The 56,597-nt window shown below is 71.0% G+C and carries 49 protein-coding genes and 2 pseudogenes (2 of these 51 cut by a window edge); 25 read left to right on the forward strand and 26 right to left on the reverse strand.

The genetic code is table 11. The features are described 5' to 3' along the window. The 7 genes and pseudogenes from ABZ887_RS25070 to ABZ887_RS25100 form a co-directional block, all read left to right on the forward strand. On the forward strand, positions 1-461 hold the 3' portion of the coding sequence (locus tag ABZ887_RS25070; protein WP_361293080.1) for a DUF1684 domain-containing protein. Its footprint begins 319 nt before the window's first position; only the last 461 of its 780 coding nucleotides appear in the window; its start codon lies off the left edge, out of view; it ends in the stop codon at positions 459-461. A gap of 249 nt (positions 462-710) precedes the next feature. After that, positions 711-1,610, forward strand: a complete 900-nt coding sequence (locus ABZ887_RS25075) for a S1 family peptidase (protein WP_361293082.1) — start codon at positions 711-713, stop codon at positions 1,608-1,610. Between the two features lie 123 nt (positions 1,611-1,733). Next, positions 1,734-2,570 (forward strand): slipin family protein, encoded by an 837-nt coding sequence (locus tag ABZ887_RS25080; protein ID WP_361293084.1) that lies wholly within the window; start codon positions 1,734-1,736, stop codon positions 2,568-2,570. 317 nt (positions 2,571-2,887) lie between these two features. Further along, a complete protein-coding gene (locus tag ABZ887_RS25085) occupies positions 2,888-3,970 on the forward strand; it encodes a S1 family peptidase (protein ID WP_361293086.1) in 1,083 nt (360 codons plus the stop codon). 463 nt (positions 3,971-4,433) lie between these two features. Next, positions 4,434-7,886, forward strand: coding sequence for a DNA polymerase III subunit alpha (gene dnaE / locus ABZ887_RS25090; protein WP_361293088.1), 3,453 nt, complete (start codon positions 4,434-4,436; stop codon positions 7,884-7,886). Then, entirely contained in the window at positions 7,883-8,863 is a 981-nt protein-coding gene (locus ABZ887_RS25095) for an ImpB/MucB/SamB family protein (protein ID WP_361293090.1), read from the forward strand. Before dnaE ends, ABZ887_RS25095 begins: the two co-directional genes overlap by 4 nt. A gap of 19 nt (positions 8,864-8,882) precedes the next feature. Continuing rightward, positions 8,883-9,404 (forward strand): annotated as a pseudogene (locus ABZ887_RS25100) (Gfo/Idh/MocA family oxidoreductase); the annotation flags it as partial. A gap of 159 nt (positions 9,405-9,563) precedes the next feature. On the opposite strand, the gene ABZ887_RS25105 reads toward ABZ887_RS25100, so the two are convergent. The 5 genes from ABZ887_RS25105 to ABZ887_RS25125 form a co-directional block, all read right to left on the reverse strand. Continuing rightward, a complete protein-coding gene (locus tag ABZ887_RS25105; RefSeq protein ID WP_361293092.1) occupies positions 9,564-10,532 on the reverse strand; it encodes a TIGR01777 family oxidoreductase in 969 nt (322 codons plus the stop codon). A gap of 177 nt (positions 10,533-10,709) precedes the next feature. Further along, positions 10,710-11,513, reverse strand: coding sequence for an ATP-binding cassette domain-containing protein (locus ABZ887_RS25110; RefSeq protein ID WP_361293094.1), 804 nt, complete (start codon positions 11,511-11,513; stop codon positions 10,710-10,712). A 2-nt stretch (positions 11,514-11,515) separates the two neighbouring features. Beyond that, positions 11,516-12,580, reverse strand: coding sequence for an ABC transporter permease (locus ABZ887_RS25115; RefSeq protein WP_361293096.1), 1,065 nt, complete (start codon positions 12,578-12,580; stop codon positions 11,516-11,518). A 98-nt stretch (positions 12,581-12,678) separates the two neighbouring features. Next, a complete protein-coding gene (locus ABZ887_RS25120; protein ID WP_361293098.1) occupies positions 12,679-13,764 on the reverse strand; it encodes a sugar ABC transporter substrate-binding protein in 1,086 nt (361 codons plus the stop codon). A gap of 476 nt (positions 13,765-14,240) precedes the next feature. Beyond that, positions 14,241-15,251: a LacI family DNA-binding transcriptional regulator gene (locus ABZ887_RS25125; protein WP_361293301.1), complete on the reverse strand. Its 1,011-nt coding sequence runs from the start codon at positions 15,249-15,251 to the stop codon at positions 14,241-14,243. A gap of 212 nt (positions 15,252-15,463) precedes the next feature. On the opposite strand from ABZ887_RS25125, the gene ABZ887_RS25130 reads away from it, so the two are divergent. The 4 genes from ABZ887_RS25130 to ABZ887_RS25145 all read left to right on the forward strand — a co-directional run bounded on the left by ABZ887_RS25130 (position 15,464) and on the right by ABZ887_RS25145 (position 19,001). Beyond that, entirely contained in the window at positions 15,464-16,645 is a 1,182-nt protein-coding gene (locus ABZ887_RS25130) for a Gfo/Idh/MocA family oxidoreductase (RefSeq protein WP_361293100.1), read from the forward strand. Between the two features lie 117 nt (positions 16,646-16,762). After that, positions 16,763-17,776 (forward strand): sugar phosphate isomerase/epimerase, encoded by a 1,014-nt coding sequence (locus tag ABZ887_RS25135; RefSeq protein WP_361293102.1) that lies wholly within the window; start codon positions 16,763-16,765, stop codon positions 17,774-17,776. A gap of 133 nt (positions 17,777-17,909) precedes the next feature. After that, a complete protein-coding gene (locus tag ABZ887_RS25140) occupies positions 17,910-18,080 on the forward strand; it encodes a hypothetical protein (RefSeq protein WP_361293104.1) in 171 nt (56 codons plus the stop codon). Positions 18,081-18,140: 60 nt separating this feature from the next. Further along, the gene (locus ABZ887_RS25145; protein ID WP_361293106.1) at positions 18,141-19,001 is read left to right on the forward strand and encodes a sugar phosphate isomerase/epimerase; all 861 of its coding nucleotides are present in this window, start codon (positions 18,141-18,143) and stop codon (positions 18,999-19,001) included. 111 nt (positions 19,002-19,112) lie between these two features. On the opposite strand, the gene ABZ887_RS25150 is transcribed toward ABZ887_RS25145, so the two are convergent. Further along, on the reverse strand, positions 19,113-19,487 hold the full coding sequence (locus ABZ887_RS25150) for a cupin domain-containing protein (protein ID WP_361293108.1): 375 nt from the start codon (positions 19,485-19,487) through the stop codon (positions 19,113-19,115). 85 nt (positions 19,488-19,572) lie between these two features. Between ABZ887_RS25150 and ABZ887_RS25155 the strand changes: the two genes are divergently transcribed. Together ABZ887_RS25155 and ABZ887_RS25160 are read left to right on the forward strand one after the other, a co-directional pair. Continuing rightward, complete coding sequence (locus ABZ887_RS25155; protein ID WP_361293110.1) at positions 19,573-20,019, forward strand: MarR family winged helix-turn-helix transcriptional regulator; 447 nt, start codon at positions 19,573-19,575, stop codon at positions 20,017-20,019. A gap of 170 nt (positions 20,020-20,189) precedes the next feature. Then, positions 20,190-21,050, forward strand: a complete 861-nt coding sequence (locus tag ABZ887_RS25160) for an alpha/beta fold hydrolase (RefSeq protein WP_361293112.1) — start codon at positions 20,190-20,192, stop codon at positions 21,048-21,050. Positions 21,051-21,123: 73 nt separating this feature from the next. On the opposite strand, the gene ABZ887_RS25165 is transcribed toward ABZ887_RS25160, so the two are convergent. Beyond that, positions 21,124-22,071 (reverse strand): lytic polysaccharide monooxygenase, encoded by a 948-nt coding sequence (locus ABZ887_RS25165; RefSeq protein ID WP_361293114.1) that lies wholly within the window; start codon positions 22,069-22,071, stop codon positions 21,124-21,126. A gap of 184 nt (positions 22,072-22,255) precedes the next feature. Here ABZ887_RS25165 and ABZ887_RS25170 point away from each other — a divergent pair, with 184 nt between their 5' ends. Beyond that, positions 22,256-22,705, forward strand: coding sequence for a GNAT family N-acetyltransferase (locus ABZ887_RS25170; RefSeq protein ID WP_361293116.1), 450 nt, complete (start codon positions 22,256-22,258; stop codon positions 22,703-22,705). A gap of 24 nt (positions 22,706-22,729) precedes the next feature. Here ABZ887_RS25170 and ABZ887_RS25175 read toward each other — a convergent pair whose 3' ends face one another. Then, positions 22,730-22,864, reverse strand: a complete 135-nt coding sequence (locus ABZ887_RS25175) for a hypothetical protein (protein WP_302832631.1) — start codon at positions 22,862-22,864, stop codon at positions 22,730-22,732. 140 nt (positions 22,865-23,004) lie between these two features. Between ABZ887_RS25175 and ABZ887_RS25180 the strand changes: the two genes are divergently transcribed. Beyond that, complete coding sequence (locus ABZ887_RS25180; protein ID WP_361293118.1) at positions 23,005-23,619, forward strand: class I SAM-dependent methyltransferase; 615 nt, start codon at positions 23,005-23,007, stop codon at positions 23,617-23,619. A gap of 10 nt (positions 23,620-23,629) precedes the next feature. On the opposite strand, the gene ABZ887_RS25185 is transcribed toward ABZ887_RS25180, so the two are convergent. Both ABZ887_RS25185 and ABZ887_RS25190 read right to left on the reverse strand, forming a co-directional pair. After that, the gene (locus ABZ887_RS25185) at positions 23,630-24,130 is read right to left on the reverse strand and encodes a DUF402 domain-containing protein (RefSeq protein ID WP_361293120.1); all 501 of its coding nucleotides are present in this window, start codon (positions 24,128-24,130) and stop codon (positions 23,630-23,632) included. Further along, positions 24,111-25,040, reverse strand: coding sequence for a GNAT family N-acetyltransferase (locus tag ABZ887_RS25190; protein ID WP_361293122.1), 930 nt, complete (start codon positions 25,038-25,040; stop codon positions 24,111-24,113). Before ABZ887_RS25190 ends, ABZ887_RS25185 begins: the two co-directional genes overlap by 20 nt. A 69-nt stretch (positions 25,041-25,109) precedes the next feature. Here ABZ887_RS25190 and ABZ887_RS25195 point away from each other — a divergent pair, with 69 nt between their 5' ends. After that, positions 25,110-25,481 (forward strand): GntR family transcriptional regulator, encoded by a 372-nt coding sequence (locus tag ABZ887_RS25195; RefSeq protein WP_361293124.1) that lies wholly within the window; start codon positions 25,110-25,112, stop codon positions 25,479-25,481. 1 nt (position 25,482) lies between these two features. Here ABZ887_RS25195 and ABZ887_RS25200 read toward each other — a convergent pair whose 3' ends face one another. Together ABZ887_RS25200 and ABZ887_RS25205 are read right to left on the reverse strand one after the other, a co-directional pair. After that, entirely contained in the window at positions 25,483-26,253 is a 771-nt protein-coding gene (locus tag ABZ887_RS25200; protein WP_361293126.1) for a DUF72 domain-containing protein, read from the reverse strand. A gap of 19 nt (positions 26,254-26,272) precedes the next feature. Then, on the reverse strand, positions 26,273-27,367 hold the full coding sequence (locus ABZ887_RS25205) for a DUF5925 domain-containing protein (RefSeq protein ID WP_361293128.1): 1,095 nt from the start codon (positions 27,365-27,367) through the stop codon (positions 26,273-26,275). A 197-nt stretch (positions 27,368-27,564) separates the two neighbouring features. Between ABZ887_RS25205 and ABZ887_RS25210 the strand changes: the two genes are divergently transcribed. Next, a complete protein-coding gene (locus tag ABZ887_RS25210; protein WP_361293130.1) occupies positions 27,565-28,989 on the forward strand; it encodes a xylan 1,4-beta-xylosidase in 1,425 nt (474 codons plus the stop codon). 15 nt (positions 28,990-29,004) lie between these two features. On the opposite strand, the gene ABZ887_RS25215 is transcribed toward ABZ887_RS25210, so the two are convergent. The 6 genes and pseudogenes from ABZ887_RS25215 to ABZ887_RS25240 all read right to left on the reverse strand — a co-directional run. After that, positions 29,005-32,853 carry a lipopolysaccharide biosynthesis protein gene (locus ABZ887_RS25215; RefSeq protein ID WP_361293132.1) on the reverse strand — a complete coding sequence of 1,283 codons (3,849 nt, stop codon included), beginning with the start codon at positions 32,851-32,853 and terminating at the stop codon, positions 29,005-29,007. Further along, complete coding sequence (locus ABZ887_RS25220; RefSeq protein WP_361293134.1) at positions 32,846-33,646, reverse strand: polysaccharide deacetylase family protein; 801 nt, start codon at positions 33,644-33,646, stop codon at positions 32,846-32,848. The genes ABZ887_RS25215 and ABZ887_RS25220 overlap by 8 nt, the downstream gene beginning before the upstream one ends. After that, on the reverse strand, positions 33,639-34,637 hold the full coding sequence (locus ABZ887_RS25225) for a glycosyltransferase family 2 protein (RefSeq protein ID WP_361293136.1): 999 nt from the start codon (positions 34,635-34,637) through the stop codon (positions 33,639-33,641). The genes ABZ887_RS25220 and ABZ887_RS25225 overlap by 8 nt, the downstream gene beginning before the upstream one ends. Further along, positions 34,634-35,455 (reverse strand): glycosyltransferase family 2 protein, encoded by an 822-nt coding sequence (locus tag ABZ887_RS25230; protein ID WP_361293138.1) that lies wholly within the window; start codon positions 35,453-35,455, stop codon positions 34,634-34,636. The genes ABZ887_RS25225 and ABZ887_RS25230 overlap by 4 nt, the downstream gene beginning before the upstream one ends. Positions 35,456-35,880: 425 nt before the next feature. Next, positions 35,881-36,246, reverse strand: coding sequence for a hypothetical protein (locus ABZ887_RS25235; RefSeq protein WP_361293140.1), 366 nt, complete (start codon positions 36,244-36,246; stop codon positions 35,881-35,883). Positions 36,247-36,480: 234 nt separating this feature from the next. After that, positions 36,481-37,362, reverse strand: a pseudogene (locus ABZ887_RS25240) (S8 family peptidase); the annotation flags it as partial. A 655-nt stretch (positions 37,363-38,017) separates the two neighbouring features. On the opposite strand from ABZ887_RS25240, the gene ABZ887_RS25245 reads away from it, so the two are divergent. After that, positions 38,018-38,818: an SGNH/GDSL hydrolase family protein gene (locus ABZ887_RS25245; protein ID WP_361293142.1), complete on the forward strand. Its 801-nt coding sequence runs from the start codon at positions 38,018-38,020 to the stop codon at positions 38,816-38,818. A 26-nt stretch (positions 38,819-38,844) separates the two neighbouring features. Here the strand turns inward: ABZ887_RS25245 and ABZ887_RS25250 are convergent, their stop codons facing one another. From ABZ887_RS25250 to ABZ887_RS25265, 4 genes are read right to left on the reverse strand one after another with little or no spacing between them, the layout of a single operon-like run. Next, entirely contained in the window at positions 38,845-40,455 is a 1,611-nt protein-coding gene (locus tag ABZ887_RS25250; protein WP_361293144.1) for a serine/threonine-protein kinase, read from the reverse strand. A 45-nt stretch (positions 40,456-40,500) separates the two neighbouring features. Continuing rightward, a complete protein-coding gene (locus ABZ887_RS25255) occupies positions 40,501-42,219 on the reverse strand; it encodes a nickel transporter (RefSeq protein WP_361293304.1) in 1,719 nt (572 codons plus the stop codon). 29 nt (positions 42,220-42,248) lie between these two features. Beyond that, positions 42,249-43,841: a tetratricopeptide repeat protein gene (locus ABZ887_RS25260; protein WP_361293146.1), complete on the reverse strand. Its 1,593-nt coding sequence runs from the start codon at positions 43,839-43,841 to the stop codon at positions 42,249-42,251. 25 nt (positions 43,842-43,866) lie between these two features. After that, the gene (locus tag ABZ887_RS25265) at positions 43,867-45,393 is read right to left on the reverse strand and encodes a DUF4331 domain-containing protein (protein WP_361293148.1); all 1,527 of its coding nucleotides are present in this window, start codon (positions 45,391-45,393) and stop codon (positions 43,867-43,869) included. 206 nt (positions 45,394-45,599) lie between these two features. On the opposite strand from ABZ887_RS25265, the gene ABZ887_RS25270 reads away from it, so the two are divergent. The 3 genes from ABZ887_RS25270 (at position 45,600) to ABZ887_RS25280 (ending at position 47,349) form a co-directional block, all read left to right on the forward strand. Next, positions 45,600-46,142 (forward strand): sigma-70 family RNA polymerase sigma factor, encoded by a 543-nt coding sequence (locus tag ABZ887_RS25270; protein WP_361293150.1) that lies wholly within the window; start codon positions 45,600-45,602, stop codon positions 46,140-46,142. After that, entirely contained in the window at positions 46,139-46,942 is an 804-nt protein-coding gene (locus ABZ887_RS25275) for an anti-sigma factor (RefSeq protein ID WP_361293152.1), read from the forward strand. The genes ABZ887_RS25270 and ABZ887_RS25275 overlap by 4 nt, the downstream gene beginning before the upstream one ends. A gap of 137 nt (positions 46,943-47,079) precedes the next feature. Next, positions 47,080-47,349, forward strand: a complete 270-nt coding sequence (locus ABZ887_RS25280) for a hypothetical protein (RefSeq protein WP_361293154.1) — start codon at positions 47,080-47,082, stop codon at positions 47,347-47,349. A gap of 29 nt (positions 47,350-47,378) precedes the next feature. Here the strand turns inward: ABZ887_RS25280 and ABZ887_RS25285 are convergent, their stop codons facing one another. From ABZ887_RS25285 to hmgA, 4 genes are all read right to left on the reverse strand, one after another. Beyond that, positions 47,379-48,569, reverse strand: a complete 1,191-nt coding sequence (locus ABZ887_RS25285; RefSeq protein WP_361293156.1) for a CaiB/BaiF CoA-transferase family protein — start codon at positions 48,567-48,569, stop codon at positions 47,379-47,381. A 77-nt stretch (positions 48,570-48,646) separates the two neighbouring features. Beyond that, positions 48,647-49,801 (reverse strand): type ISP restriction/modification enzyme, encoded by a 1,155-nt coding sequence (locus ABZ887_RS25290; protein WP_361293158.1) that lies wholly within the window; start codon positions 49,799-49,801, stop codon positions 48,647-48,649. Between the two features lie 12 nt (positions 49,802-49,813). Next, positions 49,814-50,563, reverse strand: a complete 750-nt coding sequence (locus ABZ887_RS25295) for a GntR family transcriptional regulator (protein ID WP_361293160.1) — start codon at positions 50,561-50,563, stop codon at positions 49,814-49,816. Positions 50,564-50,589: 26 nt separating this feature from the next. Further along, the gene (hmgA, locus tag ABZ887_RS25300; RefSeq protein ID WP_361293162.1) at positions 50,590-51,954 is read right to left on the reverse strand and encodes a homogentisate 1,2-dioxygenase; all 1,365 of its coding nucleotides are present in this window, start codon (positions 51,952-51,954) and stop codon (positions 50,590-50,592) included. Between the two features lie 166 nt (positions 51,955-52,120). Between hmgA and ABZ887_RS25305 the strand changes: the two genes are divergently transcribed. The 4 genes from ABZ887_RS25305 to ABZ887_RS25320 all read left to right on the forward strand — a co-directional run. Beyond that, positions 52,121-52,717, forward strand: a complete 597-nt coding sequence (locus tag ABZ887_RS25305) for a hypothetical protein (RefSeq protein WP_361293164.1) — start codon at positions 52,121-52,123, stop codon at positions 52,715-52,717. A 64-nt stretch (positions 52,718-52,781) separates the two neighbouring features. Next, entirely contained in the window at positions 52,782-53,399 is a 618-nt protein-coding gene (locus tag ABZ887_RS25310; RefSeq protein WP_361293166.1) for a TetR/AcrR family transcriptional regulator, read from the forward strand. Between the two features lie 159 nt (positions 53,400-53,558). Beyond that, entirely contained in the window at positions 53,559-55,802 is a 2,244-nt protein-coding gene (locus ABZ887_RS25315) for a molybdopterin oxidoreductase family protein (RefSeq protein ID WP_361293168.1), read from the forward strand. Positions 55,803-55,924: 122 nt separating this feature from the next. Next, on the forward strand, positions 55,925-56,597 hold the 5' portion of the coding sequence (locus ABZ887_RS25320) for a citrate:proton symporter (protein WP_361293170.1). It continues 767 nt past the right edge of the window; 673 of the gene's 1,440 nt are visible here — the first part of the coding sequence; its start codon is at positions 55,925-55,927; its stop codon lies off the right edge, out of view.

The raw sequence follows: 56,597 nt of genomic DNA on the forward strand, positions 1-56,597 counted from the left end.
GCGTACGGGAGTACGACCCGGCCGCCGCGACCCGCAGCGCCTTCCGGGGCATCGACGCCACCCCCTACGACCCGCGCTGGTCGGTGCCGGGGCGCTTCACGCCGTACGCCGGCGACCCGCGCGCCGTCCGCGTCGAGACCGCGGACGGCGTGGAGCGCGCGCTCGTGCTCGCCGGGGAACTCGGCTTCACCGTGGCCGGCCGGGAGCTGACGCTCCAGGTCGCCGAGCAGGCCGACGGCCGGCTGTGGGCGGTGTTCGCCGACACCACCAGCGGGGGCAGCAGCTTCCGGTTCAGGTTCCTCTATTCGGCCGCCCCGGCCGCCGACGGCTCCACCACCGTCGACCTCAACCGGGCACAGCTGCCGCAGTGCGCCTTCGCGGACCACTTCATCTGCCCGTTCCCGCCGCCCGGCAACACGCTGGACCTCGCGGTCGAGGCGGGGGAGCGGAAGCTCGCCTGAGGCTTTCGCGGGGAATGCGACAGGGTGTCAACTCGCCCGGACGGCGACGAGATCACCCAAAGTCGGCGTGGTTCGAACACGGTCGTACGGCCGAAAGGCACCCTTGCGGGTACCGGTCGTTCGCCCGAATACTCCCCCTCAGCGCTTGTCAGGGGCATGTGTGTCCGAAATCCGGGCGCCACCCCTGGCTGCGCCTCACGGGCCCCGACCCCACGCGGGCCCCCGACTTCCCCTGGGAGGGAACGACAAGTGAGGATCAAGCGCACCACCCCACGCAGCGGTATCACGAGACGGACCCGGCTGATCGCCGTGGGCACCGGCTTCCTGGCCGCGGCGGCGTTCGCCGTCCCCACCGCGAGCGCGAGCGACGCACATACCTTCAGCACGACCCAGCTGAAGGCCGTGAACAGCTCTGTTCTGAAGGCAGACGTCCCCGGCACCGCCTGGTCCGTGGACAGCAAGACCAACCGTGTCGTCGTCACCGTCGACGCCACGGTCTCCAAGGCCGAGATCGCCAAGATCAAGCGGCAGGCGGGCGCCGACGCCGGAGCGCTCACCATCAAGCACACCAACGGCACCTTCAAGAAACTGATCACCGGTGGCGACGCCATCTACGGCGGCGCCTACCGCTGCTCGCTCGGCTTCAACGTGCACAGCGGGAGCACGTACTACTTCCTGACCGCCGGGCACTGCGGTGAGGTGGCCTCGACCTGGTACAGCAACTCCGGCCACACCACCGTCCTGGGCACGAACGTCGGCTACAGCTTCCCGACGAACGACTTCGCGCTGGTCCGCTACACCAACACCTCGATCGCGCACCCGAGCGCGGTCGGCAGCCAGACCATCTCCAGCGCGGCCACGCCCAGCGTCGGGACGACGGTGTACCGCCGCGGTTCGACCACCGGCACGCACAGCGGCCGGGTCACCGCGCTCAACGCCACCGTCAACTACGGCAGCGGTGACATCGTCTACGGCATGATCCAGACCACGGTCTGCGCCGAGGGCGGCGACAGCGGCGGCCCGCTCTACGGCGGTACCGTGGCCTACGGTCTGACCTCCGGCGGCAGCGGCGACTGCACCTCCGGCGGTACGACCTTCTTCCAGCCGGTCACCGAGGCGCTGAGCTACTACGGCGTGAGCGTCGGCTGACGATCCTCCCGGATCCGGTCTCCCGGTGGGCCCCCGTACGCAACCGGCGTGCGGGGGCTCCCTTTTGACGGGGTGCCGGAGTTACCGTCGAGGGACCACTGGAGTCACCCCCTGGGGGCCGGCATGGTCGAGGCGTTGGTGGCGGCCGGAGCCGCTCTCGTGTCCGTCGGAGCGGTCTACGCGCTGGCTGCGGCACGGGTCGTCAGACAGTACGAGCGAGGCGTGGTGTTCCGCCTCGGCCGGCTGCGGCCGGAGGTGCGCGAGCCCGGGTTCACCATGATCGTCCCGTTCGTGGACCGGCTCCAGAAGGTCAACATGCAGATCGTCACGATGCCGGTGCCCGCGCAGGAGGGCATCACCCGGGACAACGTGACCGTGCGCGTCGACGCCGTCGTCTACTTCAAGGTGACCGGGCCCGCCGAGGCGGTCGTCCGGGTCGAGGACTACCGGTTCGCGGTCTCGCAGATGGCACAGACCTCGCTGCGCTCCATCATCGGCAAGAGCGAGCTGGACGACCTGCTGTCCAATCGCGAGAAGCTCAACCAGGGCCTGGAGTTGATGATCGACAGCCCGGCCGTGGAGTGGGGCGTCACCATCGACCGCGTCGAGATCAAGGACGTCTCGCTGCCCGAGACCATGAAGCGGTCCATGGCCCGGCAGGCCGAGGCCGACCGGGAGCGCCGGGCCCGCGTCATCAACGCCGACGCTGAACTGCAGGCCTCCAAGAAGCTCGCGGAGGCCGCCAAGGAGATGTCGGAGCAGCCCGCAGCGCTCCAGCTGCGGCTGCTGCAGACGGTGGTGGCGGTCGCCGCCGAGAAGAACTCGACGCTGGTGCTGCCGTTCCCGGTGGAGCTGCTGAGGTTCCTGGAGCGGGCACAGCAGCAACTGCCTCCGGCGGCAGGGGCCGATGGGGCTGCGGGGGGCGCGGGGGCCGCGGGGACGAATTCCGGTCAGGGATAGCCGGAGACGGTAAAGGGGCGGGCGTCACCGCTGCCCGCCCGCTGCTCGCACGCGGCGTTTGCAGTGCGTGCAATGCGAATTCTCCTGGGGCGGCTGGCGACCAGCGATCGGCGACTGGTGGCCGGCGACTGCGGGCCGGCGGCCGCCGGCCCGCACGATCCGCACACAGGGGGCGCACGACATCCGCGCACGCGAGACCTGAACTCGACCTTGTGTGCTCCCTGTGGGCCTCGGAATAGTAGGCGGCCGTCAACCAGCCTTCCGGTCTTCGAGGTCCCCACAACCTTGCGGGCCGACCCCCCACAGGAGGACATGAGTTGAAGCACCGACGCATACCCCGGCGCCGGGCGGCGCTCGCCGGCGCGGGTGTCGCCGCACTCGTCGCCGCCGGAGCGACCTTCCAGAGTGCGAACGCCAGCGAGCCCGCCGAGGCCGCCGCCGCACCGCGGATCCTGTCCGCCCCGGCGGCCGGAAAGCTCGCCTCGGCACTCGCCGCCGACCTCGGCACCGACGCGGCGGGCACCTACTACGACGCGCGGTCGAAGAGCCTCGTCGTCAACGTGCTCGACGACACCGCCGCCAAGGCCGTCGAGGCGGCCGGGGCCAAGGCGAGACTCGTCGCCAACTCCCTCGCCGAACTCGACGGCGCGCGCACCACCCTGAAGCAGGACGCGACCATTCCCGGTACCTCGTGGGCGACCGACCCGGTCGGCAACAAGGTCGTCGTCACCGCAGACCGGACGGTCACCGGGGCCGAGCTGGCCAAGCTCACCAAGGTCGTCGACGGACTCGGTGAGAAGGTCGAACTGCGCCACTCGAAGGGGGAGTTCAAGCCCCTCATCGCCGGCGGCGACGCGATCACCGGCTCGGGCGGCCGCTGTTCGCTCGGCTTCAACGTGGTCAAGGACGGCGAGCCGTACTTCCTGACCGCCGGGCACTGCACCGAGGCCATCTCCACCTGGTCGGACTCCGCCGGGACCGTGATCGGCCAGAACGCCCGGTCGAGCTTCCCGGGCAATGACTTCGGCCTGGTCAAGTACACCTCAGAGGTGGACCACCCGAGCGAGGTCGACCTCTACGACGGCTCCGCCCGGCAGATCACCGGCGCGGCCGAGGCGGCCGTGGGCATGAAGGTGACCCGCAGCGGCTCCACCACCCAGGTCCACGGCGGCACGGTCACCGGTCTCAACGCCACCGTGAACTACTCCGAGGGCACGGTGAGCGGCCTCATCCAGACCGACGTGTGCGCCGAGCCCGGCGACAGCGGCGGCTCGCTCTTCTCGGGCAGCAACGCGATCGGCCTGACCTCCGGCGGCAGCGGCGACTGCACCTCCGGCGGGGAGACGTTCTTCCAGCCGGTGACGGAGGCACTGTCGGCGACGGGGGCGGAGATCGGCTGACGGTGCCGGTGCCGGTGCTCCGGACCGGCTGACGGCTCCGGCGGGCCGCACTGGCTGACGGCTCCGGTGTCCCGGACCGGCTGACCCGCGTTGTATCGCTGCTGGGCCCCGCCCCCTCCGGGGAGGCGGGGCCCTTGGCATGCGCCGACGCCGGTCGATCATTACAGAGAGTGTCGCATCTGCTGCAGTGCGTCATGGGCGTGCTGCCCTCCCGGGTGATCGAGCGATCGGGCGGCCATGGCGAGGTGTGTGTCGTGGCGGTGGTTTCCCCCAACTGCGGTGGTCGGCCGAGGAGCTGACGGGGCGGTGCCTGTTTCGGACGTCGCCCACCTCCCCAAAGAATCGCTGATGTGTTCGAATACAGGTCGCCGACCGGGGCTGATGAGGCTAGAGTAATCGAACGGGCGTACGATGAACATATCGGGCGTATGGCTGAAAAGGGGTGGAGTGATGGAGGTGCGGCATGACGGGCTTCGCCCATCTGCACGTCGCGTCCGGTTACTCCGTCCGCTACGGCGCCTCCCACCCCGAGCAGCTCGTCCAGCGGGCGGCCGAGCGGGGCATGTCCGCGCTCGCGCTCACCGACCGGGACACGGTCACCGGGGCTGTTCGATTCGCACGGGCCTGTGCGAAGGAGGGAGTCCGGCCGGTCTTCGGCATCGATCTGGCGGTGCAGGCCCTTGCGCCTCCGCCGCCCGCCCAGCGGCGCCGCACCCCGGCCCGCGGCGGTGCGCACGTGGTCGAGCCGCCGCTGCGGTTCGTACTGCTCGCCCAGGACCGGGCGGGCTGGGCCCGGCTGTGCCGGATCACGTCGGCCGCCCATGTCGGTGCCATGTCCGGCGTGCCTCCGGTGGTGCCGTGGAAGGCGCTGCGCGAGTACGGCGGCCCCGGCCTGACCGTGCTGCTCGGCCCGCTCTCGGAGCCGGTGCGGGCGCTGTCGGTCGACCGGGAGGACGTCGCGGTGAGGCTGCTGGCGCCCTGGCAGGAGATCTTCGGAAGGGATGTCCGATTGGAAGCCGTCGCGCAGAAACGTTCCGGCACCGGACCGGGATCCCTGCGCCTGGCCGCCCGCACCCTGGCGCTGGCCGACCGCACCGGCACGACCGCCGTGCTCTCCAACGCGGTCCGCTACGCCGACCCCGGCCAGCACCGCCTCGCCGACGTCCTGGACGCCGCCCGGCTGCTGCGGCCGATCGACCGGCGCCGGCTGGACAGCGGACAGCGCTGGCTCAAGGACGAGAGAGGGACGGCGGCCGTCGCCCGCATGATCGCCGAATGCGCCGGAGCGGACCCCCGCCGGGCCCGTCGGCTGATGGCGGACACCGTCGCCACCGCGGACGCGTGCACCGTCGACCCGAAGGCGGACCTCGGCCTCGGCACCCCGCACCTCCCCGAACCGTCGCTCTTCGGCGCCGGGCCGGAAACGGGCGGTGCGGCCCGACTGCTGCGGCAGAAGTCCGAGGACGGCCTGGCCCGACGCGGCCTCGACCGCGACCGGGCGGCACTCACCCGGCTGGACGAGGAGCTCGCCGTCATCTCCCACTGGAACTACGACGCGTACTTCCTCGCCGTCGGACAGGTCGTCGCCGACATCCGGGCCAAGGGCATCCGGGTTGCCGCCCGCGGCTCCGGCGCCGGCTCCCTGGTCTGCCACGCCCTGGACATCGCCACCGCCAACCCGCTCGACCACAGCCTGCTGTTCGAACGCTTCCTGAGCAGACGCCGGGAGTCACTGCCCGACATCGACATCGACGTGGAGTCCGCCCGCCGCCTGGAGTGCTACGACACGATCTTCGAACGCTTCGGCAAGGAGCGGGTGGCGGTGACCGCGATGCCCGAGACCTACCGGGCACGCCGGGCCCTCAGGGACACCGGTCTCGCGCTGGGGATCGCCCCCGCCGACGTCGACCGGATCGCCAAGAGCTTCCCGCACCTGCGCGCCTGCGACATCACCGGCGCCCTCGCCGAACTGCCCGAACTGCGGCAACTGGCCGCCGAGGCGCACCGCTACGGCCCCCTGTGGGAACTCGCCCAGGGCCTCGACTCCCTGGTCCACGGCATGGCCATGCACCCCTGCGGCGTGGTCATCAGCGACGCCACGCTCCTGGACCGGCTGCCGGTGCAGCCCACGCCGCAGGGCGACTACCCCATGGCCATGGCCGCGAAGGAGGAGATCGAGGCGCTGGGCAACATCAAACTGGACGTCCTGGGCGTGCGCATGCAGTCCGCGATGGCCCACGCGATCGCGGAGATCGAACGCACCACCGGCGACCGCATCGACCTGGACGACCCCGGGCAGGTGCCGCTCGACGACGTCTTCGCCTTCAAGCTCATCCAGGCCAGCCAGACCCTGGGCCTGTTCCAGCTGGAGTCGCCCGGCCAGCAGGACCTCCTGTCCCGGCTCCAGCCCCGCGATGTGCAGGACGTCATCGCCGACATCAGCCTCTTCCGTCCCGGCCCGGTCGCCGGTGGCATGCCCGAGCGGTACATCGCCGCCCGCCACGGCGGCGCCCCCGCCTACGCGCACCCGGACCTGGAGCCGGTGCTCTCCGACACCTACGGCGTGACCATCTGGCACGAGCAGATCATCGAGACCCTGCGGGTGCTGACCGGCTGCGACCGGGCCTTCGGGGAGATCACCCGGCGGGCGCTCGGCGACAAGGAGCAACTGCCCGGGATCAGGGACTGGTTCCACGAGAAGGCACGCGCGCGCGGCTACAGCGCGGCCGTCCGGGAGGAGGTGTGGAAGACGGTCGAGGCCTTCGGTGCGTACGGCTTCTGCCGGGCCCACGCGGTCGCCTTCGCCGTGCCCGCGCTGCAGAGCGCCTGGCTCAAGGCGCACTACCCGGCGTTCCTGCTGGCAGGCCTGCTCGAACACGACCCCGGGATGTGGCCCAAGCGGGTCCTGGTCGCCGACGCCCGCCGGGGCGGTGTCCAGGTGCTGCCCGTCGATGTCAACAACTCCCGGGTGAAGCACACCGTGGAGAAGGCCGACGGAGACCGATGGGAGGTACGCCTCGCCCTGTCCGGGGTGCGCGGCATCAGTGAGGAGGAGTGTGCCCGGATCGAGGAGGGGCAGCCGTACGGATCGCTGTCGGACTTCTGGCAGCGGGCCCGGCCCAGCAGACCGGTCGCCGAACGCCTCGCCGAGATCGGTGCCCTGAACTGTCTCCACGACGGCCGCCTCACCCGCCGTGACCTGCTGCTCCAGATCGCCGAACTCCATCGCCAGTCCCGCAACCGGACCGCGGGTTCAGGTCAACTGCCCATCGACGCGGGTGCCGTCGGCGGGGCCGAGCCGAGCGGTCTGCCGGAGATGACCGGCCGCGAGGCCCTGAGCGCCGAGCTGAACACCCTCGGCATCGACGTCTCCCGGCACCTGATGGAGCACCACCACCGGTTGCTGCGCGAGATCGGCGCGACCGACGCGGCGCACCTGGCCGGGATGCGTGCCGGTCAGCAGGTCCTCGTGGCCGGGGTGCGGGCTTCGACCCAGACCCCGCCGATCGCGAGTGGCAAGCGGATCATCTTCGTGACGCTGGAGGACGGGTCCGGGCTGGTCGACCTGGCGTTCTTCGAGGACTCCCACCCGGCCTGCGCGCACACCGTCTTCCACAGCGGGCTGCTCCTCGTCCGTGGCACGGTCCAGGTGCGCGGCACCCGTCGTACCGTCGTCGGCACGATGGCCTGGGATCTGGACGAGATCGCCGCGGCCCGCCGTGACAACGGTCCCGAGGCCGCGCTCGCCCTCCTCGGCCGGAGCCGCCCGCATCCGACCCCCGCCCAGCCGCACCGCACCCTGGTCGACGGCACCGCGGGCGCGCGCCTCCACCCGTACGCCGACCTCCAGCCGGCCGGCACCCGCTCGGCGGACCTGAAGAAGTTCGGCCACCGCAGCCCCGGGAGCGCGGGATGAGTACGCGGCAGCGGCACATCGCCCACCTCCACCTGCACGCCTCACTGAGCGAGGCCCAGTACGCTGATATAATCGAACTGGTGTCCAATGTCACGCCTCACGTCCAAGCCGTCCCGCCCAACGCCGTGCAGCTGGACCTGACGTCGGCGCTCCGGTACTTCGACCTGTCCCCGTACGACATGGTCCAGACGACGATGATGAGGTTGCAGGCCCTCTACGGCATCGACTGCAGCGCCGGGCTCGCGGGCAACCGCATGCTCGCGGCGATGGCGGCCGACGCGTCCGCGCCGGGGGAGACGACCTGGGTGCCCACCGCCGACGCGGCCGACTGGCTGTATCCGCGGCCGGTCACCGCGCTCCCGGGGATCGGCCGGGCCACGGCGGAGACGCTCGGCAGATACGGCCTGCACACCATCGGCCAGGTTGTCGACCTGCCCGCGGGAACCCTGCAGCGGCTTCTCGGCACGGGCCCCGCCCGGCTGCTGGCCGAGCGCGCCCGCGGCCGCGACCCCCGCCCGGTCACCCCCTCGGAACCGGCCGCGCACCTGGCCGCCGACCTGGTGCTCGACCGGGACTGTCTCGATCCGGTGCAGCATCACCGGGCGATCCTGGGGCTCGCCGAACAGCTCGGCGGGCGCCTGCGCGGCGAACGCCGGGTGGCTGGCCGGCTCACCCTCACGGTGCGGTATGCCGATCGCAGTTCCAGTACGCGTACGCGTGCGCTGCCGGAGCCCACCGACCACTCACCCGCCCTCGCCGCAGCGGCCCTGGGTCTGCTGACCTCCCTCGGGCTGCAGCGCGCACGAGTCCGCGCCTTCGTGATCCGCGCCGATGCCCTGCTGCCGGCCGACGGCGCCTACCGGCAGCTCTCGCTGGATCCCGGCGACGCCCGCGCCCGCGCCGCAGAGGTCGCCGCGGACCGGGCCCGCCGCCGCTTCGGACCGGAGGCTGTACGGCCAGCCTCCCTGGCGGGCTGACCGCTGCGCCAAGAACCGCTTGGCGGCGCTCGATTCCGCGGTCCATGAGGTCGATGTCCTGCGCTGGCTCCTTGACGACGAGATCGTCTCCGCCCAGGTGGTCCTGCCGCGGTCCACGAGCAAGCGGTCCGGGCACCTGAAGGACCCGCAGATCATGCTCTTCGAGACCGCCAGGGGCGTCCGCGTCGACCTGGAGGTCTTCGTCAACTGCCGGTACGGCTACGACATCCAGTGCGAGACCGTGGGGGAGGAGGGCCTGGTCCGGCTGCCCGATCCGGCCGCGGTGGGCGTGCGTACCGCGGGTCAGCACAGCACGGAGGTTCTCACGGACTGGGTGGGGCGGTTCGTGGACGCCTTCGACACGGAGTTCCGTGAGTGGATCGGCGACGTGGCGGCGGGCAGGGAGCCCACGGGGCCGTCCGCCTGGGACGGCTATGCCGCGACCGTCATCTCCAACGCGACGGTCGAGGCGCGGAAGTCGGGTCGTGTCGTCACCACGGACATGAAGCCCCGGCCCGCCTTCTGCGGCGGGGCCGAGTGAGGACCGCCCTCGGCTCCGGCGCCCTGCACGCCTGACACCAGCGACACCCGGTGCAGGCAGGGCGGCGTAATTCAGGAGGTCTGTCCGGTTTGATCACGTGATGCCGAGGCCGGCCAGGGCCCGACGGGGCGGCCAGGCCGGCCGCCGTCCCGGATCCGTTCACCGGCGTGCCGCGGAACCGCCTCCGACCCGTTCGCGCACCCGGCGCACCAGCTCGTCCGCGGCCTGCGGCCACTGTGCGTACTGGAAGTCGAAGCCTGCCTGGGTCAGCCGGCCCGGGACGACACGGCGGCTCTTCAGCAGCAGCTCGGTGTCGGAACGCAGAGCGAACGCGCCGACCTCGGCCATCCACTTGGTCGCCGGGAGACCCACCGGTACACCCCACGCGGAGCGCAGGGTGCGCATGAATGTGCGCTGCGGCAGGGGATGCGGAGCAGCCAGGTTCACCGGCCCTGCGATGTCCTCCCGGTCGATCAAGAACTCCACCGCGCGCACGAAGTCGTGTTCGTGGATCCACGACACGTACTGTGCTCCACCGGCGACCGGGCCGCCGAGACCCAGGCGGGCCAGTCCCAGCAGGACGGCGAAGACCCCGCCGGTGTCCGGGCTCATCACCATGGCCGAGCGCAGAGCGACCTTGCGCGTGGCCGGCGTTTCGGCCTGCTGCTGAGCCTGCTCCCAGGCCTTGGCGATCTCGACGCTGTACGCCCAGTAGTCCGGGACGCCCGGTTCGGTACCGCCGATCACGCCGGTGGCCTCGTCGTTGGGGGCGTCGATGCGGTGCGCGTACACCGTGGCGGTGCTCATCTGCAGCCAGGCCCGGGGCGGTCGGGCAGCGCCCGCGATCGCGGCGCCCACGACCCGGGTGGAGTCGACCCGGGAATCCATCATTTCCTGCAGATTGGCCGGCGTGTACCGGCAACTCACCGTGCGTCCGGCCAGATTGATGACGATGTCGCTGCCGTCCACCGCCGCCGTCCATGGCCCCAGGGTCCGACCGTCCCATGGGACCTCGCCCTCGCGCCCGGGGCGTCTGGTGAGAATCACGACCTCATGGCCGGCGGCGTCGAGTGCGCGCTTCAGGACCGCGCCGACCTGTCCGGTGCCCCCAGGAATCACGATCTTCATCGGTTCCCCCTCCTTCGTCTCGGATGACCCTAGACCAAAGAGTTGAACGTGTTCAAAACTATGGAGTGCAATCCACGATTTCAGCCGGCCTCGACGTGCGACACAGGGCAGACGGCAGCGCGGAAGGTGCGGGTGAGGCGCGGTCCCCGGCCGTGCCTCACCCGCCTTGTCTGCTGCTCATACCTCGGTGTCGGCGTCCGCCTGGAGTTGGGCCAGTTCGGCTTCGAGGTGGGCCATCGCCTCGCCGCCGGCCATCAGGTCGGTGATCTCCTCGCGGGTGCGTTCGCCCTTGCGGAAGTCGTCGGCCTTCTGACCGCGGATGAGGACGGCGAAGTGGTCGCCGACCATCATGGCGTGGCGCACGTTGTGGGTGACGAGGATGACCGCGACGCCCTTGGCGCGGGCCTGCATGACGATCCGCAGGACGTGGGCGGCCTCCTTGACGCCGAGGGCGGCGGTGGGCTCGTCGAGGATGAGGACGTTGGCGCCGAAGTAGACGGCGCGGGCGATGGCGAGGGCCTGGCGTTCGCCGCCGGAGAGGCTGCCGACCAGGCGGTTGCCGTCGGTGACGCGGGTGATGCCGAGGGACTGCATCTCGCGGACCGCGATCTGACCCGCGAGCTTCTTGTCGAAGAGCTTGAACGGGCCGAAGCCCTTGGTGGGTTCGGCGCCGACGAAGAAGCAGCGGCCGACGCCCATCAGCGGGAACGTGCCGCCGAACTGGTGCACCGTCGCGATGCCCCGGGCGCTCGCGTCGCGCGGGCTGTCGAACTCGATCGGCTTGCCGTCGACCTCGATGGTGCCGGAGGTGGGCTTGTGGAACCCCGAGAGGATCTTGATCAGGGTGGACTTGCCGGCGCCGTTGTCGCCCAGCAGGCACAGCACCTTGCCGGCTTCCACCTTCAGGGAGATGTCCGTGAGTGCGTTGGTGCCGAGGAACGACTTGCTGACGTCGGTCAGGCGCAGAAGGGGTGCGGTCATGGTCAGGCCTTCTTCGCGGTGCGGGGCTTGTACGACAGGGCGAGCCGGCGGAACGTGTTGTTCATCAGGACGGCGGCGAGGATGAGGATGCCGAGGATCAGGCTGGCCCAGTCGGAGTTCCAGCCGGTGTAGTAGATGCCCTGGTTGACGATGGCGAAGGTCAGCGTGCCGAGGACGACGCCGAAGACGGATCCGTAGCCGCCGGTGAGCAGCACGCCGCCGACGACGACGGCGATGATGGAGTTGAAGACGAAGGACTGGCCGTTGGCGACCTGGGCGCCGTTGTAGAGGATGGTCTGGATCACGCCGACCAGGGCGGCACCGAAGCCGCTGGCCATGTAGAGGGCGATCTTGACCTTGTCGACGGGGATGCCGGTGGCGCGGGCGCTCTCCTTGTCGCCGCCGATGGCGAAGATCCAGTTGCCGTACTTCATCAGCTGCAGCAGCACCGTGACCACGACGGCGATGCCCAGCCACCAGAAGATCGCGACCTCGAACTGACCCGCGATGAGCGTGCCGAACAGTGCCTTGGACAGCGGGTCCGGGCTGACCGGGACGCTGGTGGTGCCGGTGGCGATACGGGACAGGCCCAGGGTGAGGCCGGCCATGCCGGAGAGCGTGGCCAGCGTGATGACCAGGGAGGGGACGTTGGTGCGGGTGACGAGGATGCCGTTGAGGAGGCCGGTCAGCAGGCCCAGGGCGAGGGCGAGCACGATACCCACGATCATCGGGGCGCCCCAGTGACCGGAGACGATGGCCAGCGTCATCGAGCTGCCCGCCAGCACCGAGCCCACGGACACGTCCAGTTCGCCGGCGATCATCAGCAGGCCGACCGGGATGGCGATGATGCCGAGTTCGGCGGCGATGTTCAGCCAGCTCGCCGCGCCCGCGGGGGCCAGGAACTTCGTCCCGCCGAAGATCGCGAAGAAGACGAAGACGGTGATGGTTCCGATGAGCGCGCCCGCCTCGGGACGGTGCCGCAACTGCCCCAGTACGCTCTCGGACTGCTTCGGTGGGGCGGCCGCGATCTCTTTCTCGGCCGTCGTGTCAGGAAGTGAGGTTGTCATCGGAGTGAAGTCACCTTTGAGAATCCGGTTGTGCTGAGGGGCCGGTTCGGGGGAGGGGTGCCGGGCCGGGGGAGAGGCCCGGCACCCCGGTGGGTGGGTCAGCGGACGCCGGCCTTGGTGCCTGCGATCGCCTTGTCGACGTTGTCCTTGGTGACCAGCAGTGGGCCGGTCAGGATCGGGTTCTGCGGCGGGAGCACGCCGTAGGACAGGTACTGGTCGGCCATCGAGACGACGTAGAAGCCCTGGAGGTAGGGCTGCTGGTCGATGGCGAACAGCTGGGTGCCGTTCTTGATGCGGTCGAGCTGGCTCTGCGAGAGGTCGAAGGTGCCCAGCTGGACCTTGCTGGTGGCGTTCGCCTGCTTGATGGCGGCGGCCGCGCTGTCGGCGTCACCGACGCCGATCGTCACGACGGCGTCGATGCTGCCGTCCTTCAGCAGTGCGCCCTTGATCGCCTGGGTGACGGCGGAGGGGTTGCCGAAGTTCGAGGAGGGCAGCGGGAGCTGCTTGGAGGAGGAGCCCTTGCTGGTGGCGCCGTCCTTGATGCCCTTGCAGCGGGCCTCCTGGTTGGCCGAACCGGGCACGGTGTTGATGCAGAGGATGTTCTTGGCGCCCTCTTCGGCGAACTTGACGCCGCCCGCCTTGCCCGCCTGGTAGTCGTCCGAGCCGATGTACTTCACGGCACCGACCTTGTCGGCCGCCTCGATGCCGCCGGAGTTGTAGATGAAGACCGTGATGCCCTTGGCGATGGCCTGCTTGATCGCGGAGTCCTGGTTCTCGGGCACCCAGTCCGGCACGAGGATCGCCGTCGGGTTCTGCGAGATGGCGGTCTGGGTGAGTTTGGCGACGTCCGGGCCGAGGTTGTCGTAGTTGGCCGGGCCGAGGTAGGTGACGGTGCCGCCACCGGCCTTGACCAGCTTCGTCGCGTCGTCGACACCACGTTTGACGGTGGACCAGAAGGGGTCGTCGGACTTGCCGCCGATGACGACGACGGAGACCTTGCCGGTCTTCGCTGTGGTGGTCGTGGAGCCGGTCGTGGCCGTCGCCTTGCCCGCGTCGTCGCCGGTGGCCTTTCCGCTGGCGCACCCGGTCAGCGCGGTGGCCGCCAGGGCGAGCAGGCTCACCGCGGTCAGGCCACGTCTGGAGAGGCGGCGGTCGGACGGCCGCCGGGTCTGCGTGCGTTCCATGTGCTGGGGTGCTCCTTCGTGTGATGCCGGGCGGTGCGTGAGCGGGGCCGGGCATGGCTCGGGATGTGCTGGTGTGCGAAGCGGGTCGCACACAGGCCCGGGGAGAGTCCGGCACGCTTGCGGTACCGGGTGCTTCGCCTGGACGGGCTCGGAGGGGTCGGCGATCAGCGGAACGGCTCTTCGCGGGGTGCCCGGGCACCGATTCACGGCAACGCCGGGCTGGGTGATGGGGGGGCGGATCGCGATGTTTTAAATCGCTTTAAGCGGTGGCCAGAGCATGCTTGTGTTTCGGATACGTGTCAAGGGTTTGTTCAGACATGCATGCCGCCCCGTTATTCGCCCGAGGAAAACTGTATTTGCCATGTATTTCCCGCGCGTGCGGCCGGGCTCACGGCCCGACGAGGCACACCACGGCCGCCGCGCACCGAGTGGAACGGCGGGGTCGGCGGGGTGGCAGCGGCAGTGGGGCGGCAGGGTCAGCGGGGCGGCGCGGTCGTACCGCGGACGACGAGGGAAGGGGCGAGGACGATCTCGCGGGGCTCGGTACGCCCTTGATCAAGGCGTTCGACGACGGCGAGGGCGGCCTGGCGCGCCTGTTCCTCGGCCTCCTGGCTGACCGTGGTCAGATCGAAGCAGGCCAGCCGGGACAGGGTGTCGTCGTCATAGCCCACGACGGAGACATCGCCGGGGACATTCACCCCGGCCCCCCGCAGGGCGGTGAGCATGCCGATGGCGCTCCGGTCGTTGAACGTCACCACGGCGGTCGGCAGCTCGCCGCTGTCGAGCAGGTGCCGGCCGACCCTGTCGCCGGCCTCCTCGGTGAGGTCGCCGCGGAGGATCCTGATCTGCGCGTCGAGACCGTGACGGCGCATGGCGTCCCGGTAGCCGCGGCGCCGGTCGGTGGCGATGACGCCCTTGCCGCCGTCGACGTAGGCGATCGCACGGTGGCCGAGGCCCACCAGATGGTCGACCACCTGGCCGACTCCGTCGTCGTCGGCGCTGCGTACGACGTCGAGACTGGTTCCGGTGATCCGGCGCCCCAAGGAGACGACGGGCGCCCTGCGGGCGAGTTCGGCGAGGGCGGCGGCGGGGGCCACCGGACCGAGCAGGATCAGCGCCTCGCAGCGGAAGGCCAGGAGCGTCTCGATGGCCGTGTTCTCGTCCCGGGTCCGGGTCTGGGTGCTCAGGACGAGGTCGTAGCCGACCTCCTCGGCCGCTGTGTACAGGTGCTCGACCAGCTCCGCGTGGAAGGGGCTGTGCACGTCGACCATGACCCCGAGCAGCCTGCTGCGCCTGCTGGCCAGGGCGCTGGCGGTGCGGTCGGGGCGGTAGCCGAGGTCGGCGGCCGCCTTCAGGACCCGCTGCCGGGTGCGCTCGCTGGGACCGGGCACGCCCCGCAGCACCAGGGACACCGACGCCGTCGAGAGACCGACGCGGGCGGCGACGTCCTCCAGCCGGGGACGCTGAACCGCGCCGTTGCCGCTCATGGGAGCGGCGGAGCCGGGCTCGTCCACGCGACCTCCTGCGGTTTTGCGGAAACACCCTTGACATCTGTCTGTGACGCCGCCGATAGTACCAGGACTTAAAACGCTTTAAACAAGGTCTTGATCGATTCGGCCCGGAACGGGCCCGGAGTCCCACGACTCCCAGCCTCCACGTCCCCAGTCACGGCGCACCGCCGCGCCGGAGAGGAACCACCATGAGCACACGGCCGATCAGGGTTGCGGTCATCGGCGCCGGGATGGCGGGCCGGGCCCACCTCAACGGGTACCGGCAGGCCGCGACGCTGTACGGTGCCGGGCTGCCCGAGGTGCGGCTGGTCGCCGTCGCCGACGCGCACGAGCCCTTCGCCCTGGACGCCGCCCGCCGCTACGGCTTCGAGCGTGCCGAGACCGACTGGCGGGCGATCGCCGAGGCCGACGACATCGACGCGGTCAGCGTCGTGGTCGCCAACCACCTGCACCGCGAGATCGTCGAGGCCCTGCTGGCGGCCGGCAAGCACGTGCTGTGCGAGAAGCCGCTCGCACCGACCGTGGCCGACGCCGAGGCCATGGTGAAGGCCGCCGAGGGCACCGGCCTGGTGGCCGCGACCGGCTTCACCTTCCGCCGTTCCCCCGCGATCAACGCCGTACGGGAGCAGGTGCTGGAGGGCCCGCTGGGGCCGGTCCAGCACTTCAACGGGCACTACTGGTGCGACTACGGGCACAACCCGGACGCCCCGATCAGCTGGCGTTACCGGGGGCCGCTCGGCTCGGGCGCGCTGTCGGACATCGGCAGCCACCTCATCGACCTCGGCGAGTACTTCTGCGGCCCGGTGCGGAGCGTGCAGGGTGCCGTGCTGTCCACCCAGGTGCCGGACCGGCCCGTGCCGCTCGGCACCGCGGTCGGGCACTCGGCCGACGTGGCGGTGAGCCAGGAACGCGAGCGGGTCGAGAACGACGACATCGCCACGTTCACCGCGACGTTCACCTCCGGCGCCGTCGGCACCTTCTCCGTCTCGCGCATCGCCCGGGGCCTCGCCAACTCCCTGGGTTTCGAGGTGTTCACGAAGGGCGGCGCGGCGACCTTCGAACTCTCGCGTGCCGCGGAGTTCACCATCGCCGACGCGGCCGCCGCCGACCCGGTGGACGGCTACCGCCGGGTGGTGGTCGGCCCCGGCCACCCCTATATCGCCGGCGGCCTGCCCATGGACTTCCCGAGCGTCGGCCACGGTCAGCACGAGTTCTTCGTCTGGCAGGCCCGCGCCTTCCTGGAGCAGATCGCGGGCCTCGACCGGCTGCCGCCCTGCCCCACCCTCGCCGACGGGCTGCACAACCTGCGCGTCATCGACGCCGTCGTCGCCTCCGCGGACGCGGGCGGCAAGGCCGTCACCGTCCGGTGACCCGAGCACCCGAGCCGTTCGCCGCGCCCGCACGCCACCCCCGAAACGGCACCCGCACCGCCACTTCCGAGCAGGCACCCGCACCGCCAATCCCGAGAAGGACCGAGGAAACACACGATGAAGCTGGGCCTCTACAACGCGATCCTGCACGACCGGCCGCTGCCTGAGGCGATCAAGGTCGTCGCCGATCTCGGTCTGACCGGTCTTGAGGTCAACACCGGTGGCTTCCTGCCGCCGGCGCACGTGCCGACCTTCGACGACATCCTCGTCAGCGACACCGCCCGCGACGACTTCCTCGGCCTCTTCGAGGGCACCGGCGTCTCCATCGCCGGCCTCAACGCCAACGGCAACCCGCTGCATCCGAACCCCGTCATCGGCGAGAAGCACGCCGAGGACATCCGCCGCTCCATCCGGCTGGCCGAACGCCTCGGCCAGCACCGCCTCGTCACCATGTCCGGGCTGCCCGGCGGCGAACCGGGCGCGACCCGCCCCAACTGGATCGTCAACGCCTGGAACTCCGCGGCCCTGGACGTCCTGGACCACCAGTGGAAGATCGCCGCCGACTTCTGGCGCGAGACCGACCGCCTCGCCCGCGACCACGACGTCAAGGTCGCCCTGGAGCTGCACCCGCAGAACGTCGTCTTCAACTCCGCCGACATCCACAAGCTCATCGACCTCACCGGCGCCACCCGCGTCGGTGTCGAGCTGGACGCCTCGCATCTGTTCTGGCAGCAGATGGACCCGGTCGCGGTCGTCCGCCACCTCGGCGAGCTGGTCTTCCACGCCGCCGCCAAGGACGTCCGCGTCAACCCCGGGCACGCCGCCCTCAACGGCGTCCTCGACAACAGCTTCCGCCGCCTGTCGCCCGACGAGCCGCGCACCAACCTCGGCGGCGACGAATGGGCCAACGAGTGGCCCAAGGCGTCCGCGTGGGACTTCGTCGCGCTCGGCAAGGGGCACGACGTGGCCTACTGGACGGAGTTCCTGCGCGCCCTGCACGAGGTCGACCCGGACATGCTGGTCAACATCGAGCACGAGGACACCGAACTCGGCCGCGTCGAGGGCGTCGCCGTCGCCGCCGGGGTGCTCAAGGCCGCCGACGCGGCACTGCAGGAGAGCCTGCGGTCGTGATCGCCTGGGCGAGCTACCCCTACCAGGGCCAGGTCGTCCTGGTCACGGGGGCCGGTACCGGCATCGGCTTCGACACCGGCCGCGTTCTGGCACTGACACCTACGATGCCGCGGCCTGGCAGCGCCTGCGGTCGGTGAACCTCGACTCGGTCATCGGCCTCGCCCGGCTGACCGTGCCGTTGCTGGGCGACCCCGCGAGCCCCGATGCCGGATGCATCACGGGAACCGTGATCCCCGTCGACGGCGGCACCAGCGCCTCCAGCGGGACACCCCGTCCCAGGGAAGCGACCTCCGTCCCCGCGTAGCAGAAAGCGGTCCTCGCCCGGGCTGCCGGGGACCTCGAACGCCAAGGAGTACCCACCACCATGAAGATCGCCCTCGATCCGTACATGATCCGCCACGTCCCGCTGCTCGAACTGCCCGCCGTGGTGGCGGAGCTGGGCTACGAGTGGATCGAGCTGTCGCCGCGCGAGGACTTCATCCCGTTCTTCCGCCATCCGCGCGTCGACGACGCCACGGTCGCGAAGTTCCGCAAGTCCCTGGCGGCCGCCGGGGTCGGAATCTCCTCCGTGCTGCCGCTGTTCCGCTGGTCAGGGCCGGACGAGGACGCGCGCCAAGCCGCCGTACGGTACTGGAAGCGGGCCATCCAGATCGCCGCGGACCTCGGGGTCACCAGCATGATCTCCGAGTTCAACGGCCGGCCGGAGGAAGCCGACCGCAGCGAGGCCCAGTTCTGGAGGTCCATGGACGAGCTCCTCCCGCTGTTCGAGCGCGAGGGCATCAAGCTCGCCCTGGAGCCGCACCCCGACGACTTCATCGAGAACGGCCACGACGCGGTCAACTTCATCCGCGGCATCAACCACCCGGGCGTCACCTTCCTCTACTGCGCCCCGCACACCTTCCACATCGGCGACGACGCCCCCGGCATCATCAAGCACGCGGGCGACCTCCTCACCCACGTCCACCTCGCCGACGGCTTCGACCACACCGCGTCCTCCGGCAACCGCTACATCCTCAACCCACCCGGCACCGCGGCCCGCGTCCACCAGCACCTGAACATGGGCGAGGGCGAGGTCGACTTCGACGAGCTCTTCCGCGAACTGCACGCGAACGGCTTCGACGGCACCCTCACCGCCTGCGTGTTCGCCTGGGAGGAGAAGGCGAAGGAGTCCTCACTGTTCATGCGGGAGAAGATCAACGAATACCTGGCCACCTGGGGTGAGTGACCGCCCGCTGATGTCGGTGGGGGCGGGGGCCCGCACCGTGCGGCTCGGGGCAGGTGAAGACGCGGGAGAGGAAGACGTCGCGGACCCGGGCGGGCGGCGCGCTCCGCTGTGTCAGTTGGCCCACGGCGGCACGATGCGGGTGCCGTCGGTCAGTTCGGCCTCCAGGCCGATGGAGGTGGTGACCCAGGAGAGCGCGGTGTGGTCGGTCGGGTTCTCGACGGCGAGGGTGGCGCCGGGGTTGACGATGACGGTGTCGCCGGCGCGGATGCGGTCGGTGCGGCCGTCGAGGGTGATCAGGAGTTCGCCGACGAGCAGGTGGAAGATCTCCTCCCGGTTGACGGTGTGGGCGGGGGCCCTGGTCCCGGCGGGTATCTCCCCTCGCCAGGCGCACAGTTCCTTGCTGCCGGTGCGGGGGGTGGCGTAGGAGACGAAGCGGGCGCCGTGGGTCTCGTGGGTGGTGGCCTCGGCGGAGCGGACGACGGGCATGGGCGCCTCCTGGGAAGATGGTCAAGCTGCTTGACTGTATGGTCAAGCTGCTTGACCGGTTCGTCAAGGGTGTTTCAATGCCCCCGTGCAGAACTCCGAGGCCATGGCCCTGTCCGCAGCCCTGCTCGCCGCAGCCGGTGAGCTGACCCGGCGTATCGACGAAGGGGTCGTCGCCCGCGGGTTCGAGGGGGTCAGGCCCGCCCACGGCTTCGCCTTCGCGCGGCTCGCCCCGGGCGGTGCCACCGTCACCGAACTCGCCGCGCACCTCGGGGTGACCAAGCAGGCGGCGAGTCAGCTTGTCGACGACATCGTGCGCAAGGGGTATGCCGAGCGCCGGCCGCACCCCGGGGACGCGCGGGCGCGGCTGATCGTGCTCACCGAGCGGGGGTGGGCGTGCACGCGGGCCGCGGAGGAGGCGGCCGCGGAGGTCGTGCGGGGGTGGGCGGATGTGCTGGGGGAGGGGGAGGCGCGCGTGTTGCGGGAGTGTTTGGGCCGTATCGCGCCCTATGGTCCCCTCAGGCCCAGCTGGTGACATCCCGTCAGGTGGGTGGTGTGCGGCTGGTTACTCAGAAGTTTTACCGACGCGTAACTTCACGCTTGCACTACTCGTCCGTAACTTGATGAGTGAACAGCATCCTTCGTGATCCGGATCACAGGGCGTAAGGCCGTCGCACCTCCCTTGAGCCGCAAGGAGATCACACGATGCTGCCCTGGAAACGAGTGCTCAGACCCCTCACCGCGGTACTCCTCGCCGCCGCTGTCGCCACCGTTCCCGCCGCCACCGCCCACGCGTCCAGTGCCCCCACCACCGGCTGGAACGACTACTCCTGCCACCCCTCCGCCGCCCACCCGCGCCCGGTGATCCTGGTCCACGGCACCCTCGGCAACTCCGTCGACAACTGGCTCTCCCTCGCCCCGTACCTGGAGGACCGCGGCTACTGCGTCTTCTCCCTCGACTACGGCCAGCTGGACGGCGTCCCCGTCTTCTACGGCCTCGGCCCCATCGACAAGTCGGCAGAGCAACTCTCCGCCTTCGTAGACAAAGTGCTCGCCGCGACCGGCGCCGCCAAGGCCGACCTCGTCGGCCACTCCCAGGGCGGCATGATGCCCCGCTACTACCTGAGGTTCCTCGGCGGCGCCGCCAAGGTGAACGCCCTCGTCGGCCTCGCCCCCGACAACCACGGCGCCACCATCAGCGGCCTCACCAACCTGCTGCCGTACTTCCCCGGCGCCGAAGACCTGATCAAGGCCAGCACCCCCGGCCTCGCCGACCAGATCCCCGGCTCCGCCTTCCTCACCAAGCTCAACGCGGGCGGCGACACCGTCCCCGGGGTGCACTACACGGTCATCGCCACCAAGTACGACGAGGTGGCCACGCCCTGGCAGAGCCAGTACCTGAGCGGCTCCGACGTCCACAACGTCCTGCTCCAGGACCTCTGCTCGCTCGACTTCTCCGAGCACGTGGCGATCGGGCTCTTCGACCGGATCGCGTTCCATGAGGTGGCCAACGCGCTCGACCCCGCGCATGCCGCCACCACCACCTGTGCGTCGGCGTTCAGCTGAGCCGCTGCCCAACTGAACGCCGCCGGGGCCTGTCCGACCTGAGCCGCCGGTCAGGCCCCGGAACCATGAGGGATCAGCGTCGCGGCGCCCGCCGCCGTACCGACAGGAAGAGCGTGCTGGAGCCCAGCGCCAGGGCGGCCGCCCCGCCGATCGCGAGGTACGGCGTGGAGCCGTCGCCGCCGGTCGCGGCGAGTGCCGGCTCCTGGCTTCCGGCCGGCTCGGGCGCGTTGGCCTCCGTTGCCGGTGCGGTCGATGTGGCCGGTTCGGCCGATGTGCTCGCGTCGTCGTCGCCGTGACCGCCGTGCTCGATCGTCGACTTGTCGGCACCGGCCGCGATCTGCTCGTCGGTGGGGGCGGAGGCGGCCGGGGCGGCGCCGGTGGCGGTTCCGGCGGCTCCGAAGTCCACGTCCGAGCAGGAGTAGAAGGCCTCCGGGCTGTCCGAGCGCTGCCAGATCGCGTACAGCAGCTGGCGGCCGGTGCGCTCGGGGAGGGTGCCGGAGAACGTGTAGAAGCCGCCGGCGGCGACCGGGTCGGTGGCCGTCGCCACCGGGTGGTCGAGATCCAGGTCCGCCCAGGCCAGCGGCTTGGCCGGGTCGTAACCGGACTTGGTGAGATACACCTTGAAGGTGCCCTTGTGCGGCGCGGTCACCCGGTACCTGAAGGTGTACGACCCGCCGCTGACGTTCGTGGCCGGCCAGTCGGCGCGGGCCAGGTCGAGGCCCTTGAACTCGTCGTTGTTCGCGCTGCACAGCTTCCCGTCCGGGATCAGCGCCTGGTGCTGCCCGTTCGCGTCACCGATGCGGATGCCGTTCCAGTCGTAGAGGGCCTGGGTGCCACCGGCGGCGACCGCCGCCTTGCAGGCGTCCGACTTCGGGCTCTCCGGGTTCTCCGCGTAGCACTGGGCGACCCGGCTGACCGGGTCCCCCATCGTGCCGTGCGCGGACGCGGGCGCGGCGGCGAACGTGACCGCACCCACGCCGAGCGCGACGGCGGCGGCGACCTGACGGCGTGTTGCGAGCATGCGGAAACTCCTCGGAACGGTCCCTGGGGGCGGGCTCGGTGCCGCCGGGCTGGATCCCGTGGGGGCGATCAGAAAGCTAGCCCCAAGAAACCGTGGAATCGCCTGCTGGGAGCGGGCGGCGGAGATCCTTATGGTCGCCTTAAGGGAGTGTTCGGACTGCGCTGAGGTAGTTAGCGTTCACGCCATGACCAACGACGAGATCCGGCCCGCCCGGGCCGCCGACGTACCGGCCGTGAAGGCCGTCACGGATATGGCGTACCACCCCTACATCGCGCGGATCGGGGTGGTGCCACAGCCCATGGAGGCGGACCACATGGCGAACGTGGGCGCGGGCCGGGTGTTCGTCGTCGGGGAGCCGGTGATCGGGCTCGTCGTCATCGAGGTCCGCGACGACCACCTGTTCCTCGACAGCATCGCCGTCCACCCCGACGCGCACGGCCAGGGGGTGGGACGGCGGCTGCTGGAGTTCGTGGACGCACGCGCGCATGCGCTCGGCCTGTCCGAGGTCAGGCTCTACACGAACGCGCTGATGTGGGAGAACCAGAAGCTCTACCCGAAGCACGGTTACGAAGTCGTCGAGCGGCGTGTGGACGGGCCGTACGACCGCATCCACTACCGCAAGCGGCTGGGCTGAAAGGCCCGCGGCGAACGGGCCCGGTCAGCCGTCCGGCCACCAGGTCCGTGCGATGTCCTTCCGCACCTCCGGGCGTCCGGCGGGGCGCTCGTCGGCCTCCTCGCGGGTCCGGCGGCGGTCCGTCCTCTTCAGGGGCTTCTGCACGGTTTCGCGGCGCATGGCTGCCTCCTTCAGTGCCTACCGAGATCCGTGTTGGCACGGAGGTAGACGCTTTTGGCGAGAGTTCCTCATCGATGCCGGTCTGTCAGTGGTCGCTGTCACACGGATCGAGTGTCAGTGGTGGGTGTCACGCTGGGGGCATGACGAACGACAGTGATCGGACAGTTGCGGCGAGTGTCGACTGGGATGCGCAGGCCGCCACCTTCGACGCGGAGCCCGATCATGGGCTGGGTGCGCCCGAGGTCCGCGCGGCCTGGGCGGAGCGGCTCCGGACGTGGCTGCCCGCCCGTCCCGCCGACGTCCTCGACCTCGGCTGCGGCACCGGCAGCCTGGCCCTCCTCGCCGCCGAGCAGGGCCACCGCGTCACCGGGGTCGACAGCTCCCCGGCGATGGTGGAGCGGGCCCGCGCCAAGCTCGCCGGCCGTGACGCGGCGTTCCTGCTCGGCGACGCGGCGGCACCCCCGGTGGGCGAGCAGCTGTTCGACACCGTGCTCGTACGCCATGTGCTGTGGACGCTGCCCGACCCCGCGCGCGTGCTGCGGCACTGGCGTGGGCTGCTCCGGCCCGGAGGGCGGTTCGTGCTGGTGGAGGGCGTGTGGGGGACCGTCACCCCGGTCGGCATACCCGCCGACCGGCTCACCGGCCTGCTGGCCCCGCTCACCGCGGAGCTGCGGATGGAGCGGCTGTCGGCGGACGCGGTGCTGTGGGGGAAGGAGGTGAGCGACGAGCGGTACGCGGTGGTGGCGACGGTGTAGCGGGGGCGCTTCAGGTGAGCAGGGCCTCGAAACCGCCCGCACCGGCCAGGGTCTCCAGTGCGTCGAGGGCCGCCACCGCAGCCTCGGCGGCCTTCGGGTCCCGCTCCGTCAGCCCGCTCTCGGCGAACTCGTCCTCGTCCAGGCGCCGTACGTCCGTGCCGTCGGCGGAACGCCACAGGTCCAGGTCGAGATCCTCGACGACCAGCTCGCCGCCGGTGAGCGTCGCCGGGCGGGTGATGTCGCAGTACCAGCCCTTCAGCGTGCCGTCGGCGGTGCGGACCTCCTTCACTGCGTACCAGCGGTCGCGCCAGTAGAACTCGGTGAAGACATCGCCCTGTTCGAAGCGGACGAAGCCGAAGTCACGGGTCACGTCACCGGCCCACGGGGCGCGTACGGCGATCCGGGTGCCGTCGTCGTGCAGCAGCTCGGCGGGGTAACGGATCTTCGTGCGGCCCGCCTTGACCAGGACGACGTCCACCGTCGTCGTGGGCTCAGCCGAGTTCGCGGACATACCTGACCTCCGTTGCGCAGACTTCGTATCCGAACCACTTGTTGATCGCCAGCATCGGGCCGTTGCCGCTGTCGTTGCCCGTGAAGGCGTGGGTGAAGCCGGCGGCGCGGGCGCGGTGCAGGGAGTCGTTCTTGGCGAGCTTGGCCAGGCCCCGGCCGCGGAAGGCACGGGCCGTGCCGGTCATGACGGTGCCGTAGCCGGTGGCGCCGTCGGTGCGGGCCGCGCTGAACGCGGCGGGGTGGCCGTCCACCAGGACGACCGAGGTCAGCTCCCGGCTGAACAGCGGGTGCCGCCAGGTCTCGTCCAGCCAGGCCTCGTAGTCGGCGAACTCGATGTCGATGTCGCTCGGTTCGTCCCGTGTGGTCTCCGCGTCGAGGGCGAAGAGCGGGCGCGGGTCGTCGGCGAAGTCGGCGGCCGTGCGCAGTTCGACGCCGGGCGGGGGAGTCCGGAGCGCGGGGAGCGTGCCGTGCGCGAGGTCGAGACGGAGGAAGTGGGCGGAGCGGCGCTCGGTGTAACCGCGGCGCTCGGCGAAGGCACGGTTGGACGGGGTGTCCAGGACCCAGGCGTACGACATGGTCGCGCCCACGGCCGACAGATACGTCTCCGCCGTACGGGCGAGGAGGGCGCCGGCGCCCCGGCCGGTGCGCTCCGGATGCACGTACACGTTGGCGAAGCCCTGGCCCGGCTCCGGGCTCTCGTGCGCGAGGCCGACCTGGGCCGTGCCGATGATCTCGCCGTCCTCCTCCGCGACCAGCTGGCGGAAGCGCATGGCGGGGTGGGCGTGGGCCCGGTCGTGGACCAGGGACTCCGGCGTGAACAGCATGTAGGGCAGGGCCAGGTGCCGGACCCGGACGAAGCCCTCGGCGTCGGACCGGACGTCGGGGCGCAGGTCGCGCACGATCACTGTCATGGGGCGCACGCTATGCGGGACGTGTACGGGGTGCCTCTCATTTTCCGGTGGGTGCGGGAGAATCGGGCCGTGACCTTGAAGATCCACATCGATGACAGCGCGCCGCCGTACGAGCAGGTACGGGCGCAGATCTCCGAACAGGCGCGGGGCGGGGTGCTGCCGGTCGGGTACCGGCTGCCGACGGTGCGTGGGCTGGCCGAGTCGCTGGGCCTGGCGGTGAACACCGTGGCCAAGGCGTACCGGGCGCTGGAGACGGAGGGCGTGATCGAGACCCGTGGACGCAACGGGACGTTCGTCGCGGCGGCGGGATCGGCCGCGGAACGCGAGGCGTCCTCGGCCGCACAGGCGTACGCCGAGCGCGTACGGCGCCTGGGCCTGCCGGAGGACGCGGCACTGGCAGCCGTACACGATGCCCTGCGGGCGGCTTACGGGGAGGGCTGAGTCAGCCGCTCGTGCTCAGTTCCGGCGTACGGGTCACCGTCAGCCCTGCCCGTTCCGCCGTCCTCCCGAACGCCACCGCGTCCCGCACCGCCGCTCCGCCCGGGTCGTTGTTGAAGTACGCGTAGATGTCCGCCTTCTTCGGGTACGCCGTGGCGATGCGGTCGATCCACGTCTCCAGGGAGCGGCGGCCGTAGCGGGGCCAGGGCTGGGCCCGGCCCTCGTGGAAGCGGAGGTAGGCCCAGTCGGTGGTGCGCCAGAGCGGGGTCATGGGGTGGGCCTGGATGTCGGCCCAGCACAGCGCCGCGCCCCGGGACTCCAGGACCTCGCGGGTCTCCCGCGTCCACCAGGAGTCATGGCGGGGTTCCACCGCGACGCGAGTGCCGTGGGGGAAGCAGGACAGGCAGGCGTCCAGCAGGCCCGGGTCCGCCCTGAGCGTCGGTGGGAGCTGGAGGAGGACCGGGCCCAGCCGGTCGCCGAGGCCCGCCGCGTGGGTCAGCAGGCGGTCGACCGGCTCCGCGGGATCCTTGAGGCGCTTGATGTGCGTGAGGTAGCGGCTCGCCTTGACCGCGATCACGAAGTCCGGCGGGACCCGGTGCCGCCAGGACGCGAAGTTCTCGCGGGTCGGGAGCCGGTAGAACGCGTTGTTCAGTTCGACCGTGGTGAACTGCTCCGCGTAGGCCTCCAGCCACGAGCGCACGGGCACGTCGGCCGGGTACAGGACGCCCCGCCAGTCCTTGTACTGCCAGCCCGACGTTCCGACGAAGAGGGGCATACCCCTATCAAAGCACCGGCTAGAGGTACAGGCCCGCGTCCGCGCCCTCCCGCGCCCCCGGTACCGAGGTCGGCGCGGTGCCCCGGCGCAGTGCGTACAGCTCCGCCAGGGTCGCCCCGTCCCGGCCCACACCCTCTTCCGTACCGAGCCAGCTCACCGCCTCGCGGTGGGTCAGCGGGCCCACCTCGATCCGGGCCAGGCAGCGGCCGGGGCGGACCACGGCGGGGTGCAGCCGCTCCAGGTCCTCGTTGGTGGTGACGCCGACCAGGACGTTGCGGCCCTGGCCGAGCAGGCCGTCGGTGAGGTTCAGCAGCCGGGACAGCGCCTGGCCCGCCGTGTGCTTGGCCTCGCCGCGGATCAGTTCGTCGCAGTCCTCAAGGAGCAGCAGCCGCCAGCGGCCCTTGCCGGCGCCGTCCTCCTCGCCGATCGCGATGTCCATCAGGTAGCCGACGTCGGAGAAGAGCCGTTCCGGGTCGAGGACGCAGTCCACCTGGCACCAGTCCCGCCAGGACCGGGCGAGGGTGCGCAGGGCGGAGGTCTTGCCGGTGCCCGGCGGGCCGTGCAGCAGCAGGAGCCGGCCCGCGATGTCCTCCGGCGTCGTCTTCATCAGGCGGTCCATCGCGTCCGCGACCGGTGCCGTGTAGTTGGCGCGGACCTCGTCCCAGGTGCCCGCGGAGATCTGCCGGGTGGTGCGGTGCGGGCCACGGCGGGGCGAGACGTACCAGAAACCCATGGTCACGTTCTCCGGCTGCGGTTCCGGCTCGTCCGCCGCGCCGTCCGTCGCCTCGTTCAGCACCTTGGCGGCCAGCTCGGCGGTGGTGGCGGTGACGGTGACGTCGGCGCCCCGGTTCCAGCGGGACACCAGCAGCGTCCAGCCGTCGCCCTCCGCGAGGGTCGCGCTGCGGTCGTCGTCGCGGGCCACCCGCAGCACCCGCGCCTCCTTCGGCAGCAGGGTCGCCCCGGAGCGCACCCGGTCGATGTTGGCCGCGTGCGAGTACGGCTGCTCGCCCGTCGCGAAACGGCCGAGGAACAGCGCGTCGACGACGTCGGACGGGGAGTCGGAGTCGTCGACGTTGAGCCGGATCGGCAGCGTCTCGTGCGGCTTGGCAGACATGCCGCCATGATCCGTCACCGGGGCCCGTGGCGCACCCGTTTTCCGAAGTGGGAGGGGAGTGTCGGGTGCGCACCGAGCTTCCGGAGTATCCCGGAGCGGTCACGCACGCAGCCCCGGCGCGCACCCGCTCCTGTTACACAGCTGTCGATCGCCGATACCTGCCCCCGGGGCGATTTCCCCCATTACTGTTGTCCTTGATGGGACGTCATGGGTGGAATTCGGGGGCTCGGCGGTGGCGGCTCACCGCCCTGCTCGGGGTGGGTGTGGCCGCTCTCGCCCTGATCGTGACACTGGTCAACACACTTCCCGGGGGCGGCACCGGCACCGCGGGCACGACCCGCGACGGCGACAAGGTGCACGGCACCCCCGCCACCCCGCCGGACACCACCGAGCCGTACGTGGGCTGGGGCTTCACCCACACCCAGTACAGCGCCGACGAGGGCAGCGCGAAGGCCACCCAGCGGGTCGAGGACCTGCTCTCCCAGGACGCGGGGCTGCCGCAGGACCAGGCCGTCATGGGCTGGGGCGCCGACAACCCCGAGCCGGTGAAGGGGCGTTACGACTTCGGCGCGCTGGACCGCCGGGTGGACTTCATGCGCAGGTCGGGCGGCACCCCGGTGATCACCCTGTGCTGCTCCCCGGACTGGATGAAGGGCGGCGAGGCGGGGGTGGGCAACACCGACTGGAGCCAGGCCGCCCTGGAGACCGCGCCCACCCCCGACCACTACCAGGACTACGCCGACCTCGCCGCGACCGTCGCCCGGCGCTACCCGGACGTACGGCACTTCATCGTCTGGAACGAGTTCAAGGGCTTCTGGAACAACGCGAAGGGCCGCTGGGGCTACGAGGGCTACACCGAGCTCTACAACCTCGTCTACAAGGCGTTGAAGGCCGTGAACAAGGACATCATGGTCGGCGGGCCGTACCTCGTGATGGACAGCTTCGACCCGCGCCAGACCGAGAACGCCTCCACCACCCTCAAGGGCGACTGGGGCGTGATGGACCAGCGGGTCGTCGACGCCTTCGACTACTGGAACACCCACAAGGCCGGCGCCGACTTCGTGGTCGTCGACGGGTCCAGCTACACCAACGACGACGACCTGCTGCCCGACGAGTTCGCGGCCACGGACAAGTTCACCGCCGTCAGCGAGTGGGTGCGGGGGCAGACGCACGACCTGCCGCTGTGGTGGGCCGAGTACTACGTCGAGCCCGCCGACGGCCAGGACGAACGCACCGGCTGGACCGAGGACCACCGGGTCGCCGTCCAGGCCACCGGCATGATCGCCCTCGTCGAGGGCGGCGCCGACTCCGGCTTCTACTGGAACCCGGAGGACGAGAAGGGCGGCGACTGCGCCGGCTGCCTGTGGAGCACGACCGACAGCGGGGACGGCGGGCAGGCCCTGCCCATGTACGACCTGGTGTCCCGGTTCGGGAAGGCGTTCCCGCCGGGGACCAGGTACGAGACGGTCTCCGTCGCCAAGGACGACGTGCCCAACGTCCGCGTGCTCGCCGGCGACAGGACGATCCTGGTGGTCAACACCCTCGACCGGGCGATCAGCGCCCAGGTGGACGGGAAGCGGTTCGACATGAAGGCCTACGAGGTCAAGTGGCTCACCAGGTGAGCCACTTGAACCCCCTCAGTTGAGCGTCAGGAACCGTTGCGCCAGCGACGCCAGCAGCACCGCGAGCAGCGGCAGCGAGAACCAGAAGCTGCCCTGCAGCCACCGCAGTTGACGCACGCCGGGCCAGACCGCCACCCGGACCACCTCGCGGGCCGTCAGCAGCAGGATCAGCGCGACGGCGGCGAGACCGCCGATCACCGACCACGGCGTCCAGGTGATCCGCGGCCCGATCGGCCCCGGATCCGGCTTCGCCACCGCACCCGCGGGCTGCTTGCGCAGCGCGTACATGGTGGCGTCGTCGTTGACCAGGACCTTCGTCAGATCCTGCCGGTTGTCCAGGTTCTGGATCAGCCGGCTCTCCCATGTCGCCGAGTAGCCGGCGTCCATCTGGAGATAGGTGACCTGACTCCTGTTGATCATCAGATACGAGTGCGGACCGGCGTCCTTCAACGCCTTGACCAGGCTCGACACCAGCACCGGGTCGGTGGGCGCCAGCGTCGGCACGTAGTCGACCCGCTCCATGTCCTTCGCGCCCCACGGGATCGCCGGGGTCACGTCGTTGACGGTGTCGTTGCTCAGCCACAGCAGCCGTACCGTCGGCTTGTCGTGGGCGTAGACGTAGTCCATGGCGGCGACCTCGCCGGGCCGGACCCGCTCGAAGGACTCGTTGCCCCAACGGGCCACCAGGAAGCCGCCCATGAGCAGCAGCCCGGCCAGCAGCGCGGCCACCGGCGCCAGGCTGACCTTGTCCCGCTCCCGCTCCTTCGCCGTGGCGCCGGTGCGCGGGAACAGGGCGAGCCCGGCGAGCAGGGCCGCGCCCGGCAGAGCGAACATGAAGACCCGCAGCGCCATCTCGCCGCCGTAGGACTGCATGCCGAAGCCCAGGAACGGGACGAACGTCAGGACCAGCAGGGAACGCTCGCGGTACTGGTGGAAGCGGCGGCGCCACCAGCCCCAGACGGCGAACGTCATCATGCTCCCGGCCAGCAGGACCCGGACGTACAGGACCAGCTTGTGGGTCGAACTCCCGCCCTGGATACGGCCGGAGACCGAGGTGGAGACATTGCTGCCGACCCCGCCGACCCCGCCGAACAGCTCGTTGAAGTGCCCGGACCAGTACGGCTCGGCCATGAAGCCCAGCCAGACGGCCGCCACCACCCCGAACAGGATGGGCAGGCCCCGCAGTTCGGACCTGCCGATCAGGACCAGGACCGCCAGTACACCCAGCATCACGAACGGGGTGAGCTGGTGTGCCGGGACGGTCGCCGCGTACAGGCCGACCAGCACCATGAGCAGCACGGCCTGCTGACGGCGGTTCGTCGGCTCGACCTCCGCCTCGCCGGGCCGGAACCTCGTCCAGATGACCTGCGGGGCACGGAACCAGACGAGCAGGATCGCCACGAACATCAGGTAGAGCAGGTACGTGAAGCCCTGCGGGGAGAAGTAGTCCTGGCCGACCCAGCCGCACAGCACGAAGATCCAGATACCGGTCCACTTCGCCCGCCAGCTCGCCCGCAGCGACCGTACGAGCAGGAACATCGGTGCCAGATAGGCGAGTTGGATGAACGTCGGCCACCAGCGGATGACCTCGGTGAAGTCCGTGACCCCGCACGCCCGGCCGATGAACGCGGCCGCCGCGAAGAAGCCCGGCCAGCTCCAGCGGGCGTCCAGGTCCGGTACGGCCGAGCCGGTGCGGTCGATGTAGTCGATGAACCCGAGGTGCTGCCAGGCGGTCGGGAAGCGGGGTTCCGTCTCGATCACGGCGGGCAGGGCATGGAGTGACACGACCGTCGCCAGCAGGGTGACCAGGAGCAGTGCCCTGTGCTCCCGGCGCAGCCACAGCAGCGCGGCGAACACCGTGATCAGCAGCGCCGCCCCGACCAGGGTGGGCAGCGGCAGCACCGAGATCAGCCCGAGGCCGCCCATCCGGTCCAGGTCGGCGTCGTCGAGCCGGGCCGCCGGCACCCAGTAGAGCAGCAGGGCGGCGACCAGGAGACAGCCGAGGACGACTCCCGAGCGGGTGGGCGTCAGCCGCTCCCGCAGCGGGCGCGCGGGCGCGGGCTCCGCGGGAGCCTCGGCCGGCACCGCCGCCTCCTCCGACCGGGACCCCGACTCCGACCCCGGTCCGGATCCCGGCTCCGGCTTCGGTACGGCCGTCTTCGTGAACGGCGCGTCGACCTCCGCCTCCTTCAGCAGCGAGACCTCGGCGGGCCCCAGCGAGGCCTCCGCGTGCGGCTCCCTCTCCTCCACCGGCAACCCCAGGTTCCGCGGCGGCCGAAGCGCCCACGTCGGCCGGTCCTCCGGACGGACAACGGGTGTACCCGTGGGCGGAGTTCCCGGCCCCGGCCGGACGTCCGGGCGGCGCTCCACATGGTCGAAGTCCACATGGATGCCGAGGGCGAGGGTGTCGGTGTCCAGCGCCCAGGCCGGGCCCCGCCTGCGCGGTGCGGCGGCGGGCCGCACCTCCCGTGCCCCCAGGTCGGCGAGGTCGCCGTCCGGTGCCGCGTCCTCCGGGATCTCGGCAGGGGCGGCCCGGAGCGTCTTCCACAGCCGGGGCGCCGCGATCGCCACGATCACCGCGAGGCTGGAGATCTCGGCGACGCCCGCGCCGGTCAGCCCCATCCGGGGGAGCAGCAGCAGGGTCAGCCCGAGCACCAGCAGGCACAACAGGCCCTGCAGCCAGGCGAGTCCGGCGGTGCGGCTCTGTGCGCGCAGCACCGCGAAGTACGTCTCCATCACGACCCGGAGCAGCGCGCCGACCGCGAACCAGCGCAGCAGCGGGGTCGCCGCGTCCGCGTAACCGGGGCCGAAGACGCCGAGGATCCAGGGCGCCCCGAAGAACAGCAGCGCGCAGATGGGGATCATGAGCCGGGCCATCCGCTTCAGCGCGGCCCGGGTGTTGCCGGCCAGGCGGGTCGGGTCGTGGGAGCCCTCGACGGTCAGCGAGGCGCCCATGTTGATGGCGAGCAGGTTGGTGGTGCCGCCGATGGTGGTGGTGATGTAGAAGTACGCGTTGTCCTCGGAGCTGACCTGCGAGGCGATGATCACCGGGATCAGGTAGACCACGGCGAGGGAGAACAGCGAGCCGGTGTAGTCGCCGGCCAGGAACTTGCCGATCTCCCGCAGCGTGGGCGGTTTCGCATGGTCCTCGGTGGCCTTGATGTGCCGGGGCACCAGGCGCCGGAACACCAGCCAGCCCAGCGGGATGAACGAGGTGGCGATCGCCGCGACCCAGGAGACGAAGACACCGGCCGTCGGGATCGCCACGGACAGGGCGACCAGCAGCCCCAGCTTGACGGCCGAGAACACGGTGTTGCCCACCGGCACCCAGGGCGCGTTGCGCAGCCCGGTCAGTACCCCGTCCTGGAGGGTGAGCAGGTTCCAGGAGACGACCGCGACGACGAACCCGAGCCCGTTGAGCGGCCCGTGCAGGAAGCGGTACGACGGCCCCCACACGTTCAGCGTCAGCAGGAAGGCCCCGGCGGCCGTCGCCACGATCAGCGAACTGCCCGCGTAGGTACGGAAGATGAGGCGTCCGGTGTGGCGGCCCGCCACCGGGATGAAGCGGGCGAGGGCGCCGGTGAGGGTCACCGCGGTCAGGCCCGCGAGGAACTTCATCGCGGCGATCGCGGCGGAGCCCTGGCCGACGGCCGATTCGGAGTAGTAGCGGGCCGCGGCCAGCCAGAAGCCGAGGCCCAGGACGGCGGAGATGCCGGTGTTGAGCATCAGCGCGTAGGCGTTCCGGAAGAGTGGACTGCCGCCGGACGAGCCGCCCCGTCCGGGCAGGCGAAGACGGCGCCCCGACTGCTCGGGCGCCGACGTCTCGGTTGTCGCGGTCTCGGTTGTTGTGGTCGTGTCAGACACGGGAACGGATGGCCTTCCGGCGGACCTGGCGTGCTCTGCGGAGAACGGCGTAACCCTTGGTGAGGGCACGGTCCCTGGCGAAGTTGCGGGCGACGGCTCGGCCTTCGAGCAGTCGCGTGAACTCCTCGGCGTCCGTGCTGCGGCGCACGGTGACGCGCTGCAGCGCGAACGGACCCTGACGGCGGCGGGCGAGGCCGTTGCCGACGGCGAGCGCCTGCGCGTACCCGGCCGCCCGTACGGCCTGCCGGACCCGGCTGCTGGAGTAGCCGTACGGGTAGGCGAACGAGTCGGGCGCGGCGCCCAGTTCGCCGGCGACGATCTCCCGGCAGGGCACCAGCTCCGCGCGCAGCCGGTCGTCGTCCAGCTGGTCGAGCTGCGGGTGGGTGTGGCTGTGCCCGCCGATCTCGCAGCCGGCACCCGCGAGTTCGCGCACCTGGTCCCAGTCGAGCATGGCGTCCAGGCCGCCTCCGGTGTCGTACGCGCCCCTGATCCAGCCCGTCGAGACGAACAGCGTGGACGCGAAGCCGTGCTTGGCGAGCACGGGCAGGGCGTGCCGGTGCACGCCCTCGTAGCCGTCGTCGAAGGTGATCAGGACGGGACGGTCGGGGAGCGGGCCGCCCGAGCGCCAGCCGGCCGCCAGGGCGGCCGTGTCGACCGGGGTCAGGCCCAGGTCGCCGATGAGCGCCATCTGCTCGGCGAACGCCTCCGGTGCCACCGACAGCGCGCGGGTGGCGTCGTTGGGCGAGGTCGCCACCGAGTGGTACATGAGGATCGGGACCGGGGCCTCAGCCATGGGAGCCCTCCTCGATCCCGGCGACGGCGAAGGCCGCCCCGCCCCGCCGGGCCCGCACGCTCCCCACCACGTAACCGCCCGCCGCCGTCAGCACCCCGGCGACGATCGCGCCCGCCCGGCCCGCACCGCCCGGCCGGGCCAGCAGTGCGTCCCGCAGGCCACGAGCGACCCCCGCGGGCAGCACACGCGTGGTGTACCGGCGTTCGGACTCCAGACCCTTGCCGGCGCCGACACTGCGGGCAACCAGGGCCTTGGAGAGGCCCTCGGCGTAGGCGCGGGTGCGGAAGTACCCGAAGTGCTCGCGGGCTTCCGGGACCCGGTGGTGGATCACCGCGCGGTCGTCGATGAGGAGGACGGCGTCCGGGCGGGCCCGGGTGAGGCGGATGCACAGCTCCGTCTCCTCGCAGCCCAGCGGGCGCTTGTCGCCGTCGCGGCCGATGCCGGTGGCGAAACCGCCCGCCGCGTCGAAGGCCGTACGCCGGAAAGAAGCGTTTCCCCCGAGGACGTTCCGGACCCGGACGCGGCCCGCGGGCAGCCCCCGGTAGGTGCAGCCGACGACCCAGTCGAACTCCTCCGGGAACCAGTCCGGGCGGCGGCCCGAGGCCCAGACGGGCATGGTCCGGCCGCCGACCGCCATCACCCTCGGGTCGGCGTACCCCTCGGCGAAGCGGCGCAGCCAGTCCCGCTCGGCCACGGCGTCGTCGTCGAGGAAGGCGATCACCTCGCCGTAGGACGCGGCGATACCGGTGTTGCGGCCCGCGGACAGGCCGCGGGGGCCCGCGTTGGCGAGCACCCGCACCCCCGTGGCCCCCGTGGCCTCCTTGTACTCCTTCGTGAGCCGTTCCAGGAGCGCCGGGTTGTGGTCGACGACCAGCAGGGTCTCCAGCGCCGGATACGACTGGGCGCGCACCGAGGAGACCGCCGCGAGGATGTCCTCCCAGCGGTCCTCGGTGTACACGCAGATCACGACGGAGATGTCGGGATCGCTCAAGACGACTCTCCCTGGCCCGTGGTGAGCATCGGGGAGTGCCGCACCTGCCGGCGCAGGTCACGCCGGTTGGAGCGCTCCTTCAGGATCACCTTGAGCACCCGGAGTCCGTCGCGGACGGCGCGCAGGTTGCTGGTGCCGTGGATGCGGAGGTACTCGTAGCTGGGGATCTCCTGCACCTTCAGGCCGGCCTTGACCACCCGGATGTTGATCAGGGTCTCGATCTCGAAGCCGGTGCAGTCGAGGTCGATCTTGTCGAGGCAGTGCCGCCAGAAGGCGTTGTATCCGTAGCAGAGGTCGGTGTAGCGGGCGCCGAACTTGCGGTTGACGACCGTGCACAGCGCCCAGTTGCCCAGCTTGCGGATGAAGGTCATGTCGTCCGTGCCGCCACCGTTGGCGAAGCGCGAGCCCTTGGCGAAGTCGGCGCCCGAGACCAGGGCGGAGACGTACGACACGATCTCGTGGCCGTCGGCCGAGCCGTCCGCGTCCACCATGACGATGATGTCGCCGGTGCACGCCTCGAATCCGGTGATCAAGGCATCTCCCTTGCCCTTGCCACTCTGTTCGACGACTTTCACTTCGGGCCACAACTCCCGCGCTACTTCCACGGTGTTGTCGGTGGAATTACCGTCCACAAGAACCACTTCATGTATCCAGCCGGGAAGTGTCTTGAAGACGTAGGGGAGATTCTCCGCCTCATTCATGGCGGGGATCACCACGCTCACCGGCGGTGTGATGGCCAGGTGAGAGGAGATCGGCCGGTATTCGGGCGCCATTAACGGATCTTGGCCCGAGGCCGGTGTACGCAGAACAGAACTCATGAGTCTTGTCCCTCTCGTCCGGTGGACCGCCCGCCCCTTGGGCGGCCCGCTTCTGTGTCCGGTTCGAAAGGGGGGTTCTTCTCACCCGTGCTACGGAAAACGGGTCTCCGTATCCGCAGGTGAGCTGGCAAAGCTGGCCGGTCTGCCGACAGACGGCAGCCGGTCGCGCGGCACGACTCGGAAACGACAGTGGTCACACGAGAAACGACAGTGGTCATTGCAGTCACCGAGCACGGCACCCCCCTACCGCGCCCCGCTCCGGAACATCGCGGTCCTTGAGCCCTCCCCTAGAGCCGCTTGATGACGATCCGATGCGGGTGAGATATACGACGGTATTGATGATTGGACCAGTATGGCAAGACCTGGAAGTGGGTCTCACGTTTTTGTTGGTTTGGCCGTTACGAAACTTTGGCCGACCTTGTTCTTCAACTCGAACGGATATTCCCGGCTCGCCGGTGCATCCGTTTTACAATGCGTTCCACCGGTCGCAGAAGTACCAGCAGAAGCAGCAGAACGCTGATCGCGGTCACGGCGACGATGCCGCCGCGCCAGGACCAGCGGTGCACGGCGAGCATCCCCTGGGCGATCAGCATGTCCAGGGCGACCGCACCCGCCAGCGCGGTGAGCACGCGGGCGAACGGATCGAGTCCGCGCAGCGCCAGACCGATCGCCGCGGTTGGCGCGGCGATCAGGAAGAACAGCGCGAACGACCCGCGCAGCGGCGAGCCCGAGTCGGTGAGCGCGAGCAGCGCACCGGTTCCGGCGACGCCTGTCGCGGCCCCCGCGAGCACGGGCCTCAGGTCCCTCCCCGGTCCTGGCCGTGCCGGTTCGTCCGCTGTTGATGATGTCTTGAGCCGTATGGTCTGCATGGCCGACTTTGCCCCCCAAGGCGTCGGATGCCGGGCTTCAATGTCGCGCAGCCGAACTGGAGGCGTCAAGCAGGTCTCCGGACATGACCGTTCCCCGGAGACACCTGATGCCTCCGGGGAACAAGTCGCTCGATTCCGGTGTCTACCGGTGATCGATTACGACACGAGCTTCAGGAGCTTGTTGGGCGAGCCGGTGCCCACGCTGGTGAGCACGTTGGACGTGGCGCCGTTGACCAGGGCCGTGGCGACCTGGGCCGGGGTGGACGAGGTGTGGCCCGCGAGGTAGACGGCGGCCGCTCCCGCCACGTGCGGGGTGGCCATCGAGGTGCCCGACAGGACGGCGGTGGCGGTGTCGCTGGTGTTGTAGCCCGCCGTGATGGAGGAGCCGGGCGCGAAGATGTCCAGGACCGAGCCGTAGTTGGAGTAGCTGGCCCTGGCGTCGGAGCTGGTGGTGGCGCCGACGGTGATGGCGGTCGAGACCCGGGCCGGGGAGTACGAGGAGGCGTTGGCGCTGCTGTTGCCGGCCGCGATCGCGTAGGTCACCCCACTGGCTATGGAGTTCGCGACCGCGGTGTCGAGCGAGGTGGAGGCCGAGCCGCCGAGCGACATGTTGGCGACCGCCGGGGTGGTGTGGTTCGACGTCACCCAGTTGATGCCCGCGATCACCCCGGCGGTCGTACCCGAGCCGCTGTTGTCCAGCACCCGCACCGCGACGATGTTCGCCTTCTTGGCGACCCCGTACGTGGAGCCGGCGATGGTGGTCGCCACATGGGTGCCGTGGCCGTTGCCGTCGGAGGCGGTGGTGTCGCCGTCGACCGCGTCGTAGCCGTAGGAGGCGCGGCCGCGGATCTGGGTGTGGGTGATCCGCACACCGGTGTCGATCACATAGACGGTCACCCCACTGCCCGCGGTGTCCGGGTAGGTGTAGGTGCCGGACAGCGGAAGGCTCGCCTGGTCGATGCGGTCCAGGCCCCAGGGGGCGCTGGACTGGGTGGTGTCGGTCAGGCGGGACCGTTTGGTCTGCCCGACCGCGGCCACCACCGGTCGGCGGTTGGTCTCGCGGCCGTGATTGCCGAGAGCTTGGCCGATTGACGCCCTCTCCAGCCCAGGGGCTGGAGATTCCGGTCCGTACCGCTTCGCGGTACCACCACGGGTTCCTGCTTCACGGGCCCTTGCCGGTCTCCGGGGAGATCGGTCTTACACGGGCCTCCACAGGCGTCACTTTCCGCCCGTCCGGCGGTAGTTCCGCCAACTGTGTTGTCGGACAAGGCGACTTTAGCAGCGGTTCTGCGCCCCTCCGGGCTGTCGGGACGGGGATGCCCACCGCTCCACCCTGAAGCGTGGAGCGGTGGGCAAGAGTTCGATAGCGGCCGTTGGTGGCCGCGCGGGCAGCGCGCGCCCGGGTCGGCGCGCGCGTGTGGGGGTGTGCGCGCGGCTCCGCGCACACGGACCGGGAGCGTCGCGTTCCGCTCACGGACCGAGTAAAGAATCGGTTTTCCCCCGGCGAAGAACAAGGGAGTTGACGACCTGTCACGCACCTGTCATGGACACGCAATCAAACGCGCCGGGAACGCGCGGAATCGGTCCGGTTGGGGCTGGTTGAGAACCCGAACTGTTTTGGCATGGACACTTCCCGTCAACACGCGTAGTTGGTACGACAGTTGTGGCAGAGATCCTGCTAAAGGGAGGTTCCATGAGACGTTCCCGAATTACGGCATACGTGACTTCACTCCTCCTCGCCACCGGCCTCGCCCTCACCGGGGCGGCCGCGACGGAAGCGCAGGCCGCGACCGGGGGCTACGTGGCACTCGGCGACTCGTACGCGTCCGGCGTCGGCGCCGGCAGCTACATCAGCTCGAGTGGCAGCTGCGACCGCAGCACCAACGCCTACCCCTACCTGTGGAACGCCGCCCACAGCCCGTCCTCGTTCTCGTTCCTCGCGTGCTCGGGCGCCACCACCGACGACGTGCTCTCCGGCCAGCTGGGCACACTGAGCTCCACCACCGCCCTGGTCTCGGTCACCATCGGCGGCAACGACGCGGGCTTCGCCGACGTCATGACGACCTGTGTGCTCAGCTCCGACAGCACCTGCCTGTCCCGGATCAGCACCGCCGAGGCGTACGTCGACTCCACGCTCCCCGGCAAGCTCGACAACGTCTACGACGCGATCAGCGCCAAGGCCCCCAACGCCAAGGTCGTCGTCATCGGCTACCCCCGCTTCTACCTGCTGGGCACCACGTGCCTCGGTCTCTCCTCGACCAAGCGCACCGCCATCAACAACGCGGCCGACTACATCGACACCGCGATCGCCAAGCGCGCCGCCGACCACGGGTTCACCTTCGGCGACGTCCGCAGCGCGTTCTCCACCCACGAGATCTGCTCAAGCAGCTCCTGGCTGCACAGCGTCAACTGGCTGAACATCACCGAGTCGTACCACCCCACCGCGGCCGGCCAGTCCGGCGGCTATCTCCCGGCCCTGACCAGCAACGCGTGACCCTCGGCTCGTCGACCCTCGGTACGTCAGTACGAGCTTGACGGCGAAGGCGAAGCGGAGGCCCCGTCGCTCGGGGTCTCCGTCGTCGTGGTGCAGGTGACCGAGAACGGCACCGAGTTGGACGTCGTCTCCACCGGGCTGCGCACCTCGACGGCGATCGCGTCGCTCAGCGTCCCGCTGTCCGACCAGGTCGTCACGGTCACCCTGGTCTGCCGGGTTTTCCCACCGCCGTCCGGGAAGGACAGCGTCTTCCAGCCCTGGTCGTCGAGCGTCCCGTCCTTCAGCACCCACCGGTACTGCACGTCCTCCGGCACACTCCCCACCGTGAACGTCGCCGTGAACGAGGGCGCCTGCGCGGACGACGGCGGACAGGCCCCTGAATAGTCCGTGCGCGACCCGGCCACACTGACCTTCACGCTCTGCGCGGGCGCGCTGCTGCTCGCGGACTCGGACGGGGACGCCGACGGGGACTCCGACTTGGTGCTGCTGCTCTTGCTGGGCGCCGGCGAGCTGAGGTTGCTGGCCGACTGACTCGCACTCGCGTTGCCGTTGCCGTCGCCGTTGTCGCGGTTGAGGAGGGCGTACGTCAGCCCGCCGAGCGCGAGGACGACCAGCACCAGTCCGACGAGCAGCACGGTGCCGGCCCTGCGGTTGCCGTCGGGGTACGCGGCGGCCGGCCGGGTGTCCGTCGGAGTGGTGGGGGTGGTGGGCGACGGGGGCGTGGGGAAGGACGGCTGAGGCTGCCGGGCGACGAGGGTCGGGGTCTCGTACGGCGCCGGGACCGGCACCGTGGCGGCCGTGCTCGGGGTGCCCCCGGCCGCGACCAGCCGCAGGTCGCGCTCGGCCTGTTCGGCCGACAGCCGCTGCGCCGGATCCTTGCGGAGCAGCCCCTCGATGACGGGGGCGAGCGGCCCGGCCCGGTACGCCGGCGGCAACTCCTCGTCCACCACGGCCCGCAGGGTGCTCAGCGGGGTGTCCTGCCGGAACGGCGAGGTGCCCTCGACCGCCGCGTACAGCAGCACACCCAGGGACCACAGGTCGGACTCGGGGCCGAACGCCCGCCCCAGCGCCCGCTCCGGGGCGAGGAACTCCGGTGAGCCGACCACCTCGCCGGTCATGGTCAGCGCCGAGCTGCCCTCGACGGTGGCGATCCCGAAGTCGGTGAGCACCACCCGGCCGTCGTTCGACAGCAGGACGTTGCCCGGCTTCACGTCCCGGTGCAGCACCCCGGCGGCGTGCGCGGCCCGCAGCGCGGACAGCACCTCGGCGCCGATGCCCGCGGCCCGCTGCGGGGACATCGGCCCCTCCGCCTCCAGCACGTCGGCGAGGGACACGCCCGGGATCAGCTCCATGACGATCCAGGGCCGTCCGCCCTCCATCGCCACGTCGTACACCGTCACCACGTTGCGGTTGGCGACCCGGGCCGCGGCCCAGGCCTCCCGCTCCAGACGCGCGTACATCCGCTCGACGTCGTAGCCGGGCAGCCCGGCCGGCGCCCGGACCTCCTTGACGGCGACGTCACGGCCCAGCACTTCGTCCCGGGCCCGCCACACGGTACCCATGCCGCCCTCGCCGAGCGGGGACAGCAGTCTGTAGCGGCCCGCGATCACTCGCTCACGGCCCGGCTCTTCGGTCACGGGTGCCCCCCACGGCAGCTCGCAAGAATTCATGACAAACGTAACTCAGAGGAGCGCGGATGCGGCCCCCTTGAGCACCAGCCCGACGCCCAGGGCCACGACCACGAGTGCCGAGGCGAGCGGGGTGGTCCTGCGGACCAGCGTGGCCATGGGGTGGGTGGTCCAGCGGGGGCGTTTGTCCATCACCCGAGTCATTCCCGTACCCAGCTTGACGACGGCGAACCCGGCGGCGGTGAGGGTCAGCGCGAGACCGACGCCGTAGGCGATGACGAGAAGCAGTCCGAACCAGGCCTGGCCGAGGGCGGCGGCGCCGACCAGCACCACGACGGCGGAGGGGCTGGGGACGAGGCCGCCGGCGAAGCCGAGGAGGATGGTGCCGCGGAGGGTGGGGGCCGTGGAGTGGGTGTGGGTGAACCCGCCGTGACTGTGCGGCAGGTTGGTGTGGCCGTGATCGGGGGCTGCGCCCCCGGACCCCCCTTCGGCCTGGACGGCCTCGTCCTCAGACGCCGGACGGGCTGCAGAATGTGGCTGAGCGCCGTGGTCGTGGTCGTGGTCATGAGTGTGGCCGTGCTCGTGGTCGTGACCATGGTCGTGCGTGTGGGCGTGGGCACGGGCGTGTGTTCCGACCAGGGCCAGCTCTCGCTTCTCGGCCGTCGCGTGCGCGTGGGCGTGCCCGTGCTCATGGTCGTGATCGTGCCCGTGGTGATGGTCGTGTCCGTGAGCGTGGTCATGGTCATGGTCGTGGTCATGGCCGTGGGCGTGGGCGTGTTCGTGGGTCCTGTTGCGCCAGGCCCTGCGGGTCAGGTTCGCGCCCGCTGCCAGGACCATGAGGCCGCTCGCGATGCCCAGCCAGGCGATCACCGACGGGGTGGCCGCCGAGCCCGCCGTCACCAGGATGCCCAGGGCGACCACGCCCAGGGTGTGGGTGACCGTGACCGACGCGGCGAGCGGGAGGACGTCGCGGAGCCGGGCGCGGCCGCCGCGGGCCGCCGCCGTCGCCGCCATCAGGGTCTTGCCGTGGCCCGGTGCGAGGGCGTGCATCGCGCCGAGGACGATCGAGATGAAGAGCGCGAGCACCGCGAAGCCGACGGTGAGGTGGTTGCGGGCGACCAGGTCGGTCAGGGCCTGGGTCCAGCGGTCGATGCCCCGGGGGAGGATCTCGGCACCCGGGGTGACCTGCCGTTCCGTGGCGAGGGCCGGGCCGCCGGGCCGTACGCGGACGGCGGCGGTGGTGATGTCGGCGGGGGAGGAGAGCAGGTCCTTGGGGTAGCTGGTGAGTTCGTGGGAGACGGACGTCTTCGGTACGTCCGTCCTCGTCAGCGTCATCCGGTCGCTGCGCGCCGTGATCTCCCGCCAGCCGGGGCCGCTGTCGGTGCCCGCGCTGTGGAAGGTGAGGGTGGCCGTGGTGCCCTTGGGGAGCGGCGCGGTGAACCGGCACTCCACGCGCAGGGTGTTCAACCCGGCCTGGCCAGGACGGAGTTCGGCGTGGCTCTTGCCGACGGTGAGCGGCGTCGCCCTGCCGTCGACCGTGAGTTTGCTGCCGTCCGCCGCCGTCGTGCAGCGCTGCTCGGCCCACTTGGCCATGCCCAGCCGCTTCAGGTCGGGCTTGGCCTGGGTCGCCGGGATCTCGGCGAGGTCCTCGACGTGGTCGACACGGAGCTGTCCGGGGGCGGCGACGAGACCGTCGTACTTGTTGACGGTGAAGTTGCCGAGCGGGTGTGCGCTCGCGGCCGTGCCGGACAGCAGTGTCGCGGCGCAGGCCAGGGTGAAGACGGCGGCGGTCCGGCGGAGGTTCACTTCGAGTCCTCCAGCGCCTTGCGGGCCGTACGGGCGCCCAGCGGGGAGAAGCCGGGGTTGAGCTTGAGGGCCTTGGTGAGGGCGGCCCGGCCGGCCGCCTTCTCGCCGTTCGCCAGCTCGATCATGCCCTGGTGGTAGAGGAAGGAGGCGTTGTGGTAGCCGGTGGCGGTGGCCTGCCGGGCGTACGGCAGCGCCTCCTTGTCCTTGCCGTTGACGTGCAGGGCCCAGGCCAGCGCGTCCGCCGTGTGCACGGTGTGGCGGCGGGCCCACTCGGCGCGGGCGGCCTTCAGCGCCTCGGCCTTGTTGCCGTGGTCGGCGGCGGCCAGGGCGGTGTCGAGGTCGGCGTTGACGCCGTTGGCGCGGGCGAGCGCGATCCAGGCCTCGACGAGCGCGTACTGGTCCTCGGCCTTCTCCTTGTCGCCCTTGGCGTTCCGGTCCTCGTACAGCTCGCCGAGCTCGACGAGGGGCTGGGGGAGCGGGTAGCGGGAGACGACCAGTTCCATGCCCTTGATGGCATCGGCCCGGTCGCCGCTTGCCGCCTGGGCGCGGGCCCGGCCCTCCAGCGCGGGAAGGTAGTTCTCGTCGGCGGCCAGGGCGCGGGCGTAGTAGTCCAGCGCGCTCTTGTAGTCGCCCTGGTTCCAGGCGAGCAGGCCGAGCTGCGCGGCCACGTAGGAGGTGTCGCCCTTCGACGTGGCCGTGGACAGGGCCTGCTGCAGCACCCGCTGGGCGCCCTTGACGTCACCGCGCAGTTCCCGCACATACGCGTAACGGGTGAACACCGGTACGCCGGGCTTGCGTTGGTCGGCCAGGTCGGCCGCCTTGCTCGCCTCGTCGTAGCGGCCGAGTTCGACCAGGGCGTCGATACGGGAGGACAGGGCGTTCGCGCTGTACGGATTCTGCTTCAGGGCCTGGTCCGCGTAGGTGAGGGCCTGCGCGAACTCGTGCCGGGCGGCGGCCAGCGCGGCCTCGGCGGCCAGCGCCTGGTCGTTGTCCGGGGTGATCTGGAGGGCGCGCTTGAGGGACTTCTCGGCCTGCGGGTAGCGGGACGGGTCACCCTTGGTGCGCGCCTGTTCGACGTAGGCGAGGCCGAGGGTGGCCCAGCTGTCGGAGTCCTTCGGCTGGGTGCGGAGATGGGCCTGGAGGGAGGCGATCGTGGTGGCGAGGTCACCGCTCGCGAGCAGCGCCGGGTCCACCGCGCTCGACGTGGCCACCGGCGCCGCGGCGCCGTCCCGGGCGGCCCCGAGGGCGATCGCCCCGCCGGTCAGCGCGATGGCCATCAGCACGGCGGAGCCGGCGAGCCGGGCGCGCCGCCAGTTCCGCCCTGCGGCGGCGAACCGGCGCAGGGCGGTGACGCGCTCGTCGTCCTTCGTCTCGGCGGGCTGCTTGTCGTTCGTACCCGGGGCCATGCCCTCTCCTAGTAGCTGTTCGCGCGAGGCGGCGCGGCCCGCGCCGTGGGGGATTGGGTGGGTGCGGGCCGCGCCAGTAAATGGGGGGGGCACGTCGAGCGCCCCGTAAGGGGCGCTCGACGTGCCCCCGGCCGGAGGCTGGGGGAGGAACTGCGCGATCGGCCACCGCCAACCCGCAGTCACCCGACTGCCCTGAGGGGAAAGGCGCTTAGTACGGCCGCTGCATCCGCCGGCGCCACCAGCCGAACGCCGTGCCGATCAGCAGCACGCCCGCCGCACCCGCGGCCGCCGATCCCGCGATCAGCGTCATGTTGCTGTCACTCGAACCGGTCAGGGCGTCGCCGAGCGCGCTCTTCGTGCTGCTCCCGGCCGCGCTCTTGGCGAGCGCACCGCGCGAACCGGCCGTCGGCTCGGCCACGTACGGGAAGTACTTCTCGAAGCTCTTGTCGTTCTTGTCGACCGCGTCGCCCAGGTCGTTCTTGGAGCCGACCAGTTCGCCCTCGACGACCTGCAGCGCCTCGTCGATCACGTCGTCGGTGAGCCGGCGCCCGTTCGGGAAGCCCTGGTTGTCACCGTCCAGCACACCGAGCCGCTTGGGCTTGGCGGTGGGCTTGATGGACGTGTTCAGACGGAGCATCTCCGACGGCTTCGCCTGCGGCTGCAGCGTGTTGAGGCCCTTGACGCCCGTGAGGAACACGCTGACGAGGTCGTTGCGGGGCTCGGACGGCGCTTTGATGTTGTAGATCGCCTCGATGAGCTTCGGCAGTTCCGGGTTGGTGACGTTCTTCGCGAACTGCGCGTCGTCCTTGGGCTGGGACGCGTTGAACTTGTCCTTGTCCTTCTGCGGGTTGACGACCTCGTTGACCAGCGGGTTGCCGAGGCGCGACACCTGCGAGTAGTAACCCTGCGCGTTCTTGCGCTGGGTCGTCGCGTAGATGCCGACGGTCGGGCGCGACGCCGACTGCCGGATCAGGTCGTTGGGCACCTGCAGGGCGATCGTGTTGACGTTGTAGCCCTTGAGGGTGTCCCGGCCGACCTCGGACAGGTTGCCGCCGTACAGCAGGTCGAAGACGCGCAGGTCGGCGAAGAACGGGTCGTCGGCCTGGCCGGCGAAGGTCGCTCCGCCGTTCGACGTCTTGTAGATGGCCTGGGAACGCAGCTTCGCGTAGTCAGGCATCGACGCCTTGCCGACGTCCGACGGGGCCGCCGGGATGTCGCTGGCGATCCTCGTCGTGCGCTGCTGCTTGCCGTTCTTCAGCTTGATCAGGTCGAGGTTGTACGACTGCGTGACGTTCAGGTCGGGGTCGGTCAGGTTGTCGACCACTCCCGTGTTGTAGAGGAACGTCTTCTTGTTCTTGATCTGGGTGCGGAAGGTGTAGCGGAAGATCAGGTCGTCCAGCGCGTCACCGTTGTTGTCGATGTGGATGTCGTACTGGGCGTCGTCGGCGAACTGGTAGAAGTTCGGGCCGCCGGCCGGTTCCTCGAAGGGGATGTAGTCCGACACGATCGTCGTGGTGTCGGGCTTGTCCGGGCTGACGAACGCGTACAGGTCCGTGTTGTCGTACTGCGGGGTGCCCGAGATGAGCGGGGCCTCCCGGTGGGAGGAGGCGGAGGCCGCCCCCGGTTCCAGCACGGCGACGCTGGCGGCTGTGATCGCGCCGGTCGCCAGGGCCCCGCAGATGAGCGTGACAAGGCCCTTGCGCCCCGTGCCGCTCCTGGAGATTAGAGGTGTCATGCCGTCCGTCCCTCGGTCCCAACTTGCTTGACGGACGGGTATACGGAGCAGGAGGGCTGTTTGGATTGGTCCGAAGAAAAAAATCTTTTTTTCATGGTCAACCCGCGTTTCAGGCGCCCACGTACGTACTTCTGCCGGAGGTGCGTCAGTTGCGAATGCCTGGAGTGGGAGGACGGGCCGGGTGCGGCCGCAGGAGGGGGGACGGAGTGGAGGCGGACGAACTGCTGGTGCTCGTCGCCGGTGGCGACCAGAAGGCGTTCGAGGACCTCTACGGACTGGTGTCCGGACCGGTGTTCGGGCTCGTACGACGCGTGGTGCGCGATCCCGCCCAGTCCGAGGAGGTGGCCCAGGAGGTGCTCCTCGAACTCTGGCGCTCCGCGGCCAAGTTCGATCCCGGCCGGGGCAGCGCCCTCTCCTGGATCCTCACCCTCGCGCACCGCCGCGCCGTCGACCGGGTGCGCAGCGCCCGCGCGGCCGGCGAACGTGAGCAGCGCGAGGCCCTGCGCGCCGGCGAACCCGCTTTCGACCAGGTCGCCGAAACGGTGGAAGCCGGCCTGGAGCGCGAATGGGTACGCCGCTGCCTGGACCGCCTCACCGCCCTGCAGCGCCAGTCCGTCACCCTCGCCTACTACGACGGCTACACGTACCGTGAGGTCGCCGAGCGGCTCAAGTTGCCGCTGGGTACGGTCAAGACACGGATGCGCGACGGACTCACCCGGCTGCGCGACTGCCTGGGAGGTGCCGCGTGACCCTGGTCGGCCGCCTGCTGCACCGCGAGGACCTGCACTCCCTGGCCGCGCCCTATGCGCTGGACGCCCTGGAGCCCGGTGAGCGGCGCCGCTTCGAGAAGCACCTCAAGGACTGCGACCGGTGCGCCGACGAGGTCCGGGCGCTGACCGAGGACGCGGTACGGCTCGCCTGGTCCACGGCGGCCCCGCCGCCGCTCGCCATGCGCGACCGGGTGCTGGCCGCCGTACGCGCCACCCCCCAGGAGCCCGCCCCCGGCCGTGAGCACGTGCCCAATCTGCCGCCGCACGTCTGGGGCGCACAGCCCCCGCCGCCACGCCGGCAACGGCGGCCCCTGTTCGTGCCGTTCGCCACCGCCACCGCGGCCGCCGCGCTGGTCGTCGCGTCCCTGTTCGCGGTCCAGGCCGACCGGACGCAGAATCAGCTCGACGCCGAGCGCGTCCAGTCGCGTGAGATCGCCCACGTTCTGGCCGCGCCCGACGCCCGTGCGACCAGCAGCAAGGACGCGCAGGGCCGAAGTATCGGAGCGGTGGCCTCCGCATCGGAGGGGCAGGCCGTCGTCACACTCAGCGGGTACGGCGCGCTGTCGAACGGCCGGGTGCATCAGCTCTGGCTCATGCGCCCCCGTGTGCAACCGCGCTCCCTCGGGCTTTTCAAGGGCGACACGCCCCTGGTCGCCACGGGTCTGGCCAAGTCCGCGACGTCACTCGCGGTGACCGTCGAGCCCGCCGGTGGCTCAGCGCAGCCCACCAGCCAGCCGGTTGTCCAACTCGCCCTGAAATCGGTTGGATTCGGAGAGTAGTCGAAGTGTAGTTCAAGAGGGGTCGTCAACACCCTTGCGGGGAAGGTGAATCCTGTGACCGCGATACACGAGTGCCCCATCGGGGCGATAGGGTTACCCTGCCCGGGCCGGGTGGACTCGTACGGGTGGGGAGTGACATGGATCAGATAACACGCAGCAGGGCGAGGGTTCCTGCGATCACCTGCGGGAGCGGTGCGACCAGCTCGCGCCTCGACCGCCATCTGTCGGTGCTGGCGGGTCCCGCCATACCGCAGCAGCAGGCGGTCGAGGCGACGTCGCTGATGCGTGAGCTGACCGCACGCGAACCCGCGCAGCGCAGCGACCGGGTCACGCGGGTCAGCCGCGTCTCCCTCTTCGCACCGCTGCGTCGGCTGCGCCGCTCGCTGTTCGGCGGCAACAAGCACTGACCGCCTGACCGTCACCGTCAGGCCCGCGCTCAGGCCGCCACACCGTCCCGGCGCAGCGCTGCGATCTCGGCGTCCGTCATCCCCACGGCACGCAGCAGCGCCTCGGTGTGTTGCCCGAGCGCGGGCACATCCCCCATCCGTGCCTCGTCCCCGCCCGGCAGCGTGATGGGCGGCAGCAACGCGCGCAACGGCCCGACCGGCGACCCCACTTCCCGCCACCGCTCCCGGGCCGCCAGCTGCGGGTGCCCGGCCAGTTCCCGCAGGTCCCGCAGCCGCGCGCACGCGATGCCCGCGGCCTCCAGCCGTGCCAGCGCCTCGTCGGCGCCGAGCGCCTTCAGAGCCGTCCCGACCAGTTCGTCGGTGCGCGCCCGGTTCGCCACCCGCGCCGCGTTCGTCGCGAACTCCGGATCCGTTCCCAACTCCGGCAGCCCGATCACCTGTTCGGCCAGCCGTCGCCACTCGCGGTCGTTCTGCACCGACAGCAGCACCCGTCCGCCGTCCGCGGTCGGATAGGCGTCGTAGGGGGCGATCACGGCATGCGCCAGACCGGTGCGCGCCGGCGGTGTCCCGCCGTGGATGGTGTGGTGCAGCGGATGCCCGAGCCACTCCGCCAGCGCCTCCAGCATCGACACCTCCACCGGCCCGCCCCTGCCGGTCGTCCCGCGCCGCACCAGTGCCGCCAGGACTCCTGAGAAGGCGTACATGGCCGCCGCGATGTCCGCCGCCGGGATCCCGGCCTTCACGGGCTGCTCCGGCGTCCCGGTGACCGACACGAGGCCCGCCTCGCACTGCACGAGCATGTCGTACGCGCGTTTGGCGGCGTACGGTCCCGAAGCCCCGTATCCGGAGATGTCCACGGCGACCAGCCGGGGGTGGGCGGCGCACAGCGTGGCCGCGTCGAGGCCGAGCCGGGACGCGGCACCGTGGGCCAGGTTCTGCACGAAGACGTCCGCGTCCGCGATCAGCCGCCGTACGGCGTCCAGGCCGCGCGGGTCCTTCAGGTCCAGCGCGATGGACTCCTTGCCGCGGTTGCACCACACGAAGTGCGAAGCGAGGCCGTTTGCGGCGGTGTCGTAGCCGCGGGCGAAGTCGCCGCCGTCGGGGCGTTCGATCTTGATGACACGGGCACCGAGGTCGGCGAGCTGGCGGGTGGCGAAGGGGGCGGCGACCGCCTGTTCGACGGCTACTACGGTGATGCCTTCGAGAGGCAGGGGTTCCATGAGCGCCGTCCTTGTCTGCGGGCGGGTGGGGGTTTGTCGCGCAGTTCCCCGCGCCCCCAAAAGAAAAGAAGGGTTGGTCACAGCAGGGTCAGTTGACCGGCCGGGCCTTCTTCGGTGTGCTCCAGGACCGATGCTGGTCTGCGGGACGTCTCCGGTGGCGGGAGTACGCCCGCTGTCGTCAGGTCGGCCGCCGTGAGCTGTGCCTTGATCTCCAAGGCGGCCTGCTGCGCGCGTACGTCTGCCAGCAGGGCCAGGACCGTGATCAGTTCGAGTAGTTCCGAGGTCCAGGACTGGGGCCAGGCCGACGGGGTGATCGCGGCCAGAGTGCCCGGTTCCGCCGTCTCTGTCGTTCGCGACGCGAACCACGTCTCCAGGACCCGTGTCTCACCCGTCCTGAAGTCCCACGCCTCCGGCGGTACCGGGGAGATGCGGCCCTCGTCCAGGTGGAGGGTCTCCTCGGCCGCGTCGTAGCGGACCGTGAGAGGGCGGGCGGGGAGCGGGGCCCGGACGTACGGGCGGCGGCCGCCCGGGAGTTTGGGGCGGTCGCCGTCCCGGCGCAGCAGCCACAGGGCCCGGTGGCCGAGTTCCACGCCCTGGGCCCAGAGGCCGGGGTCCTCGGTGAGCGGGACGGTGCGGTCCGGGCGGATCGCGGTCAGGATCCAGGCCAGGACGTCCGGCGGGGTGACGTCCCGGCCCAGCCGGTCGGCCAGGTACGCGGGCAGTCCCGGTGCCAGGTTCGGCTCCGCGCCGCCCGGGCGGCGGTACAGCGGGCGGACGCGGCCCGCGCGCAGGGTGGGGAGGAGGGCGGTCGCCAGCAGGGGCATGCCCTCCGGCGACTCCACCGCGAAGACCTGGTGGTCGTCCGCCACCCGCCACAACTCCGGGCGGGCCGTGTCGATCAGGCGGTGGTCCGGGATCAGCCACTGTTCGTCGAAGGGGGCGGCCAGGACGCGGACCGGGTCCGGGCAGGGGCCCGAGGCGTCGGCCAGCGGTCCGGTGCCGCTGGGCTGGCCGGGGAGCTGGGCGACCGGGGAGTGGACCGTGCGGGAGCGGGTCGGCTCGAACAGGGTCTCGCGGTCGGGCCCCTCGGCCTTGAGGAGGGCGTCCCAGCGGGCCTTCAGGGTCGCCGCGCCGGGGGCCGTCGGCCACCCCCGGCCGAGCCGCAGTGGTGCGACGGACCACGGCATGAGGTCCGCCAGCAGCGGAGCGTCGTCGTGCGTCACGCCCGGCATCGTACGACGAGTTCAGGTGGCGTCGAGGGTGACCGTGAAGGAGAAACGGTCGCCCCGGTAGTGGATCACCGCCAGGTCCAGGACCCGGCCGGCCGTGTCGTAGGTGACGCCCGTGTAGTGCAGGATCGGGCTGAGGAGGGGGACCTGGAGCAGCCGGGCGGTCTCCGGGTCGGCCAGCCGGGCCTGCACGGTGTCCGTGATGCGGCTGATGTCCGCGCCGACGAGGTCGCGGAGCACCTTGGTCATGGGCCGCCGGGCGAGGTCCTCCGGGTCGATGCGCTCGGCCAGTTCGGGGCGGACGTGGTTGCGGGCGTGGTTGGTGGGCTCGCCGGTCTGCTCGTCACTGCGCAGGCGGTGGTAGGCCGCCACCTCGGCGAGGTCCGGGAAGTACTCGGCGAGTTCGCCGGTGACGGGCACCGTGCCGTGGTCCAGCAGCTCCGCCGTCATCCCGGACTGCTGGGCCACGATCGCGTCCACCGAGCCGAGCAGCCGTACCGGGGTGCTCCGGCGGGCGTCCGGCTCGATGAAGGTGCCGCGGCGGCGGTGCCGGCTGATCAGGCCCTCGTCCTCCAGCTCCTTCAGCGCCTGCCGCATGGTCAGCACGCTCACGCCGTAGTGCTCCGCGAGCTGCTCCTCGGTGGGCAGCCGGAGCGGCTCCCGCGGCGAGCGGCCGAGTATCGAGGCGCGCAGCGACTGCGACACCTGGTACCAGAGCGGCAGCTTGCGGTTGAGGACGATCGAGTCCGGGGCGAAGGAGGTCACAGGTCATCCGTACCGGTGGGGGATCTTCAGTGCAAGGGACGGAAGTGGCGTTCCAGGCCCTGCCACACGTCGTCGTAGCGCTGCTGGAGGTGTCCGGCGGTCGCCGCCTGCGGGGTGAGCGTCACCGGCCAGCGGGTCTCGAACATGAATGCCAGGCCGTCGTCCACCTTCTGGGGCTTCAGCTCGGCCGCGCTCGCCCGGTCGAACGTCTCCCGGTCCGGACCGTGCGCCGACATCATGTTGTGCAGCGACCCGCCGCCCGGCACGAAGCCCCCTTCTCCGGCGGTCTTCGCGTCGTACGCGCCCTCCACGAGCCCCATGTACTCGCTCATCACGTTCCGGTGGAAGTACGGCGGCCGGAAGGTGTCCTCGCCCACCAGCCAGCGCGGCGCGAAGACCACGAAGTCGACGCCCGCCAGGCCGGGGGTGTCGGACGGGGACGTCAGCACCGTGAAGATCGACGGGTCGGGGTGGTCGTAGGAGAGGGAGCCGATCACATTGAATCGGCGGAGATCGTAGAGGTACGGCACATGTGTGCCGTGCCAGGCGACCACGTCCAGTGGGGAGTGGTCATATGTGGCGGTCCACAGGTTGCCGCAGAACTTGTTGACCACCTCGACCGGGCCCTCGACATCCTCGTAGGCGGCGACGGGGGCCTGGAAATCCCGGGCGTTCGCGAGGCCGTTGGCACCGATCGGGCCGAGGTCGGGAAGGCGGAAGGGCGAGCCGTAGTTCTCGCACACATAGCCCCGGGCCGTGGCATCCAGCAGCTCCACACGGAAGCGGACCCCACGGGGGATCAGCGCCACATGTCCTGGCTCCACATGCAGCTGGCCGAACTCCGTCCACAGGAGCAGTCCGCCGCGCTCCGGGACGATGAGCAGCTCGCCGTCCGCGTCGGAGAAGACCCGCTCCATGGAGGCGTCGGCGTGGTAGAGGTGCACGGCCATGCCGGTGCGCTGGGTCGCGTCGCCGTTGCCGCCGAGGGTCCACAGGCCCGCGAGGAAGTCCGTGCCGGGCGGCGGTTCCGGGAGGGGGTTCCAGCGGAGCCGGTTCGGGTCCGGGGCGATGTCCGCGAAGGGGCCGGTGCGCAGACCCCCGTTGTCGGCGGTGCGGATGAACGCCGGGTGGGCGGCCGAGGGGCGGATCCGGTACAGCCAGGAGCGGCGGTTGTGGGACCGCGGCTCGGTGAAGGCCGTACCGCTGAGCTGCTCCGCGTACAGGCCGAGGGGGGCGCGCTGCGGCGAGTTGCGGCCCTCGGGCAGGGCGCCCGGCACCGCCTCCGAGGAGTGCTCGTTGCCGAACCCGGAGAGGTACGACAGCCCCTCGGCGGCCTTCCGCGCTTCCCCACGCTCGAACACGCTCGCGCGGGAGGTACCCCCATCGCTCATGATCGCTCCCTGAACCTGCTGTACCTGTGTGCCGTTGATTCCTGTGTATCACCGTAGGATTGCGCGGGGGTGGGTGCAAGAGGGCGGGGATCATCCCCGCGGGGTATGGCGAGAACCCGACTTCAGGGGGATCCGGTCTCGGGCCCGCTGTTCTACGCTCCCGGGCATGTCGTGGACGCGTGGACTGCCGGGTGCGCTCGCGGTCTGCGTGCTGCTCCTGGTCGCCGCGGCGGGGTGCGGGACCGGGGAGGCGCACGGGCAGCGGGGGGCGGGGTCGCCCTCACCGGTGGGCAAGATCCTCGACGACACGGACGAGAGCGGCCGCCACTACCGCGAGCTGGACAAGAAGCGGGCGCCCGAGGTGGGCACGGTGGTCACCCCCGACGCGGCCGGCGGCTGGGACGTCCGGCTCGACCTGCACCGCTTCCGCTTCTCCCCGGCGGGCACCGCGGCGAAGGCGGTCGTCGGCCGCGGCCTCGCCTACCTCTTCGTGGACGGCGGCCTGGTGACGCGGCTGCGCACCTCCGCCTACCACCTGCCCGCCGGCCTCGTTCCGCACGGCACCCACCACATCACCGCCCGGCTCTACGCGGACGACGGCACGGTATGGGCCGTGCACGGCAAGCCGGTGGAGAGCACGGCGGACGTCACGGCGTCGGGCGCGGAGACGGCGTCGCCGTCGGCGTCGGTGTCGGTGTCGGGGAGCGTTCCCGCCGCCTCCACCCCTGCCGGCAGCGGCGCGAACAGCGCGGACGCCGGATGAGTGCATGGGCCATCCGTCCGCGTACTGGGGGGCGAGGTTCACCTGATCCCGGCGGAAAGGCATCATGAAGCCCGTGCCCCCAGCGACACCGCTTCGCAAAGCGCCCGTACAGCGCCGCAGCGCCGAACGGCTGACCCGGATCCTCGACGCCTGTGCCGACCTCCTCGACGAGGTCGGCTACGACGAACTGAGCACCCGGGCCGTCGCGGTGCGTGCCGGGGTGCCCATCGGCTCGGTCTACCGTTTCTTCGGCAACAAGCGGCAGATGGCCGACGCCCTCGCCCAGCGCAACCTGGAGCGCTACTCCGAGCGCGTCACCGAGCGGCTGAAGGACGCGCCGAAGGGCGACTGGCGGACGGCTACGGACGCGGTGCTGGACGAGTACCTGGCCATGAAACGCACCGCCCCAGGCTTCTCCCTCGTCGACTTCGGCAACCAGATCCCGGTCGGCGCCCGTGACGCGGAGCCGAACCACCGGGTGGCCGACCGGCTGACCGACCTGCTGGCGGCGTACGTCGGCCGTGCCCCCGACGAGGCGCTGCGCCGCACGTTCCTGGTGGCGGTGGAAACCGCCGACGCCCTGGTCCACCTGTCCTTCCGGATGGCCCCGGAGGGCGACGAGAAGATCATCGCAGAGACGCGAGAGCTGCTGCGGGCGTACCTGGCGCGCGTTCTGGACTGACGCCGGGCATGGCGCCCCTGAAGGGGCGCGGGGAACTGCGCGATCAGCCCCCACCGGCCGTAGGTGTTACGACTACAGGACTCCCCTCCTCACATACCGCCCGGTATGCTCACCCCGAGTCCGGCCACCCCTCCATCGCCGCCCCCCCCGGAGGCCCCCATGCCCCGCACCGCCCTCCGCATCTGCCCCCTGTGCGAGGCCACCTGCGGCCTGACCCTCACCATCGAGGGCACCCGCGTCACCGGCGCCCGCGGTGACCGCGACGACGTGTTCAGCAAGGGGTTCATCTGCCCGAAGGGCGCCTCCTTCGGCGCCGTCGACGCCGACCCCGACCGGCTGCGCACCCCCCTCGTCCGCAGGGACGGCGAGCTGCGCGAGGCCACCTGGGCCGAGGCCTTCGACGCGGTGGCCGCCGGGGTGCGCGGTGTCGTCGAGCGGTACGGTCCGGACTCCGTCGGGGTCGTTCTCGGCAACCCCAACGTCCACACCGTGGCCGGCGGCCTCTACCCGCAGGTCCTGGTCGGCGCCCTCGGCACCCGCAGCGTCTTCACCGCGTCCACCGTCGACCAGATGCCCAAGCACGTCTCCAGCGGACTGCTCTTCGGCGACGCCAACGCGATACCGGTGCCCGACCTCGACCACACCGACCACCTCCTCCTCATCGGCGCCAACCCCCTGGAGTCCAACGGCAGTCTGTGCACCGCCCCCGACTTCCCCGGCAAGCTCAAGGCGCTCAAGGCCCGCGGCGGCACCCTCACCGTCATCGACCCGCGCCGCACCCGCACCGCGAAGCTCGCCGACCGGCACATCGCCATCCGGCCCGGCGCCGACGCCCTGTTGCTCGCCGCGATGGCCCAAGTCCTCTTCGAGGAAGACCTGGTGGACCTCGGCCATCTCGCCCCGCACATCGACGGGCTCGACGAACTCCGCGCCGAACTGGGCGACTTCACCCCGGACGCGGTCGCCCACGCCACGGACGTCGACGCCGACACGATCCGCGTCCTCGCCCGCGAACTCGCCGCCGCCCCCACCGCCGCCGTCTACGGCCGGATCGGCAGCTGCACCGTCCCGCACGGCACCCTCGCCAGCTGGCTCGTCGACGTCCTCAACGTCCTCACCGGCAACCTCGACCGGCCCGGCGGCGCGCTCTTCCCGCAGGCCGCCACCGACCGGACCCCGCGCCCGGCCGGACCCGGCCGCGGCTTCGCGCTCGGGCGCTGGCACTCCCGGGTCAGTCAACACCCCGAAGCAAAGGGCGAGTTGCCGCTCTCCGCGCTCGCCGAGGAGATCGACACCGCCACGGCGGAGGGCGAGCCGATCCGGGCGCTGATCGCCATCGCCACCAACCCCGTCCTCTCCGCCCCGGACGGCGACCGCCTCGACAAGGCCCTGGACTCCCTCGACTTCATGGTCAGCGTCGACCCCTACCTCAACGAGACCGCCCGCCACGCCGACGTCGTGCTGCCCCCGCCGCCGCCCTCGCAGAGCCCGCACCACGACTTCGCCTTCAACACCCTCGCCGTACGCAACCAGGTCCGCTACTCCCGCCCGGCCGTCCCGCTGGAGCCCGGCAGGATGGCGGAGACCGAGATCCTGGCCCGGCTCGTCCTCGCGGCCGGCGGCATGCACGGCGCCGAACCGTCCGCCGTCGACGACATGGTCATCGGCCAGACCCTGGGGAAGGCGGTCCGGGAGAGCCACTCGCCCGTCCTCGGCCGGGACCCGCAGGAGCTGGCCGGCCTGCTCACCGGGGACACCGGTCCCGAGCGCCGGCTCGACCTGATGCTGCGCCTCGGCCCCTACGGCGACGGCTTCGGCGTCCGGCCCGACGGCCTCACCCTGGAGCAGCTGCTCGCCCACCCGCACGGCATCGACCTCGGGCCCCTCACCTCCCGCCTCCCGCAGCCGCTGAAGACCAGGAGCGGCAAGGTCGAACTGCTGCCCCGGCCCCTCGCCGACGACCTGCCCCGGCTGCGCGCGGCCCTCGACACCAGCCCCGCGGCCCTCGTCCTCGTCGGCCGCCGCCACCTGCGCTCCAACAACAGCTGGATGCACAACGTGCCCGCCCTCACCGGCGGCACCAACCGCTGCACCCTGCACATCCACCCCGAGGACGCCGAACGGCTCGGCGTGCGCGACGGCGCCGACGTACGTGTCAAGGGCGCCGGCGGCGAGGTGGTCACCCCCGCCGAGGTCACCGACGGCGTCCGGCCCGGTGTCGTCAGCCTCCCGCACGGCTGGGGCCACAACCGCCCCGGCACCCGGCTCAACCACGCCGCCACCGCCCCCGGCGTCAACGTCAACCAGCTCCTCGACGGCAGCCTGCTCGACCCGCTGTCCGGCAACGCCGTCCTCAACGGCATCCCCATCGAGGTGACCGCCGAAGTGGCCGCAACCCCGTGACCTGGACTTTCGCGCTTATTGCTCGCGCGTCAACGTCTTGTTAACGACGTTTGACGCGACCTAACGTCGTCGCACCGCCGGCCCTGGTGGGAGTTCAAGGGCGAACGTTAGGTAATCCACTCATGCTGACCATCCTCGGCTTCGCCATGATCGCGACCTTCCTGGTCCTGATCATGCTGAAGAAGATGTCGCCGATCGCGGCGCTCGTGCTGATCCCCGCGCTGTTCTGCGTGGTCGTCGGCAAGGGCGCCCACCTCGGCGACTACGTCATCGACGGCGTCACCAGCCTCGCGCCCACCGCGGCGATGCTGATGTTCGCGATCGTCTACTTCGGTGTGATGATCGACGTCGGCCTCTTCGACCCGGTCGTCAAGGGGATCCTGAGGTTCTGCAGGGCCGACCCGCTGCGGATCGTCGTCGGTACGGCCGTACTCGCCGCGATCGTCTCGCTCGACGGCGACGGCTCCACCACCTTCATGATCACCGTCTCGGCGATGTACCCGCTGTACAAGCGCCTGAAGATGAGCCTGGTCGTGATGACCGGTGTCGCCGCGATGGCCAACGGCGTGATGAACACCCTGCCCTGGGGCGGCCCCACCGCCCGCGCCGCGACCGCGCTCAAGCTGGACGCGAGCGACATCTTCGTGCCGATGATCCCCGCGCTGGCCACGGGCCTGCTGTTCGTCTTCGTCCTCGCCTACGTCCTCGGCCGCCGCGAGCGCAAACGGCTCGGCGTGCTGACCCTCGACGAGGTGCTGGTGGAGGAGCCCCGCACGGAGACCGTCCTGGTCGGTG

The sequence above is a fragment of the Streptomyces sp. NPDC047061 genome (genome assembly GCF_040643955.1).
Classification (GTDB): domain Bacteria; phylum Actinomycetota; class Actinomycetes; order Streptomycetales; family Streptomycetaceae; genus Streptomyces.

What these genes read in the sequence shown, in the direction of transcription:
- ABZ887_RS25150 (WP_361293108.1), bottom strand. Translation starts at nt 19,487, where the DNA reads ATGCCCGTCGTCCGCTCCGCCGAGGCCACCACCCACGAGACCCACGGC.
- ABZ887_RS25205 (WP_361293128.1), bottom strand. Translation starts at nt 27,367, where the DNA reads ATGTCTGCCAAGCCGCACGAGACGCTGCCGATCCGGCTCAACGTCGAC.
- ABZ887_RS25170 (WP_361293116.1), top strand. Translation starts at nt 22,256, where the DNA reads ATGACCAACGACGAGATCCGGCCCGCCCGGGCCGCCGACGTACCGGCC.
- ABZ887_RS25145 (WP_361293106.1), top strand. Translation starts at nt 18,141, where the DNA reads ATGAAGATCGCCCTCGATCCGTACATGATCCGCCACGTCCCGCTGCTC.
- ABZ887_RS25095 (WP_361293090.1), top strand. Translation starts at nt 7,883, where the DNA reads ATGAGTACGCGGCAGCGGCACATCGCCCACCTCCACCTGCACGCCTCA.
- ABZ887_RS25130 (WP_361293100.1), top strand. Translation starts at nt 15,464, where the DNA reads ATGAGCACACGGCCGATCAGGGTTGCGGTCATCGGCGCCGGGATGGCG.
- ABZ887_RS25110 (WP_361293094.1), bottom strand. Translation starts at nt 11,513, where the DNA reads ATGACCGCACCCCTTCTGCGCCTGACCGACGTCAGCAAGTCGTTCCTC.
- ABZ887_RS25290 (WP_361293158.1), bottom strand. Translation starts at nt 49,801, where the DNA reads ATGCCGGGCGTGACGCACGACGACGCTCCGCTGCTGGCGGACCTCATG.
- ABZ887_RS25245 (WP_361293142.1), top strand. Translation starts at nt 38,018, where the DNA reads ATGAGACGTTCCCGAATTACGGCATACGTGACTTCACTCCTCCTCGCC.
- hmgA (WP_361293162.1), bottom strand. Translation starts at nt 51,954, where the DNA reads ATGAGCGATGGGGGTACCTCCCGCGCGAGCGTGTTCGAGCGTGGGGAA.
- ABZ887_RS25120 (WP_361293098.1), bottom strand. Translation starts at nt 13,764, where the DNA reads ATGGAACGCACGCAGACCCGGCGGCCGTCCGACCGCCGCCTCTCCAGA.
- ABZ887_RS25305 (WP_361293164.1), top strand. Translation starts at nt 52,121, where the DNA reads ATGTCGTGGACGCGTGGACTGCCGGGTGCGCTCGCGGTCTGCGTGCTG.
- ABZ887_RS25160 (WP_361293112.1), top strand. Translation starts at nt 20,190, where the DNA reads ATGCTGCCCTGGAAACGAGTGCTCAGACCCCTCACCGCGGTACTCCTC.
- ABZ887_RS25105 (WP_361293092.1), bottom strand. Translation starts at nt 10,532, where the DNA reads ATGAAGATCGTGATTCCTGGGGGCACCGGACAGGTCGGCGCGGTCCTG.
- ABZ887_RS25280 (WP_361293154.1), top strand. Translation starts at nt 47,080, where the DNA reads ATGGATCAGATAACACGCAGCAGGGCGAGGGTTCCTGCGATCACCTGC.
- ABZ887_RS25080 (WP_361293084.1), top strand. Translation starts at nt 1,734, where the DNA reads ATGGTCGAGGCGTTGGTGGCGGCCGGAGCCGCTCTCGTGTCCGTCGGA.
- ABZ887_RS25315 (WP_361293168.1), top strand. Translation starts at nt 53,559, where the DNA reads ATGCCCCGCACCGCCCTCCGCATCTGCCCCCTGTGCGAGGCCACCTGC.
- ABZ887_RS25230 (WP_361293138.1), bottom strand. Translation starts at nt 35,455, where the DNA reads ATGAGTTCTGTTCTGCGTACACCGGCCTCGGGCCAAGATCCGTTAATG.
- ABZ887_RS25210 (WP_361293130.1), top strand. Translation starts at nt 27,565, where the DNA reads ATGGGACGTCATGGGTGGAATTCGGGGGCTCGGCGGTGGCGGCTCACC.
- ABZ887_RS25285 (WP_361293156.1), bottom strand. Translation starts at nt 48,569, where the DNA reads ATGGAACCCCTGCCTCTCGAAGGCATCACCGTAGTAGCCGTCGAACAG.
- ABZ887_RS25185 (WP_361293120.1), bottom strand. Translation starts at nt 24,130, where the DNA reads ATGTCCGCGAACTCGGCTGAGCCCACGACGACGGTGGACGTCGTCCTG.
- ABZ887_RS25220 (WP_361293134.1), bottom strand. Translation starts at nt 33,646, where the DNA reads ATGGCTGAGGCCCCGGTCCCGATCCTCATGTACCACTCGGTGGCGACC.
- ABZ887_RS25190 (WP_361293122.1), bottom strand. Translation starts at nt 25,040, where the DNA reads ATGACAGTGATCGTGCGCGACCTGCGCCCCGACGTCCGGTCCGACGCC.
- ABZ887_RS25125 (WP_361293301.1), bottom strand. Translation starts at nt 15,251, where the DNA reads ATGAGCGGCAACGGCGCGGTTCAGCGTCCCCGGCTGGAGGACGTCGCC.
- ABZ887_RS25165 (WP_361293114.1), bottom strand. Translation starts at nt 22,071, where the DNA reads ATGCTCGCAACACGCCGTCAGGTCGCCGCCGCCGTCGCGCTCGGCGTG.
- ABZ887_RS25135 (WP_361293102.1), top strand. Translation starts at nt 16,763, where the DNA reads ATGAAGCTGGGCCTCTACAACGCGATCCTGCACGACCGGCCGCTGCCT.
- ABZ887_RS25200 (WP_361293126.1), bottom strand. Translation starts at nt 26,253, where the DNA reads ATGCCCCTCTTCGTCGGAACGTCGGGCTGGCAGTACAAGGACTGGCGG.
- dnaE (WP_361293088.1), top strand. Translation starts at nt 4,434, where the DNA reads ATGACGGGCTTCGCCCATCTGCACGTCGCGTCCGGTTACTCCGTCCGC.
- ABZ887_RS25310 (WP_361293166.1), top strand. Translation starts at nt 52,782, where the DNA reads ATGAAGCCCGTGCCCCCAGCGACACCGCTTCGCAAAGCGCCCGTACAG.
- ABZ887_RS25175 (WP_302832631.1), bottom strand. Translation starts at nt 22,864, where the DNA reads ATGCGCCGCGAAACCGTGCAGAAGCCCCTGAAGAGGACGGACCGCCGC.
- ABZ887_RS25115 (WP_361293096.1), bottom strand. Translation starts at nt 12,580, where the DNA reads ATGACAACCTCACTTCCTGACACGACGGCCGAGAAAGAGATCGCGGCC.
- ABZ887_RS25265 (WP_361293148.1), bottom strand. Translation starts at nt 45,393, where the DNA reads ATGACACCTCTAATCTCCAGGAGCGGCACGGGGCGCAAGGGCCTTGTC.
- ABZ887_RS25180 (WP_361293118.1), top strand. Translation starts at nt 23,005, where the DNA reads ATGACGAACGACAGTGATCGGACAGTTGCGGCGAGTGTCGACTGGGAT.